General features: G+C 35.0%; 55 protein-coding genes (1 of these 55 running past the window's edge). 5 read left to right on the forward strand and 50 right to left on the reverse strand.

Annotated features, from left to right (window positions below):
• Positions 1 to 148: 148 nt before the first annotated feature.
• The 50 genes from EIP89_RS04030 to EIP89_RS04275 form a co-directional block, all read right to left on the reverse strand.
• Complete coding sequence (locus EIP89_RS04030) at positions 149 to 2,656, reverse strand: GumC family protein (RefSeq protein WP_124397378.1); 2,508 nt, start codon at positions 2,654 to 2,656, stop codon at positions 149 to 151.
• A 16-nt stretch (positions 2,657 to 2,672) separates the two neighbouring features.
• Positions 2,673 to 3,491, reverse strand: coding sequence for a polysaccharide biosynthesis/export family protein (locus EIP89_RS04035; RefSeq protein WP_124397379.1), 819 nt, complete (start codon positions 3,489 to 3,491; stop codon positions 2,673 to 2,675).
• Between the two features lie 71 nt (positions 3,492 to 3,562).
• On the reverse strand, positions 3,563 to 4,534 hold the full coding sequence (locus EIP89_RS04040; RefSeq protein WP_124397380.1) for a Gfo/Idh/MocA family protein: 972 nt from the start codon (positions 4,532 to 4,534) through the stop codon (positions 3,563 to 3,565).
• Positions 4,527 to 5,108: an acyltransferase gene (locus tag EIP89_RS04045; protein ID WP_124397381.1), complete on the reverse strand. Its 582-nt coding sequence runs from the start codon at positions 5,106 to 5,108 to the stop codon at positions 4,527 to 4,529. The genes EIP89_RS04040 and EIP89_RS04045 overlap by 8 nt, the downstream gene beginning before the upstream one ends.
• Positions 5,109 to 5,157: 49 nt before the next feature.
• The gene (locus EIP89_RS04050; protein ID WP_124397382.1) at positions 5,158 to 5,796 is read right to left on the reverse strand and encodes an acetyltransferase; all 639 of its coding nucleotides are present in this window, start codon (positions 5,794 to 5,796) and stop codon (positions 5,158 to 5,160) included.
• Positions 5,797 to 5,802: 6 nt separating this feature from the next.
• Positions 5,803 to 7,017 (reverse strand): glycosyltransferase family 4 protein, encoded by a 1,215-nt coding sequence (locus tag EIP89_RS04055; RefSeq protein ID WP_124397383.1) that lies wholly within the window; start codon positions 7,015 to 7,017, stop codon positions 5,803 to 5,805.
• A 67-nt stretch (positions 7,018 to 7,084) separates the two neighbouring features.
• Positions 7,085 to 8,224 carry a non-hydrolyzing UDP-N-acetylglucosamine 2-epimerase gene (gene wecB / locus EIP89_RS04060; protein ID WP_124397384.1) on the reverse strand — a complete coding sequence of 380 codons (1,140 nt, stop codon included), beginning with the start codon at positions 8,222 to 8,224 and terminating at the stop codon, positions 7,085 to 7,087.
• Between the two features lie 3 nt (positions 8,225 to 8,227).
• A complete protein-coding gene (locus EIP89_RS04065) occupies positions 8,228 to 9,346 on the reverse strand; it encodes a polysaccharide biosynthesis C-terminal domain-containing protein (protein ID WP_124397385.1) in 1,119 nt (372 codons plus the stop codon).
• The gene (locus tag EIP89_RS04070) at positions 9,346 to 9,732 is read right to left on the reverse strand and encodes a WxcM-like domain-containing protein (protein ID WP_124397386.1); all 387 of its coding nucleotides are present in this window, start codon (positions 9,730 to 9,732) and stop codon (positions 9,346 to 9,348) included. Before EIP89_RS04070 ends, EIP89_RS04065 begins: the two co-directional genes overlap by 1 nt.
• 5 nt (positions 9,733 to 9,737) lie before the next feature.
• The gene (locus tag EIP89_RS04075; RefSeq protein WP_124397387.1) at positions 9,738 to 10,769 is read right to left on the reverse strand and encodes a polysaccharide biosynthesis protein; all 1,032 of its coding nucleotides are present in this window, start codon (positions 10,767 to 10,769) and stop codon (positions 9,738 to 9,740) included.
• A gap of 2 nt (positions 10,770 to 10,771) precedes the next feature.
• A complete protein-coding gene (locus tag EIP89_RS04080; protein WP_124397388.1) occupies positions 10,772 to 11,911 on the reverse strand; it encodes a DegT/DnrJ/EryC1/StrS family aminotransferase in 1,140 nt (379 codons plus the stop codon).
• Between the two features lie 114 nt (positions 11,912 to 12,025).
• On the reverse strand, positions 12,026 to 12,805 hold the full coding sequence (locus EIP89_RS04085; RefSeq protein WP_124397389.1) for an AglZ/HisF2 family acetamidino modification protein: 780 nt from the start codon (positions 12,803 to 12,805) through the stop codon (positions 12,026 to 12,028).
• Between the two features lie 6 nt (positions 12,806 to 12,811).
• Entirely contained in the window at positions 12,812 to 13,459 is a 648-nt protein-coding gene (gene hisH, locus EIP89_RS04090) for an imidazole glycerol phosphate synthase subunit HisH (RefSeq protein ID WP_218019323.1), read from the reverse strand.
• Positions 13,431 to 14,579, reverse strand: a complete 1,149-nt coding sequence (locus tag EIP89_RS04095) for an N-acetyl sugar amidotransferase (RefSeq protein WP_124397390.1) — start codon at positions 14,577 to 14,579, stop codon at positions 13,431 to 13,433. The genes hisH and EIP89_RS04095 overlap by 29 nt, the downstream gene beginning before the upstream one ends.
• On the reverse strand, positions 14,576 to 15,697 hold the full coding sequence (locus EIP89_RS04100; protein ID WP_124397391.1) for a glycosyltransferase: 1,122 nt from the start codon (positions 15,695 to 15,697) through the stop codon (positions 14,576 to 14,578). The genes EIP89_RS04095 and EIP89_RS04100 overlap by 4 nt, the downstream gene beginning before the upstream one ends.
• A gap of 7 nt (positions 15,698 to 15,704) precedes the next feature.
• Positions 15,705 to 16,538 carry a glycosyltransferase gene (locus tag EIP89_RS04105; protein ID WP_124397392.1) on the reverse strand — a complete coding sequence of 278 codons (834 nt, stop codon included), beginning with the start codon at positions 16,536 to 16,538 and terminating at the stop codon, positions 15,705 to 15,707.
• A 5-nt stretch (positions 16,539 to 16,543) separates the two neighbouring features.
• The gene (locus EIP89_RS04110) at positions 16,544 to 17,599 is read right to left on the reverse strand and encodes an O-antigen ligase family protein (RefSeq protein WP_124397393.1); all 1,056 of its coding nucleotides are present in this window, start codon (positions 17,597 to 17,599) and stop codon (positions 16,544 to 16,546) included.
• A gap of 261 nt (positions 17,600 to 17,860) precedes the next feature.
• Positions 17,861 to 18,943, reverse strand: coding sequence for a glycosyltransferase family 4 protein (locus tag EIP89_RS04115; protein WP_124397394.1), 1,083 nt, complete (start codon positions 18,941 to 18,943; stop codon positions 17,861 to 17,863).
• Positions 18,944 to 18,951: 8 nt separating this feature from the next.
• Positions 18,952 to 20,397, reverse strand: coding sequence for an oligosaccharide flippase family protein (locus tag EIP89_RS04120; RefSeq protein ID WP_160160514.1), 1,446 nt, complete (start codon positions 20,395 to 20,397; stop codon positions 18,952 to 18,954).
• Between the two features lie 55 nt (positions 20,398 to 20,452).
• Positions 20,453 to 21,622 (reverse strand): DegT/DnrJ/EryC1/StrS family aminotransferase, encoded by a 1,170-nt coding sequence (locus tag EIP89_RS04125; protein WP_124397396.1) that lies wholly within the window; start codon positions 21,620 to 21,622, stop codon positions 20,453 to 20,455.
• The gene (locus tag EIP89_RS04130) at positions 21,619 to 22,218 is read right to left on the reverse strand and encodes a sugar transferase (protein WP_124397397.1); all 600 of its coding nucleotides are present in this window, start codon (positions 22,216 to 22,218) and stop codon (positions 21,619 to 21,621) included. The genes EIP89_RS04125 and EIP89_RS04130 overlap by 4 nt, the downstream gene beginning before the upstream one ends.
• Complete coding sequence (locus EIP89_RS04135) at positions 22,215 to 22,868, reverse strand: GNAT family N-acetyltransferase (protein WP_124397398.1); 654 nt, start codon at positions 22,866 to 22,868, stop codon at positions 22,215 to 22,217. Before EIP89_RS04135 ends, EIP89_RS04130 begins: the two co-directional genes overlap by 4 nt.
• The gene (locus tag EIP89_RS04140) at positions 22,856 to 23,803 is read right to left on the reverse strand and encodes a glycosyltransferase family 2 protein (protein ID WP_124397399.1); all 948 of its coding nucleotides are present in this window, start codon (positions 23,801 to 23,803) and stop codon (positions 22,856 to 22,858) included. Before EIP89_RS04140 ends, EIP89_RS04135 begins: the two co-directional genes overlap by 13 nt.
• Complete coding sequence (locus EIP89_RS04145) at positions 23,800 to 25,119, reverse strand: phenylacetate--CoA ligase family protein (protein WP_124397400.1); 1,320 nt, start codon at positions 25,117 to 25,119, stop codon at positions 23,800 to 23,802. Before EIP89_RS04145 ends, EIP89_RS04140 begins: the two co-directional genes overlap by 4 nt.
• Before the next feature lie 687 nt (positions 25,120 to 25,806).
• Positions 25,807 to 26,001 carry a hypothetical protein gene (locus tag EIP89_RS04150; protein ID WP_124397401.1) on the reverse strand — a complete coding sequence of 65 codons (195 nt, stop codon included), beginning with the start codon at positions 25,999 to 26,001 and terminating at the stop codon, positions 25,807 to 25,809.
• A 1,164-nt stretch (positions 26,002 to 27,165) separates the two neighbouring features.
• The gene (locus EIP89_RS04155) at positions 27,166 to 28,182 is read right to left on the reverse strand and encodes a glycosyltransferase family 4 protein (protein ID WP_124397402.1); all 1,017 of its coding nucleotides are present in this window, start codon (positions 28,180 to 28,182) and stop codon (positions 27,166 to 27,168) included.
• Positions 28,172 to 28,696, reverse strand: coding sequence for an acyltransferase (locus tag EIP89_RS04160; RefSeq protein WP_124397403.1), 525 nt, complete (start codon positions 28,694 to 28,696; stop codon positions 28,172 to 28,174). The genes EIP89_RS04155 and EIP89_RS04160 overlap by 11 nt, the downstream gene beginning before the upstream one ends.
• Positions 28,693 to 29,859 carry a glycosyltransferase family 4 protein gene (locus EIP89_RS04165; protein ID WP_160160515.1) on the reverse strand — a complete coding sequence of 389 codons (1,167 nt, stop codon included), beginning with the start codon at positions 29,857 to 29,859 and terminating at the stop codon, positions 28,693 to 28,695. Before EIP89_RS04165 ends, EIP89_RS04160 begins: the two co-directional genes overlap by 4 nt.
• Positions 29,860 to 29,861: 2 nt before the next feature.
• Entirely contained in the window at positions 29,862 to 31,106 is a 1,245-nt protein-coding gene (locus EIP89_RS04170) for an O-antigen ligase family protein (RefSeq protein WP_124397405.1), read from the reverse strand.
• Positions 31,081 to 32,085: a glycosyltransferase gene (locus tag EIP89_RS04175; protein ID WP_124397406.1), complete on the reverse strand. Its 1,005-nt coding sequence runs from the start codon at positions 32,083 to 32,085 to the stop codon at positions 31,081 to 31,083. Before EIP89_RS04175 ends, EIP89_RS04170 begins: the two co-directional genes overlap by 26 nt.
• A gap of 1 nt (position 32,086) precedes the next feature.
• Complete coding sequence (locus EIP89_RS04180; protein ID WP_124397407.1) at positions 32,087 to 33,151, reverse strand: glycosyltransferase family 4 protein; 1,065 nt, start codon at positions 33,149 to 33,151, stop codon at positions 32,087 to 32,089.
• Complete coding sequence (locus EIP89_RS04185) at positions 33,139 to 34,131, reverse strand: NAD-dependent epimerase/dehydratase family protein (protein ID WP_124397408.1); 993 nt, start codon at positions 34,129 to 34,131, stop codon at positions 33,139 to 33,141. Before EIP89_RS04185 ends, EIP89_RS04180 begins: the two co-directional genes overlap by 13 nt.
• Positions 34,128 to 35,318: a hypothetical protein gene (locus EIP89_RS04190; protein ID WP_124397409.1), complete on the reverse strand. Its 1,191-nt coding sequence runs from the start codon at positions 35,316 to 35,318 to the stop codon at positions 34,128 to 34,130. The genes EIP89_RS04185 and EIP89_RS04190 overlap by 4 nt, the downstream gene beginning before the upstream one ends.
• Positions 35,311 to 36,261, reverse strand: coding sequence for a KpsF/GutQ family sugar-phosphate isomerase (locus EIP89_RS04195; RefSeq protein ID WP_124397410.1), 951 nt, complete (start codon positions 36,259 to 36,261; stop codon positions 35,311 to 35,313). The genes EIP89_RS04190 and EIP89_RS04195 overlap by 8 nt, the downstream gene beginning before the upstream one ends.
• Positions 36,262 to 36,280: 19 nt before the next feature.
• A complete protein-coding gene (gene kdsA / locus EIP89_RS04200; protein WP_124397411.1) occupies positions 36,281 to 37,060 on the reverse strand; it encodes a 3-deoxy-8-phosphooctulonate synthase in 780 nt (259 codons plus the stop codon).
• A 25-nt stretch (positions 37,061 to 37,085) separates the two neighbouring features.
• Positions 37,086 to 38,072, reverse strand: coding sequence for a glycosyltransferase (locus tag EIP89_RS04205; RefSeq protein WP_124397412.1), 987 nt, complete (start codon positions 38,070 to 38,072; stop codon positions 37,086 to 37,088).
• A gap of 11 nt (positions 38,073 to 38,083) precedes the next feature.
• Entirely contained in the window at positions 38,084 to 38,806 is a 723-nt protein-coding gene (locus EIP89_RS04210; RefSeq protein ID WP_124397413.1) for an SDR family oxidoreductase, read from the reverse strand.
• A gap of 3 nt (positions 38,807 to 38,809) precedes the next feature.
• Complete coding sequence (locus EIP89_RS04215; RefSeq protein WP_124397414.1) at positions 38,810 to 40,060, reverse strand: AMP-binding protein; 1,251 nt, start codon at positions 40,058 to 40,060, stop codon at positions 38,810 to 38,812.
• Positions 40,057 to 40,278, reverse strand: a complete 222-nt coding sequence (locus tag EIP89_RS04220) for an acyl carrier protein (RefSeq protein WP_124397415.1) — start codon at positions 40,276 to 40,278, stop codon at positions 40,057 to 40,059. The genes EIP89_RS04215 and EIP89_RS04220 overlap by 4 nt, the downstream gene beginning before the upstream one ends.
• A complete protein-coding gene (locus tag EIP89_RS04225; RefSeq protein ID WP_245966096.1) occupies positions 40,271 to 40,840 on the reverse strand; it encodes an acyltransferase in 570 nt (189 codons plus the stop codon). The genes EIP89_RS04220 and EIP89_RS04225 overlap by 8 nt, the downstream gene beginning before the upstream one ends.
• Positions 40,841 to 40,855: 15 nt before the next feature.
• A complete protein-coding gene (locus EIP89_RS04230) occupies positions 40,856 to 41,935 on the reverse strand; it encodes a DegT/DnrJ/EryC1/StrS family aminotransferase (protein WP_124397417.1) in 1,080 nt (359 codons plus the stop codon).
• Positions 41,919 to 43,202 (reverse strand): ABC transporter ATP-binding protein, encoded by a 1,284-nt coding sequence (locus tag EIP89_RS04235; RefSeq protein ID WP_170157618.1) that lies wholly within the window; start codon positions 43,200 to 43,202, stop codon positions 41,919 to 41,921. Before EIP89_RS04235 ends, EIP89_RS04230 begins: the two co-directional genes overlap by 17 nt.
• Positions 43,202 to 44,029: an ABC transporter permease gene (locus EIP89_RS04240; RefSeq protein ID WP_124397419.1), complete on the reverse strand. Its 828-nt coding sequence runs from the start codon at positions 44,027 to 44,029 to the stop codon at positions 43,202 to 43,204. The genes EIP89_RS04235 and EIP89_RS04240 overlap by 1 nt, the downstream gene beginning before the upstream one ends.
• Positions 44,026 to 45,063 (reverse strand): NAD-dependent epimerase/dehydratase family protein, encoded by a 1,038-nt coding sequence (locus EIP89_RS04245; RefSeq protein WP_124397420.1) that lies wholly within the window; start codon positions 45,061 to 45,063, stop codon positions 44,026 to 44,028. The genes EIP89_RS04240 and EIP89_RS04245 overlap by 4 nt, the downstream gene beginning before the upstream one ends.
• Positions 45,060 to 46,031 carry an NAD-dependent epimerase/dehydratase family protein gene (locus tag EIP89_RS04250; protein ID WP_124397421.1) on the reverse strand — a complete coding sequence of 324 codons (972 nt, stop codon included), beginning with the start codon at positions 46,029 to 46,031 and terminating at the stop codon, positions 45,060 to 45,062. The genes EIP89_RS04245 and EIP89_RS04250 overlap by 4 nt, the downstream gene beginning before the upstream one ends.
• Before the next feature lie 58 nt (positions 46,032 to 46,089).
• On the reverse strand, positions 46,090 to 47,409 hold the full coding sequence (locus EIP89_RS04255) for a nucleotide sugar dehydrogenase (RefSeq protein ID WP_124397422.1): 1,320 nt from the start codon (positions 47,407 to 47,409) through the stop codon (positions 46,090 to 46,092).
• Positions 47,387 to 47,941 (reverse strand): helix-turn-helix domain-containing protein, encoded by a 555-nt coding sequence (locus tag EIP89_RS04260; protein WP_124397423.1) that lies wholly within the window; start codon positions 47,939 to 47,941, stop codon positions 47,387 to 47,389. The genes EIP89_RS04255 and EIP89_RS04260 overlap by 23 nt, the downstream gene beginning before the upstream one ends.
• Positions 47,942 to 48,553: a sugar transferase gene (locus tag EIP89_RS04265; RefSeq protein WP_124397424.1), complete on the reverse strand. Its 612-nt coding sequence runs from the start codon at positions 48,551 to 48,553 to the stop codon at positions 47,942 to 47,944.
• Entirely contained in the window at positions 48,553 to 48,846 is a 294-nt protein-coding gene (locus tag EIP89_RS04270; RefSeq protein ID WP_124397425.1) for a hypothetical protein, read from the reverse strand. Before EIP89_RS04270 ends, EIP89_RS04265 begins: the two co-directional genes overlap by 1 nt.
• 497 nt (positions 48,847 to 49,343) lie before the next feature.
• On the reverse strand, positions 49,344 to 52,727 hold the full coding sequence (locus EIP89_RS04275; RefSeq protein WP_218019324.1) for a methylmalonyl-CoA mutase family protein: 3,384 nt from the start codon (positions 52,725 to 52,727) through the stop codon (positions 49,344 to 49,346).
• Positions 52,728 to 52,907: 180 nt separating this feature from the next.
• Between EIP89_RS04275 and EIP89_RS04280 the strand changes: the two genes are divergently transcribed.
• The 5 genes from EIP89_RS04280 to EIP89_RS04300 all read left to right on the forward strand — a co-directional run.
• Entirely contained in the window at positions 52,908 to 53,840 is a 933-nt protein-coding gene (locus tag EIP89_RS04280) for a LysR family transcriptional regulator (RefSeq protein WP_124397427.1), read from the forward strand.
• Positions 53,841 to 53,888: 48 nt separating this feature from the next.
• Complete coding sequence (locus EIP89_RS04285) at positions 53,889 to 54,419, forward strand: DUF7935 family protein (protein WP_124397428.1); 531 nt, start codon at positions 53,889 to 53,891, stop codon at positions 54,417 to 54,419.
• Between the two features lie 6 nt (positions 54,420 to 54,425).
• Positions 54,426 to 54,956, forward strand: a complete 531-nt coding sequence (locus EIP89_RS04290) for a DUF8465 domain-containing protein (RefSeq protein ID WP_124397429.1) — start codon at positions 54,426 to 54,428, stop codon at positions 54,954 to 54,956.
• Positions 54,957 to 55,147: 191 nt separating this feature from the next.
• Positions 55,148 to 57,175: a monovalent cation:proton antiporter family protein gene (locus EIP89_RS04295; RefSeq protein ID WP_124397430.1), complete on the forward strand. Its 2,028-nt coding sequence runs from the start codon at positions 55,148 to 55,150 to the stop codon at positions 57,173 to 57,175.
• A 55-nt stretch (positions 57,176 to 57,230) separates the two neighbouring features.
• Positions 57,231 to 57,671 carry the 5' portion of a hypothetical protein gene (locus tag EIP89_RS04300; RefSeq protein ID WP_124397431.1) on the forward strand. The gene runs 63 nt beyond the window's last position, so only the first 441 of its 504 coding nucleotides appear in the window; the start codon lies at positions 57,231 to 57,233; the stop codon falls past the right edge of the window.

The raw sequence follows: 57,671 nt of genomic DNA on the forward strand, positions 1-57,671 counted from the left end.
CTTCAAAAATCAATTTTTTGAAATATCACTACCAAAAACCTGCTTTAAGTCTAATTCATTTTTTGTAACATTAAATACCATTTAAAAACTGATAAAAAAAAGCTGCCCTCTTTTAGGACAGCTTCATATTATTATTGGTGATTGAATACTATTTCTTTTTTCTTCTTTTTCTATTTTTAGGTATCATATCCTCTCCATCCTCCTCATCAGTGTAGCCATAACCATAACCGTAACCATAGCCATAGCCATAGCCATAGCCATAACCATAGCCATAACCATAGCCATAACCATAACCGTAACCGTATCCATAGCCATAACCAGAATTTTCTGGAGAGACGTCGTTGAGTACCAAAGCTACGTTAGTCAATGAACCCGTACTCGCTCTTTCACGAATTAGAAATAAAACCTCCTTTGGAGTATATCCTTGTCTGGTCACATAAAGATTTAAATCAGCATATTTAGCAATCTCAAAAGCATCACTTACCAAAAGAATTGGTGGCGTATCGATTATAATGTAATCATACTTCTTTTTAAGCTCAGTGACTAATTTTTTAAATTCTTCTCTTATAATTAATTCTGAAGGATTAGGAGGAATCGTTCCAGCAGAAATTATATCCAAATTATCATATTTTGTTGACTGAATAATTTCATTTATTTCGCTGGCGCCAGCTAAATAAGTACTCAACCCTGGTTCATTCGAAAGTCCAAAATCCATGAAAATTTTCGGCTTTCTGAGGTCAGCACCTATAATAATTGTTTTCTTGCCGCCCATCGCAAGAACACTTCCAAAATTAATGGAAACATAGGTTTTACCCTCACCAGGAATGAAAGAAGTTACCGAAATAACTTGAATAGGAGTGTCTTTTGTGGGTTTAAAAAATTCCAGATTTGCCCTGATACCTCTGAAGTTTTCAGATACTACAGATTTTGGGTAGTTTAAAACTGTTAGATTACTGTCTTTTTTGTTATGACCAATTAATCCAATTAATGGCACTTGTGTAATTTTCTCTAAATCTTGAGGACTTCTAACTTTTGAATCAAAATAGGTTATCAAAAAAAGATAACCAATTGGTATAATTCCTCCCAATAATGAACCAATGAGAAAATTTTGACCATACTTAGGAGAAAGAGGTGTATTATTCACCGACGCATCTTCCACGATTTGAACATCCGTTTGTGTACTTGCAGCCGTTATTCCAATTTCAGCTTTCTTTTGAAGCAAGAAAGTAAAAAGTGTTTGATTTATTTCGAATTTTCTCTTGATTCGGAGCAAATCCTGTTCAGTTTTAGGAACTTTACTAAGTTGTGATTCTAATAATTTTTGTCTTCTCTGCAAACTTACTAAATCCATATTTAGTAAGTTTTTTATGTTTACTACATTTTCTTTTATTGCCTCTTGAGTCGAGTGAATTTGTTGAAGAATTTCTTTAAGATATGGATTATCCACTTTTAAATTACCAAGTCGAGCTTTTTGGTTAATTAAATCATTTAATTTTTGAACTAAATTTAAAATTACAGGGTCACTTATTCCACTTACAGCAGGTCGGGCTACTTCGTTCTCTGGATCTTTATTTTGAAGTTGTTTTTCCAGGTACGAAAAATAATCCAATTTTAATTTAATCTGTGCTATTTCTTTATCTACTTCTGAAAGTCTATTGAACAATTCAGTTGCTTCAGAAGAAATATCTATTATCAGATTAGATGATCTGAAATTTTGTAAAATATTTTCAGTAAAAACCAAACTGTCTTCTATTCCTGTAAGCTGTTCATTGATAAATTTTAATGTGGACAAACTAGCTGCTTTTTTAAGTTCCAAGCCAAACTCGATGTAGGCTCTCATATATGCATTTATGTAATCTTTAATCTTTTCTTTTACAGTACCTTGTAATGTAATACTTATACCTGACGAACTTTTAGCAGCTGGTTCAACTTTGATATCTTTTGCATATTGATTTGCAAGTGCTTTTATGTTATTAAACTGTATTATAAATGATCGGCCAGCAAGGGATTTGTCTTTTTTACTCAATTTAAACTTATAACAATTTGAAATTATCCACTCATCAAATTTGTATACTTCCTCAGTTATATCATAATCACAAGGGAAAATCGAATCCGTTGAATATTGTACAACTCGAACTTTAGCATCTTTATCTAATTTTGTTAATTTAAAGGAATTTTCATCTATAACATTTATGTTTAATGATGTGAGGGGTTGAACGTGATTTTTATCAAATTCTAAAATAAAAGGCATGGAGGAGCCGTAATGCTCCACCTTTCTAAATCTACCCTCTTCAATTACCGTATAGTAAAAATTCAGACTTTTTAATGTTTTTTCTGCAAGTTTTGAACTTTGTAGAATCAATACTTCATTTTCAAACTTTAATCTGGGATTGTAATATCCCATGGACATAAGTAACATGTCCATGTTTGGACCTGTCTTCTCTCCTTCCTGAAGTAGAATTAAACTCTTACCTTGATAAACAGGAACTTTATATCTATTAACTATAAAAGCTGATAATAAACCTATAGCAATTCCCCCAATTACTATTGGCCAATAAGACAATATTTTGTAGAAAAAAGCTTTAAAATCAAACGACTCAGAATCTTGAAATGGATTTTGATTTAATATCGTATTTTTTTGAGTAGTGTAATTCATCTTTGAAATTCTAAGTTTAATTATTCAAACTTCTTGTTACAATAATTAGCGTTAAAAGTGTACTGACAACGCTCAAAACACCAGTAAATGTTTGAAAACCGGTTGTACCAATTCCCCAGCTTTTAGCAGGTAGAGGTTTTACGTTTATTATATCGTTTGGTTCCAGAAAAATATCAGCACTTGCTAACACTTTTCTATCTGTAAGATCCAGCGTTTTGAAAACATATCCATTTGCTGTCATTCGTATTATTTCTACCTCTTTTCGATTGCCTACAAAATCAATATCTCCTGCCTCTACTAAAGCATCAATAATTGTCACATAATTGCGCATAAAAACATAACGTCCGGGCTTCCGAACATCACCAATTACTTTAACATTTATGCCTGGAAAACTTACTTTTGCTTTTACTGTTCCAGGTTCGAAAAATTTATGTAATTCTTTTTCAATTATTTCTTGGGCTTCCATCAGGTTTTTTCCTGCTAGTTTAACAGTCCCGATAATCGGTAATTTAACTTCGCCATCTAAATCAATTGTAAATCCGTTTAAATAAAACAAAGGATCTAATCCATTACCAATACCTCCCATCATACCAAAATTCATCATGTTGGATGAGGCCATATTGAACAGTTCATTAACTTCTTTATTCGTAGAGATTACTTCTACTTTGATCATATCGCCTATTTGAAGTCGATATTTTATCATTAGTCTTTGCTGAAATTCTGCAGAATCAACAGCAATTGAAACTCCTGAATCTCGGAAATAGGTAAGCTGCTTTCTCGTTACGCAAGACGACAAAATCACTATCAATAAAAGAATAAATGAAACTCGATTCATTAAAGTCTAAATTTGGCCAAAGATATATTTCGGTTAAAGTGAAGTATTTCTTTTTTTTTATTAACAATCCATTATTTTAAGGAAAAAGGATGTTTTGATAAGGGAAGTGCTGCCAATGGATGATAATCTCCTTTTAGTCCTATCGGATCAGAAATCCGTATTTCATGAACAATTTCAATAGATGGTCGTGCATCTTCCAGTCCAAACCCCTTTCCGTCGAGAATGGCTTTGTAGGTTTCGGTATGAAGATCTGTAAATCCATCACTAAACTCAAACTCCTCTCCTTCAATTTTTAAACTTCTATAGGTACGCTTGCCCTTAGTACGAATTTCGATCGGTAAACATTCTTCATTGATGCTTAAAAACCATCTTACTCTTGCGCGTTCAAGATCCATGAATCCTGATGCCCTATCATGAGTATTGATATGTACCACTTGGTATTTGCATTTTCCAAATATCCATGTGAGCATATCAAAGAAATGAACGCCAATATTAGTGGCAATTCCCCCTGATTTACTCACATCTCCTTTCCAACTGGTGTAATACCATTTTCCACGGCTTGTAATGTAAGTAAGATCAATATCAAATATTTTTTTTGGATCAGACTGTAAAATTTTTTCTCTTAATTCGAGAATGGATTTATGAATGCGAAGTTGCAAAACATTATACACTTTTCCACCGGTTTCTTTTTCTACCTCCTTCAAGGCATCTATATTCCAAGGGTTCAGCACAATGGGCTTTTCACATATCACATCTGCACCTATCCGAAGTCCAAAGCGGATATGGCTATCGTGCAAATGATTGGGTGAGCAAATACTTACAAAATCAATTTTAGATCCAGTTCTTCTAAGTTTATCCACATGTCGATCAAATCGTTCAAATTCAACAAAAAAGGAAGCGTTGGGAAAATATGAATCCATTATACCGACACCATCATACGGATCATAAGCTGCTAATAGTTCATTTTCAGTATCCTTTATCGCTTTCATATGTCGGGGAGCTATGTACCCGGCTGCACCTATTAATGTAAAATTTTTAGACATGTCCAATTTTTATTACTTTGTTATTTTTCAATTCGTACCATTCTGCAGATTCAGGACATTGAGCCAAACCCTTTTCGTCAAAAATAAGTCTGTGTCCATATTCACTCATCCAACCTATTTGACGGGCAGGATTACCAACGACCAAAGCATACGGAGGAACTTCCTTTGTCACAACTGCTCCAGCTCCAATAAAAGCAAATTCTCCAATGTTATGGCCGCAAACTATTGTAGCATTCGCCCCAATCGTGGCACCCTTTCCTACATGGGTTTTTAAATACTGATTTCTACGATTCACAGCAGAGCGCGGATTAATAACATTCGTAAAAACCATACTTGGACCCAAAAAAACATCATCATCGCAAGTTACTCCAGTGTAGATGCTGACGTTATTTTGAACTTTTACATTGTTCCCAAGTACTACTTCAGGACTAACCACCACATTCTGGCCAAGATTGCAATTTTTACCAATTTTACAACCAGTCATAATATGGCTAAAATGCCATATTTTGGTTCCTTCACCGATTTCACAACCTTCATCGATTACAGCTGTGGGGTGGGCATAGTATAAAGTCATATATATGTATAATTTTAATTTATTCAGAGGCTTTACAGGTTCTCCTGTTTTATTTATTCAAAGGCCTTGCAGGTACTCCCACTGCAGTACAATTAGCTGGAATATTTTTCGACACTACAGCTCCAGCTCCGATTATAGAATTTTCTCCTATTTCAACATTATTGATAATTTTTGCACCTGTACCAATAAATACCGCACTGTTTATTTTTACATTGCCTGAAACATTAACTCCTGGCATCAATGAGGCAAAACTTTCTATAGCAGCATCATGCCCCACTGTACATTGAAGATTAATCAGTACAAAATCCCCAATATGAATGTTACAAGTGAGAATTGTACCTTCACAAATAACAACTCCTTTTCCAATAAAATTATATTTTATGTTTACAGTAGCTCTTGGATGAATTAATGATGGATAAGTAATATTTTTATTTAATATTTCAGAATAAATTCTCTTTCTAGTTAATGAATTACCGACAGCTAAAACCAAAGCGAGATCATCACTCCAGGCATTTAATTCTTTTATGCCTCCTAAAATAGGATATCCATTAAACAAGGTTCCAGGTTGAAATTTATCATCAAAATATCCAATTAAATTATATGAAGAAACAGAATGTGCATTTATATCATTAATTAATAGTTCAACTTCTCTACCAAATCCACCTGCACCAAAGATGGCAATATCCATATTTGTTTAGTTTAAAATATTAATAATCTTGTTGTAAGTGATAGAAATATGAAATTCATTTTCAAGTACTTGTCTTGCCCTGTTTCCCATAGTTTCTATCAGTTTAGGATTATTCGTAAATTTTAAAATATTACTTTGATAAGATTTATAATCCTTTGTGTAATTATAAAATCCTATTTTTTTCTTTTCTAAAAAAATTCCAACATCAGTATAATAATCTACAGATGCAATCACAGGCATGTAATATTCCATATAACTTAATAAACGAGAAGGGAAATTAGGGATGGTAAAATTAGGATTTAAAAAAATTAATCCGATATCACAAGCTGGCAGAAATTCATCAAATTCACTTTTTGGAAGCCTACTTTTAATCAAAACATTCTCTGGATTATTTAAATCTTTCCATCTTAGAATTTTGTTAAGTTCAGTTCCGGATCCTATAATAACATAATAAATATTTTTTAGGTGTAAGGTATATTCGATTGATTGAATTAGATAATTTATACCTTGCGGCTTACCCAGATTTCCTGCATACAGCAATATAAACTTATCAAAAGGCAAATTATATTTATTTCTTAATTCGTATTTTATTGTACTGGTTTTTTTAAAAGATTTTGGAAATATAGTATTTGGGTTTACTTCTACTTTATTTTTGTCTAAAAAGGAATTTTTTTCCAAAATATAATTTTTATTTTTTTCTGACATACAACCAATCATATCTGAAATTGAATATAATTTTTTTTCAATTCTTCTGAAAAAATAATACAGAGGATTTAATTTTGAAACAATTTTTAAATCTATTGCATTTTGAGGAAAAATATCCTTTAATAATAAATATATTTTTACATTTTTAACAAATTTTATCTTCTTTAATAAATAAAAAAAAGTAATCGGAGGTGTAAAACATATTATTAAATCGATTCTATTTATATCGAATTGATTTTTTAAAAGCCTTATCAATAAAGTATTTATGTTAAATAATGTGATCAGCTTCCTGAAACTACTTGATTTCTGATATCCTTTTGAAGGCACAAAAAAGATTGTATAATAATCATTTTCTTTCTTTTTAAATATCTGTTTAATATTATCATCTGTGCAAGTAACGAAAATTTGATGTTTATTTAAAATAAAGTAATTAATTAAATCAGTGTAAATATTTCTCTCACTTAAATCTTGTTTTGTTAATATTGTAGGAAAAAAAATGTTATAACTTTCTTTCAAAATAGAAAATTTATTAATTCAATATAAACATTTTGTACTTATCAATAGTCATAAATTTCAAACATTATCAATCACAATTTTGAAACCAAACTTTCTGTTTTACATAATCAGTATAACTTAAAATAATTCTAACTACTTTATCGCTTACATTTGGCATAGAATAATCATCAACCAAACGAAAATTTCTATCAATTATATCCTGATTTTTAAGTTCAATTAATCCTTGTAAAATTCTATCCTTATTTAAACCTACCATCATTACACTAGCTTCCTCCATTGCTTCTGGTCTTTCATGAGCTTCCCTGATATTTAACGCTCTAAAATTCAAAATAGATGATTCTTCACTAATAGTTCCACTATCTGATAATACTGCAAAGGAGTTAATTTGTAATGCATTGTAATCAAAAAAACCCAAAGGTTTTAACCATTGTATTTTGGGATTTACTTCTATAAATTTCTCCTCCAACATTTTTCTAGTTCGGGGATGCGTACTAACAATAATTGGATATTTAAATATTTGTGCAAGACTATTAAGTGTATCGATTAAATTTAAAAAATTTTTTTCATTATTGATGTTTTCTTCCCTATGAGATGATACTAAAAAATATTTATTTTTTTCTAAATTAAGACGTTTCAAAATATCACTGCTTCTAATTTTTTTCTCATAATAAGTCAATACTTCAAACATTGGCGATCCTGTTTTTATAACCCTATCCGGTGAAATTCCTTCTCTAAGTAAATAGTCACGTGATATTGAACTATAAGTTAAATTTATATCAGAAATATGGTCTACAATTTTTCGATTTATTTCTTCTGGTACTCTTTGATCAAAACAGCGATTACCTGCTTCCATATGGAAAATTGGAATTTTTCTTTTTTTTGCAGGTATAGCACATAAACAGGAGTTGGTATCACCTAATACTAAAAATGCGTCAGGTTTTTCTTTTTCCAGTATTGGATCAATGTTAATTAATATTTGACCAATTGTAACAGAAGGAGAACCGCCAGCTGCATTTAGGAAATAATCTGGTTTTCTAATTTCTAAATCATCATAAAAAATTTGATTAAGCTCATAATCGAAGTTTTGTCCGGTATGAACAGTCACATGGTCTATGGCTTCAGAGGCATCTAGTTTCGCCATTACTCTAGACAATCGAATTATTTCAGGTCGAGTTCCTACTACTGTTATTACTTTTAATTTCTTCATAATTTAAACATTCTCTGACCAGGTATCAGGATTATCAGGATTGTAAGGTTCATTTATCCAAAAAATAGTATATAAAATGTCTTTTCCAATATTTTTAATATTATGCGTATACCATATGGGCATATCTACAAATGATGGTTCATCTCCATCCAAATAAAAATTTAAAACTTTATCAGTACCAACCTTCCTGAGTTGAATTAATGCCTTTCCTTTTATAACAGCAAATCTTTCAATTTTTCGGGTATGAAAATGATTTCCACGGGTTACTTCCGGTAAGGTTGTTGAATATGATGTTTGACCACCTATATTATTTCTAATAATTTCAATAAACGCTCCCCTATTATCAATATTTTGTTTATATTTTTTAGGAAAATATGAGGTAAAATCAATATAACTTCTGTAAGTATTAAATAAATTAAACTCGAAATTTGACTTTAAATTAGGAATTTCCCCATTAATGTAATAAGTAGTATGATACTTTTCAATGAGTGATAATATTTCAGAAACATTTGCAACCGTAGTGTGATTTACTATATATTTATGTGAATTATCTTCATTTAATATTAACTCAATAAGTTTTTGTACAAGATCCCCAACATAAATCAAATTTAATTTTTTATCGACATCAATTCTAGGTGTTAAATTTCTAGAAATTTGATAGCAAAAAGTTGCCACTACAGAATTATAAAATGGCAAACTGAATGGACCAAATACATTCGGTATTATCATGCCAGTTAATCTACCACCACTCTGTTCAGCCCATTTTGATAAAATTTCTCTACTTATTTTTTTAGATTTTCCGTACTCACTATCATTATCTTCTTGTGTTGATGATGAAATAATTATATGAGGCTTTTTTAAGGTTCTGTTTAAGGAATCAATTAATTTTTGAACAAGGGCAATATTAGTTTCAAACAGAAATAAAGCATTCTCGTGCCGGTTCATTCCAGCTAAATGGACTATTACATCACAATTGGAAACAAATTGATCTAATTTTGACTCATCATTAAAGAACTCTCTTTTAAATTCAACCAACTGAAATTTATCTGGAAAAAGTTTCAATGTATGGTACAAATGATAACCGATAAAACCATTTTTTCCTGTAATACCTATTCTTTTCATTACCAAGGCAATTGCTCTATTGATATTCTATAATCGTCTGATTTGGATTGTTCTATAGTTAAGTCAGAAAAAACAATAAGAATACTACCTTTTTCAAGAGCTTTAAAACCATTATAATTTCCTGGCATAATATGAAGAACTTCACTCTTTTTTTCACTTAGTAAATACTCATTTTTTTTACTTGAATCCATCTGAATAGTTTTAATTAGAAAACTCCCTTTTGATACAAAAAACCACTTATTTTCTAACTTGTGTCCTTGCCATGCACGTATCACATCAAAATTTGGCTTAATACAATACATTCTGACAACTGAACTCATGTTAAACTCGTTAATAAATCTGATTGTACCGCGATGATCTTTATATATATCTCCAGAAATAATCATAATATTTAAACATAAAATTCTTTAATTTCATGCCCTAATAACTCTTTACGTATAATTGGCAACTTAATAAGTAACTTTTTGATACCTTCTACATCAAGTCTTTCAGCATTATGTGAATGATAATCGGATATTTTTGACAAATTTTGTTCACCTTTATAAAAATAAATTGCATAATTTAAATCACGATTATCTGCAGGAATTCTGTAAAATTTACCCATATCCTCTGATTTTGCCATTTCTTCCCTTGTGCATAAAGTTTCATATAGTTTTTCTCCATGTCTTGTTCCTATTATTTGGATAGGTACCTCCTTCCCAGCTAATTCAATTATTGCCTTTGCAAGATCCGAAATTGTAGCAGAAGGTGCTTTATGAACAAAAAGATCTCCAGGGTTTGCATTTTCAAAAGCGAATAATACCAAATCAACTGCATCATTAAGGCTCATTAAAAATCTTGTCATATTCGGATCGGTCACAGTGAGTGGTAGATTTTTTTTAATTTGACTAATAAAAAGGGGAATTACAGAGCCTCTTGAGGCCATAACATTTCCATATCTTGTAAGACAAACAACGGTATTTGATAAATTTCTAGATTCTGCAATGGCAACTTTTTCCATCATGGCTTTTGAAATGCCCATTGCATTAATTGGATATGCCGCTTTGTCTGTACTTAGACAAATAACTTTTTTTACTCCATTTATTCCAGCAGCTTTTATTACATTAAAAGTTCCTTCTACATTGGTTTTTACTGCCTCCATTGGAAAAAATTCACAGGAAGGAACCTGCTTAAGTGCAGCAGCATGAAAAATATAATCAACTCCCCTGGTGACTGGTTCAATGGAGTTGAAATCGCGTACATCACCTATATAATATCGAATTTTTTGATTCTTCAGAGCATTTCGCATTTCATCTTGTTTTTTTTCATCTCTTGAAAAAATTCGTATTTCCGAAAAGTGCTCTGTAGAAAGAAAACGCTCCAAAACAGCACTGCCAAACGATCCTGTTCCTCCAGTGATTAATAATACTTTATTACTAAACATTTTTATTTAAATATACTGTCCAAAACATCAAAAATTCTCTCCCAATCTTCTTCAGTCATGTTTGTTCCTGATGGAAGACATAAACCATGATTAAAAATACTTTCAGCGACTGTTTCACCAAAATAAAGAGCATCTTTAAATACCGGCTGCATGTGCATAGGCTTCCAAACTGGCCTTGATTCAATATTTTTTTCCTCAAATGCTAACCAGAGTTTTTCCCTACTTATACCATTATTTTTTTTTGGTTCAATCAATATCGTGGTCAACCATCTATTTGAAAAAAAACCCTTCTTTTCATCTAACCACTTTATGCAATAACCAAGTTTATTTTTTGCATCAAAATAAGCTTTATAACGATCAAAATTAGCTCTTCGACTCTGGATTCTGTCTTCTAACAATTTTAACTGTCCTCGCCCTATGGCAGCTATCACATTACTCATTCGATAATTAAAACCTATCTGAGAATGTTCATAGTGAGGAGCAGGATCTCTTGCCTGAGTTGCCAGAAATTTAGCCCTATTTATAACAGAAATATCGCTGGAAATTAATGCACCACCACCGCTAGTTGTTATTATTTTATTTCCATTAAAAGAAAGAATTCCATAATCGCCAATAGAACCACATTTTTTATCAAAATATTTTGAACCTAATGCTTCAGCAGCATCTTCAATTATTGGTATAGAATAAAGTTTAGAAATTTCAATGATTTTTGACATTGATGCTGGCATACCATACAAATGTACTGGTATAATTGCTTTGGGCTTTTTCCCCTTCTTTAATCTGTTCTTAATAGCTATTTCTAAATATTCAGGATCAATATTCCAAGTATTATCTTCAGAATCAATGAATATGGGATGTGCACCTGTATAAGTGATTGGATATGCCGAACCAGAAAAAGTAAGGCTTTGACAAATTACTTCATCACCAGGCTTTGTACCACATAAAATTAAAGCCAAATGGATTGCAGCAGTTCCAGAACTTAACACAGCAACATAGGATCCATCAAACAATTCTTGTAAATCTTGTTCAAAACCATCTACTTCAGGACCTAATGGAGCAATCCAATTTGATTTAAAAACTTCATTTACTTTATGTATCTCTTGTTCGCCAAGATGAGGAGGAGATAAGTAAATACGTTTCAAGTTTTTTTTTTTTTTTTTTTTATTTTTTTATCGCTATTAAATTGTTCTTTAATAGGACCAAATTAAATATATTTTAACACAACATCAAAAAAAATAATAGTTGACTAAAGAAAATTAAGAATAAAATTTTGAAATAAAATTAGAGAAAATTTCCTTTTTTGTTTCGATGTTGGGGTATGACAAAAGAACAGCACGATATTTACCTTTAAATACAAAAAAACTGCCAGCAGCTAATCCTAATAGGTCAAAATTATCAACTGCATCTTTAAAATGACTATATGACCCTACACCACCTAACACAGTCAAAGGCACATTAATTACTTCTGCAAACTCTTTAATTAAATTTAAATCATAACCTGTCATTAAACCATCTTTATCAATGGAATTTAATACAATTTCACCTACACCATATTCTTGAATTTTTATTAAATATTCTTTTATATCTATATCCATTCGCTTTGTACCATTATTAATATATATATAATATTTATCATCTTTCTTTATATCCAAAATTACAACAACACTTTGTACACCAACTTCTTTTCCAACATCTTTTATAAATTCCGGGTTTAAAATAGCAGCAGATGAAAGAGCTATTTTTTCAACTCCTAATTTAAATATTTTTTTTGCTTGATTGATATTTTTTATACCCCCACCATAACAAATTGGCATTCGAGCTTCAGCTGCAAGCCTTTCAATTAAAAAATAATTAGGTTCTAAATTTTTTGAAGTACAATCAATATCTAAAATTATTAATTCATCTACATTAAATTCATTAAATATTCGAACTGTATTAATAGGATCTCCAATATACTTATATTCCTTGAAATTAACACTTTTATAAAGCTGATTTTTGTGTATAAGAAGACAAGGTATTAAACGTGGTAAGAGCATAAGATATTATACATTTAAATCAATAAAATTTTTTATCAATAAAAGACCATTCTTATTACTTTTTTCAGGATGAAATTGTACACCAAAGATATTTTCTTTATTAATAGCAGAAATAAAATGAATACCATAATATGATTCAGCAATCTTATAAGTATCATCACAATCTACATAATAAGAATGTAAAAAGTAAAAAAATGATGGATTTGGATGATTTAAAAATATGGGGGAATTGTTTATCGGATTTACATGATTCCAACCCATATGTGGTGTTTTTGTTTTAAAGGGAATTTTTGATGTATCGAATTTTTTAACAAAACCATCCACCCATCCTAAACCATTTAAAGAACCTTCTTCACTGAAATTAAATAAAATTTGCATACCAACACAAACACCAAGAAATAGTTTTTTTTTAATGATTATCTCATGTTCAAGTGTATCACGCAAACCAGATTTATTTAACAAATCCATTGCTGTATCAAAAGCACCTACACCAGGAAGTATTATTTTTTCAGCTAATTTTAAATTTTCAGGTGTGTTAGCTACAATGTATTTAATATTTAATCTTTCAAAAATATTTACAAATGCTTTTATATTACCAAGACCATAATCAACTACAGCAATCATATTAAAATTTTCTTTTTTTTGTTTTTTCAATACCTAATAAATTTAATACAGACGCTCCAAATTTAAAAACGCTACTTTGATTTTTATAATCCCAATAATATTTTTTAGGGATAGAGAAGTAATGAGTTAATTCTTGTATAGATATTCCTAATTTGGAGGCAATAAAATAAATTTCTTCATTAATTTGTTCTTCAGATAAAGGGGGTTTATTTAATATTTCAAGAGCTTCGTTTCTTTGAAGTTGCCCAGTTAAAATAAGACTTGACAATTGAACTCTTCTAGGATCAAAACCAAATCTCATAGGCAACCAATAACCTTCAAAAAAGCGTGTAAATCTTGACTCAAAATGTTTTTGTTGATATGGTTTATAATTATATTGATCAATTAATACTTTTATCGCATTATTTTTGAAATAAGGGATTAAATTTAACAATTTAACCACTGTAATACCTTTTATATATTTTAAATATAATTTATGTCTAAATATTGAACTAAAGGGATAAGATTCAAAAGAAATATTTGAATGTTTTTTTATTATATCATTTAAAAATATCATATCTGTTCCATAATAATAATACTTTAAGGGATATTGAACACATTCTGTTGAAAAGTTTCCTCCATTAAAAATGTATTTAATATTATACTTTTCCGCGTATTTATAGAGTGCGGCAATAAATGCATGATCTTGTGGAATATCTAAATATGGTACACCAGCTTTGAAGAAAGCTAGTTGAAATTCTCGCATTTCATCCCAATTTATTACTTCAGTATATAAGTCGAGACCTAGTTTATCAACTATGGAATAAATGTTATTTACTGCAATTTCAGAATTCCAGCCACCATCTACGTGAAAAACCAATGGTCGTAAATTAAACTTAGTAACAGCAACATGCAACATGTAAGAGCTATCAATGCCTCCACTCAAACCAATAATACAATCATATTCTTTATTTTTTCCATCTTTTTTTATTTTTTGAATTATTTTGTTAACATCATTTTCATCATTAATACTTTTCTCCCAATGTCTTTTAACATGATTTGTAAAATCATGACAGTGATCACAAACTCCATCTGAATCAAATTGAATCATAGGATCAGAAGTGTCCATTACGCAATTAGTACACTGTCTATATTCTGTGGAAATATTCATTTTTTAAAAGAATTATAAATTTTTAACCATATATTGTTTTCAGAGGTATTAATGTTATAAAATTTATTATATAAATACAATGCATTTGAACACATTTCAAGGTAACTATTTTCATCTAATAAAAGAGCTTTATCGATGATCTCTGATAATTTATCAGGATCATTATTAACCCACCATCCAGCCTTATATATATTTAATATTTCCCAGGGAGCGCCTTTAGAAACAATGACTGGGGTAGATTGCGACAAGGCTTCAATGATTACATTTCCAAAATTTTCTCTATCAGAAGATAGAATTAAAAAATAAGCGTTATAAAGTAAATTATATTTATTCTGATTATATATTTCACCGATAAATTTAATTTTATTTTCAAGATTATATTTTTTGGTTAAATCATGAAGATAATTTAAATATAAATAATCAATTTTTCTTAGAGGTTTACCGGCTATAATAAAGTTAGAAATTGAATTTACAAAATATTTTGATTTATACAAAGCAATTATCGTATTTTCTATTTTTTTTATATCATAAATAATACCTAAATACACAAAATCTTTTGAAAATACTTGTTTTTTTTCTCTCGGTAATTCATTTATAAAATTGGGTTGTGTAAAAATATTTGGATTTTTAAATAATTTAGTTATTGCATTTACTTCCTCATTTGATGTTGCATGAAAAACAATCTTATTCTTGATAAGTATATAAAATTTAATTATTATTTTTTTTACAAATTTATCAATCGCCTCTTCAAAAAATTCTCCTCTAGGTGATAAGATAACAGTTTTTTTTAAAAGTATGGAATAAATAATAGTGAAAAGGGTTAATAAACTATACGCACTTGAGTAATGAACAATGTCGCATTTTGGTATAGTTTTATAGGTTATATATACTGCATATATGGGAAACTTTGGATTTTTACTTTTTGTATAATAAACAAATCCACAGTCTAAATTAATCCATGTATTTGTATTATAATTATTTGGAACTTTAAAATTAGTTGTAACAATATAACAATTAATTCCATTTTTTTTTAAATACTTAGATAACCAATAAACAGAACTACTAGGACCTCCAATGGTAGTTGGATAAAAAATAGCAATGGGAAATAGAATTTTCATTCCCTAGTTATTTTATCAATTTTGACCCTAAAGAGTCAAATAGTTTTTTAAGTCGCCAATAGTTTAAAACTAATGGTCTTATTTTTTTTCCAATTTTAAAAGAAAAAAATTTTGAGATGTATAAATTATAATATGAATTTTGAAAAACCTGATAATATTCTTTTTTTACAATTTCATCCCAATTTGAATAATTTAAAGCTGCCTTTGTTATATTTTGCTTCCTGTGATTGGCTAAATATTTGTTAATATATTTGACTTTTGATTTATAAAATAGCCTGGAATAAAATTCATTATCAATCCCACATTTAAAATTAATATTAAAAGCATCTCTATCAGATAACAAATGTTTCTTCCAAAAGACTGCGTTAGATGATGTAGTATTTGAAAATCCAACAAATACGCTTATAAAGTAAGAAAATTTCGTGTGTTTAATGAAACCTATAATTTTGTCATTGTAATCTATTATATATATATTACCAAAAACTATTTCCAGACTAGAATCTGTACTAAAAGTGTTTATAACAGAACTAAAAGCATCTCTACAAAAAGTATCATCGGAATTTATCCAACAAATAATATCACCAGTAACATACTTTATAGCATGGTTTAAAGCAGATGCCTGACCTGAATTTTCTTGACGAAAAATTTTTATTTTATCAGGATATTTATTTTTGTATTCACATAAAATATTCCATGAATTGTCAGTTGATCCATCGTCTACGACAATAATTTCATAAAACTTGTAATCTTGTTCTATAATACTATCAATTGTTTTTGAAATATATTTATCATAATTATAATTTGGAATAAGAACAGAAATTTTGAAACAAGTGTTTGACATAAGAATTATTTTCTAGAATGTAAACCAATAAAAATAGCAGAAAATAAAATAAATGTAATATTAATAAAAACAAAATTGAAAAGTAAGGAAGATAAATATATTTTACTGATATTTAACGGTAGATTTTTAAATGATAATTTAATAATGTTATAAATAAATAAAAAATACAATGTAAGACCGATTAAACCAGATCGAGCTGTAATGTTTATTGGAAATACATTTGGTACTGAATCCACCCTACCCCAAACGTGAAAAATAGTATTAGAAGGAATATATTTGCTCATAGGTAAGCTAATCAAATTTGGACCAGTTCCTGTAACTAAATAAATTGGATTATTCCATAAATAGATAAGTGCTAATCTATCAAAAATATCAAACCTTTTAAACAATTTAGGTTCATTTTTAATCCAATCCTCATCTAAAGCAATAAGCGCTTTAGTAATTTTACGGTGTGTGCCTGGATGCAATAAATTATTTTCTAATAGAATAAAATAAGATGTGATCAATAAAAAAGCAATTAGAATAAAACTTAAAATACTTTTAAAATTAAATTTTAAAAAAATCAAAACATTTAACAGTAAGAATAATATGTAAGATGAAGCAGAGGAACTTAGTAAAACACCCAAAATACATGTAAAAATAGAAAATAAATAAAATTTAGTATATTTTTTAAATTGAATACAAAAAAGTAAAATTATTGAATATGCAAAAGCACTTGAACGACCTAAAGCTTTAGGCTCTCCATTTAAACCTAAAAATCTATTTTTTTCAAAGTATTCTAAGTCAAATAAAGTGGCTTTTATTTGATATGATATAAAATAATCAAACAAACCTATCCAAAAAGATAAAATGGCTGAAATAGCAAATGCTTTTATTATAAATTCTAAAGTAATTCTTCTATATTTTATTGAAAATATTACATAAAAAATAACAATAAATTCAAGAAATATTCGAATTATTTGAACAATAGTCCTTCCATGTGCTTTTTGGCTCCATGATCTATCTCCACTCATGTCTTCCCAAGGAAAAATAAATCCAAAAATTACCCCTAATATTATCAAATAAATAAATTCATATTTAATATATCGAATTAAATTTTCTATAATTATATTTTTTTTAAAAAGATGATTTATTACGAAGGGTATATTTATAATAGCTATAAAATAAATTAAAAGTATATTAACATTAAATAATTTAAAATATAAGGTATCAGAAACTATGGAAAAAATGGATAGAAAGAAATTTAATTTATGTTTATTTAAAAAATGAAGAATTGAAATTAATACTATGAAAAAAATTGAGAGTATTAAACCCACGAATCTTTAATTATTTGTATTCTTTTCAAGAACTGATAATAAAGACTTAGAAGAGAGCTCAGTATTTATTCTTTTTCCTAAATAAACACTTCTTTTTGAGAATATTTCAATTTCTTCATTTGAAAGATTTACAATTTTTTGCATACAACTTAGCAATGAAGTTACTGAATTAAAATTAAACATATATCCATTGTATCCATCTATTAAAAATTCTGTAGCAGCACCAACTTTATCACTTAAAATTAAAGGATAACCACTCAAACTCATTTCATGCACAACTACTCCCCATGGTTCAAAATTACTTGGCAGACAAAAAACTCCACCCTTGTCTATTTCATTTTTTAATTCAGTTAGTTGTAGGAAGGGTAATATTACAACATTCTCATCTTTAAATTTTAAAATCTCTTCATATAGAGGACCATCACCTATTAAATATAAGGGCCAACTATTTCTTATATTTTTATCAAGCGATTTATAAGCATTTAAAAGTGTAAATATACCTTTTTCTTTAACAAATCTGCCAACAAAAAGGAAACGTTTTTTAAAATTACCAGAATATGTAAAAATCGAATCATCAGCAGAATATAAATTATATATAATATTTTTTGAAGAGTAACCAAAGTGTTGGGCATAAGAAAATTGGGGCTTTCCAGCTATCCACATGTAGTCAAATATACTTTTATAAAATACTTTATAATAAAAAACACCTAATCTTTGTCTTATCGTACCAAACCATTGATCATCGATACCAACAACAGAAACAGTCTTGTTTTTATAAATTTTTTTATATTTTTTTAAAGCATAAATATATTCATCATCAACCCAACCCGAAATATAAATAATATGTGGCTTTTGATTAAGTAATAATTCTAATAAAGATTTTTTATTAAGTTTAGATCTTTTTATAATTTTAATTCGATTAAATTCTTCAACAATATATTGTGTTCTTTCAATATTTTTTTTATCATAGTAAATTAATGTTATATTGATATTATCATTTATTTCCACTAACTTTTTTAAAACACCAATTACATAATGTACAACATATGTATAAAAAAAAACTATGGTTAAATTATTAGTTTTCTGCATTAAGTAATTTATTGGGATACTTTAAATATATTTATAAATTTAGATACTGAAACTGCAATTGAGGCAATTAAGGGGATTAATGCTAAATTGAAGTTATGAAATTTAAAATTTATCATAATTGCAGTTGAACAACATAATATAAATAATAAAAATGCAATTAAATAAATACTTTTATCAATGTTGATTTTAATATGTTTTTCAATTAAATAATTAACCTGTATTAAATAAAACAAATTTGATACTAAATAAGATATACCAAGACCTAACAGACTTAAATATTTAAAACCTATAATGCTTAAAAAAAGAAAATATAAATTGAATATTAATTCATTAAAAAAAAATAATCTATTGGTATTTTTTACTAAGAATAAAAAAGAAAGAATATAACTAATGGATTTAATAAACATTCCTAATAAAATCAAAATCATCATCGAACTAATAGATAGAAATTCATTAGAGTACAAAAGTGAAATTATATCATGATGAAAAAAAATAAAAATAGTAATCATAGGTGTCAAAATAAACAACACTATTTTTGTATAATTATGTATCAGATTTTTTACTTTAGTTACTTCATTAATACAAGAGCTTAGTTTTGGATAATAATCATTTAACATTGAAGATAATATTAAATTAATATAAGTTAATATAATTACAAAACCAGCTGTATATAAACCAACAATTTCTTCGCCAGAGGTATGATTGATAAATATTCGCAATAAATAAGATACTAATGTTGATAGAGCATTTGTAATACTGATGATAAAACCAAGCTTGAGAATAATTTTACTTTTTTCGATAAATTCACCAAGGGATACTTGTACTTTTTTTAAATTTAAATTTAATATAAAATACTTTGAAATAAAATACGGAATTAAACTGTAGATAATTATTGACCAAATTATGCCATTTTTCTTAAAGTAATAATAAATTGGTGCAGATAAAAGAAATGAAACAGCAGCACTAATTACATTTGACTGAATCAATTTATTGACATTATTAATTCCACGAAGTAATGATTCATTTTGTATTGTTAATTGATAAAAAAGCAATGTAATAGACAATAATAAAAAATCAGTAATATAGTCATAACTACCAAAAGTAACTTTACTTAAATAAGACGATAATAAAATACTTAAAATAAAACCAAAAAAACCTGTGAGAAGAATCAACCTTTTAAATATGGTATATGTTTTAAGGAAATCTTCATTACTACTTAAATATGCATTGTTTATTTCTTTAACGGAACTTACAGCCAAACCAAAATTTGTTACGGAAGTTAGAAAACTCAATGCCGATGTATATAAACCATGTAAACCTAAACCAACAGGACCTAACAAAACAGCTATAAGCTTAGATCGTAATATATTAAATATTACGACAAATCCTTGTGAAATTCCAAGAAAAGTTATACCTTTAAAAATAGATTTATTAGAAAAATGGATACTTTTCAAAAGAAAACTAGAGATTTTTATATCATTTATTCATAAAATCAATATTGATGAAGAATTAAAAATAACCAAAAATTTCATGGATTACATCTGAAATATATTCTAATTCATCTTCTGTCATAAATGGATAAATAGGTAATGAAACGTTTCCCCTCCAAGTTTTTTCAGCATTTGGAAATTGATCTGGTTTTAAATTGTATTTTTCTTTGTAGTAGGTCATTTGATGAAGTGGCTTGTAATGAACTGATGTACCTATTCCATTATCTGACATAAGTTCAATAAATTTATTTCTACTGATAGGTGCGTTTTCGTTTAATATTATTGGAAACAAATGCCAAGCATGATCTTCAAATGATCCATAAGTTATTGGTAAATCAATACAATCAATGTCACTTAAATTTTTATAATAAAACTCTGCGATTTTTTGACGTTCCTTTCTAAATAATTCGGCATTTTCCAACTGTCCTAATCCTATGGCTGCAGCCAAGTCAGTTAAATTATATTTGAATCCTGCATCGACCACGTCGTATTCCCAACTAGGTTTGTCAGAAGTAAAACGATCCCATATATCTCTATTTATTCCATGCAAGCGCATTATTTTAGATCGATTGTAAATGGATTCATCATCAGTTACTAACATTCCACCTTCTCCAGTAGTAATAGTTTTATTTGCATAAAAACTGAAGCAAGTTATTAATCCAAATTGACCAATGTAACGACCATTATGTTTTGTTGGAAAAGCATGAGCTGCATCTTCAATAATTTTGATATTGTTTTTATTACAAATGTCAATTATATTAGTTAAATCTGCAGCTTGACCACCATAATGAACTATTATCAAAAATCGCACATCAGGATATTTTTTAACAGCATCTTCCAAAATCTCAGGTGTTATAAGATTTGTGCGATATTCTGTGTCAAGAAAAACAGGATCAGCGCCTACATAACGCACTACTTCTGCTGTGGATGTGAAGGTCATAGAGGGTATAAAAACTTTATCACCTGGACGGATGCCAAGTGCATCTACCGCCAAATGCAAAGCAGCTGTACAGGAATTGACAGCACAAGCGTATTTCGCTCCAATGTAATCTGCAAATTTTTCTTCAAATTGAAGCGTTTTTTTGGCAGTTGTTAGCCATCCACTATCCAATACATCATTAATATGCTTTCGCTCCCTTTCACCTATGAAAACTTTAGCGTATTGTATTTTTAGTTTACTGTTTTTCATTTGAAGATTTTAAATATTGTCAATAATAAAATTTTGATATCTGTTACAACATTTCCTTCATTTACATAAGCTAAATTTAATTGCAATTTTTCAGGAAGAATTTCATCTTTATAAGTTTTTTCTCGTTCTTTAGAATTTTTAAGAATTTCTTCTTCATTTCTGAATTTTATTGAAGCATAATCTGTAATTCCAGGTTTAACTTGTAATATTTTTTTCCAAAGATCTGGATATGCATTTGTCCATTTTTCCACCTCGGGTCTAGGCCCTACCAGCGACATTTCTCCTTTTAATACATTAAATAGCTGGGGAAGTTCATCAAGTTTGTATTTTCTAAGAAATTTTCCAATTCTGGTGACTCGCTTCGTATTTCCGGGTTCAAATAGTCCAGAACTCGCCTTTTGGCTATCTACCATTGTTCGGAATTTGTATAGTTTAAATTTTTTAAAATTCCTGCCTATCCTATCTTGTACAAAAAATACACTGCCTTTTGAATCCAGTTTGATTAGAATTCCAATGATAAACATCGGAATTAATAGTACACATAGTGCAATAAGTGAAAAGATTATATCAAAGAATCGTTTTACAATTACATTCATTCTAAAATCTTAATCATTGACACAGATTTACCGTTTTGTTTGTCAAATTTCCAACCATTTCGCTCATAGGCTTTTATTGCTTTGTGGTTTGATGCCAATACCGACAGTTGCAATTTTTTAATACCATAAATTTCTACAGCCCTGCGTTCAAACTCTTTAAGTAGCAATGAACCATATCCCTTGCCCTGGTACCTTGGATCGACACCTATCACTACGAGGCCAACTTGTGGATCTTGTGCCATTTTCTTCTTTTGATCCTGGTTAAAATGAACTTTGGGAGCTAATCCTATTTTCATTTTTATATTTTTCCACAAAAGAGGCCACTTAGCTCGAATCTCAGGATGAAAGAGTACCCACGGATGGGTTAAAAAAGCAGTGATTGCTGCTTTAAATGTGTACTGAGCCATACCGCTAGCTGAACCTGTTGCCAAAGTTCCATCGCTTACTATCCCACCACAATAACCTGCACAATTGCCCTGTTCATCCTCTATGTGAAAAAGAAAGGTTTTATCAGATGATAAATACCAGGAAAGCATATGGCTGACATACTTTTTTCCCAAAGCTGATGACAAAGCTTTGGGAAAAGAACTAATATGACATTTGGCAATATTTTTTAAATCTTTTTTAGTTGAATCTACTATTTTTTCCATATTTTTTTTAATCCTATTATAAATCCCAAACCATAACTAATGTGAATAGTTGGAAAAACCAAAAGTAATAATAATTTTATAGGCAAAGATTTTTTGCTTTTAAAACTATATAATAACGTTAACATTGAATATAAGGCAAATGGAAATATCCAAATAGGATAAATAAAACATAAAGGCGTAGAAATTAAATAAATAACAAATAATGATGGAATAAAATGGCGAATTTTCCACTCAGATGGAACTTTTTTTAAAACTAATGGTTTATATAGCCCGTATTCGAAATATTGCTTAAATAAACCTTTCAAACTTTTTCTAGGATAATAATATGAAACTATTTTTGGACTTAAATAAATTTTTTTTCCATAACTTTTTGCCCTGTAGTGAAATTCATCATCTTGATTACGTTTTAAATTTTCATCAAAAAAACCAATATAATCAAATAATGATTTTTTCCATGCACCTAAATAGACACTATCCGTATATCCTTCATATGTAAGATTATGAAATTTACTATCGCCAATGCCAAAGATAGATGATGTAGCATATGCGATAGCCTTTTGTAAATAAGTTTCTCCAACAGGACGCATTGGTCCACCAACAATATCAGCATCGACTTTTTCAAATACTTCAATAATTTTTTCATAATAATCTTCTGCATATTCAGTATGAGCATCAATACGAACAATATAATTACCTTTACAGAGAGGTATTGCTTTATTTAGTGCAAATGGAACAAACTTATGATGGTTATTAAGTAAAAAAATATTTGAATATCTTAAAGTCCATTTTTTTACAATTTCAATTGTCAAATCTGTTGATCCTCCATCTACAATAAATAATTCTTTTTCATAGGGCAAACTTTTAACGAAATGAGAAAGAATATTCTCTATATACTTTTCTTCATTTAAACACGGACAAATAACTGAAATTTTCATTTATTTAATTTTGAAATTATTATCTGTGGTTTTCCAGATGGGGTAGGTGGAATAAAAGAAACTTCTTCAAACTGGATTTTAAAGGTAGATTCTTGGAGATTTTGCTGAATCTTTTTCTCAATAAGATAAAGGATGTCAGAATTAAAATTCTTATTAGGTATGTATTGTATTTTTATGCTATTTAAATTTTCCTGAATGACGCAAAATTGTTTAATTTCTGGTATATGCTCAAATATTCCGGTAAAGGAATGAACCACCATGTATTTTCCAGAAGCAGTTTTCACCAAATCAGTGTCTCTGCCTATTACTTTTTGAAGTAATGGTAGAGATAATTCACGCTTTTGAGGATATTTTTCTTTAGGTAGCTTGATTGCGAGATCACCAATTTTATATCTAATCAGAGGCATAGCCTTCGCTACCAGACTAGTAACAACTACATGTCCCATTTCACCGTCTTTGACCTCATTTCCATTGTCATCTAAAATTTCCAAATAAACATTTGGCGTCATTATGTACATATAAGGTAAATCTTTTTGAGCTGCTATCATCAAACCTTCAGCACTACCATAAGTCTCAAAAACTTTTGTCTTAAAAACAGTTTCAATTTCAGCTTTGTAATGATTAAAAAGCTTATCTCCCCAACTTACTGCACTAGCAAATTGTACTTGTATGTTTTGTTCTTTAGCATAATTGGCTAAAACATAAAGCGAAGAGGCATAGCCACCTAAAAAAGGATTAGACTTTTTCTGTGCCCATTTCAATGCCCTATCTAAATCTGATGGATCATGAGTAAATGCTTGGAGATAATAAGTCGAAAGAAGGATATCTTTTAATCCTTTTATGATACCGCGATTAGGAGTAATCCCAGTTTGTAAAATCGGTTGGCCTAGGTGATATCCGGCCCATTCCCACCAAAGAATCTGTGTAGCTCGATGGACACTTATTTCATCCTTGTTTGAATATACTACACTTCGTAATCCACTTGATCCGCTACTGGATAGTTTGATTAGATTTTTAGATTTCGTTGTTATGAGGTTATCTCGTTCATTTTGCAATATTTCTTTATCAATAATTGGAAAATTTTTTAACCATTTAATACAATCATTATTTTCATATTTTAATAAGTTCTTATAATATTTTGAATTTAAAGTGGCAAGCTTCAATATATCAAATAATCTGTTTTTTTGAAGAATATTTATTTCATCATGAGTCAAATTAACCTCTTTACGAAGCCTAAGTAAATGTTTAATAAACGAAGTACCAAGGATAAGATCACCAATTGGAAAAATACCTTTTTCAAGAAAAATACTATTCATAGAACATAAAAATAAAACTTGTAGTTTAAGGAGTTGTATTTTAAAATAAAACTATTAATTAAAAATTAAATTATACTAATTTGTAAGCATATAAGATTTACAATTAAATAGTCCTTAGATGAATCACCCTTCAAAAATCTTGGACATTTTCATAAATATTTATTGATTTAAAAATGTATCAGTTATTATAGGCGATAAATGCATGGTTAATAGATGTTTTTTTAAACCTAATTAATTCATTAGAAGATTCACAGCTTTCAACAAGGATTTTTTACTTTTAAGTTGAAGAATCAAATTCTAAAAATTAAAGATGCCTGGAATCGAAAACCGAATTCACTGATAAAAATATTTCTCCATGGGGGAGAGCTCAGATTCGTTGAAGAATTATGTCGCAAGACAAGTTTAAGAGGGTTTTTGGAAGAGATATAGACAGAACTTCCCAAGCCTCAATCAAAGAGAGGTTATATTCCCATAAACTCAATGGAATGTTATATAGATAGGGTCATTTGAGGGGCTAACTGCCTGGTCCATGCCAAAGCACACAGAAATGACCAGGTAATTAGGCGCATTTTCAGGAATAATAAAGTGATGGATAAATAGAGCACTTTTGACTGGAATTCCAAAAAATCTTACGGTGAATGCATCTATTAAGTATTCACCCAGATCAATCAGGATTGGTTAACAAGATTAAAAATCAACCAGACTACTCTGGATTTTAATAGTAACGTTGTAACACGTTATGAAAACCAGGATGGTGTAGCCAAGGGTTACAATCGCACTATAAGAGGAAGAGTTTCTCATTATCCACTGTAAGTCTTCATGGTAGAGACCAAAAATGATAGCCAATGCATGGATGCGAACGGGAGATAGTACTATTAGCACGGATTTATTAGATTTTATGAAGAGACTAAACAGATTATTAAACCGGAAAGAATTGGATTAGTGAGAGCAGATAAGCGTTTTTGTTCAGAAAAATGGCACAATGGAAGAAGGATAAATTGTCATGTATTATGCCTGTGGTGATGACTTCATCTATTGTTCGACGGACATTCGACCAAGATGCATAGATGCCCTATGATAAGGCCAACTGGTCAGGCCAGTTCATTACGAGGTTATGGAATGGAGCAAAAGTAAAAGGATTGTAGTAATGTGAAAAGAACGAGAGAAAGACCGACATACTAGTGGCAAATTGTACTTTCCGAATATAGAAGAGTTTGAGAAGCCCACTTATGCAGCGTTTGTACCAATATAGACTTTTCGGATGAATTGGCATGGCTTCTATACAATATGAGGGCAGATTATTAAAAACGAACTATAGAGCTCAATAATGAACATGCAGTAGAAGGCTTTTGCACGGAAAAACTTTATGCAGCTTAGAAAGTTATTCGATTGGCATTAATAGCCCATCACAAAACACTAAATAGATTTCAAATACTCACAAACGGACGTTTAACAACCCAGTAGTATATGATTTCAAACGCTTAAATTTTAAGCTAATCCGATGGCAAAGACCTTAAAAAAAAGCTCAAATTATCGTCGAAAGTAGAACGAAAAGATTTTTTAGAACAATTATTTTAAAAGATAATCTAAATAGCTAATTTTTTTGAACTTTTTAATGCATAAATTAGGTTGAAGAGTTTTGATTTAAAAGAAATTATTTAGTGTTTTGTATTTGCTCAAAAATACGAAAGGCACTTAGGTTTTATAATCATTCTAGTTTAGAGCGGTCAGTTTAAACGTTAAACAGCACGGAAAGTAAACATGTTTCTCGAGATACTTATTAAGTAAAAAGTAATTACAGCTATTATTCCACGGTCTGCCAAATTTAAAGCTTTACTACTATTTTAAGTACCTCCCGGCTTATTTTCTACGCCAGAGTTAAGCTGATTAATATGACTTTCAATGGCAATACACATTCCGCTTATGTCGAAAGTGTTAGCCCCAATACCATCATACCCGTCACGGATAATAAAAGGAACACCTTCGCTATTAATGACACGATTTTAAGGATTCGTATTAAGAATGTTATGGGACGCTCCATGACAATTAACAAATTTTTGAATATACATTGAGCCAATCATTAAGGATAATAATTAAATCAAATTTTTCAGCTTTTTTTCGTGCATTAATCGAAATCTGATTTGCTAATTTGCAATTTTTAAACAAAATATCAATTTTTGAACTAATTACATCCTGATCATAACTTTCGGCAAGAAGTAAATTCTTTCCATCCTCCCAAAGAAAAGGAATCTCACCAACACTAACGGATACAACAGGAATACCACAAGCAGCAGCTTCCAGCACAGCCACACCGAAACTTTCGTAAGAAGTAGTATTCAAAAATACGGCATGAGTTTGATAATACCTGTAAAGCTCCGTATTGGGTACCGGCCCTATTATTTCCACAGCCTGGTCAAGATTTAATTCCTTTATCAGTTCTTTAGTCTTATTGAGCATACCTTTATCGGGGCCAATCATCGTCAGCGTGGCTTCTGGGAAGGACTCCTTTATTTTTGCTAATGTATGTATGGCAAGTAAAGGATTGTATATTGGGTGGAAGGCTCTGACCCATAGCAAGGAATAGGGGCGTACCGAATCCCTTTTGTATGGAAAATGTTTTAATTCAATTGGGTTTGGTATGTACCGCACTTCGAAACCTTTTTCCTCAAAAAAACGCTGAAGCATTCGTGAAGGAGTCGTTATTATTTCAGCTCGTTTGAAAGCCCGATTTATTCTTTTAGCGTTTTTAGAGTAAAAGTCAGGAAGTGCACCTCCGTGTAACGTAAATATCAATTTTCTTTTTAAAATTTTTCCAATAAATGCGGTAATTTCAGTAATAATGAAAGCTTGGCCACTAAAAACATCAACATGTATAACTTTAGGCCCATATAAAAATAGTTCTGTGATAATATCAATTAGTCTTGCCAATTTATTTCTCTTATGAGAAACTGTTTTACATTTAAAGCCAAATTCTTTGAATTTATTAGCAATATTTTCAGACACACTTGCAGTACCCGTATAAGCAGAAAGAAAAGTACCAACAAATAAAATTTTATTCTTCATATTGCTTTTTTATACTACCCATTACTCCTGCAAACAAACTATTCGCTTTGACCTCCCCAGCTACTACTGTGTTTGCTCCAATTACGCTTCCGCTTCTAATTATACTACCAGCCAAAATAGTACAATGCGAACCGATCCAAGCTCCTTTTTCCACAGTAATTTCCTTTTCAACTGGCATACCAAATCTCCAAGAGCCCTCTTTCCTGGTGTGGTTAGAAGTAGTAATTACCACATACGGACCAAATAAAACTTGATCGCCAATTTTTAAATTTCCACTTCCTTGAAACCAACAGCCATAAGCTATGTAAACATAATCTCCTATTTCTATTGATGATGGTTGATAAAAGGTAACATGTCGACCAATACCCAAATTCTTTCCACATTTTTTAAAAAATGGAGAAGCTATTCTTCCCCTTAACCTGATAAATACAACATTATCAGGAAGCCAATTAGTGAGTAGTAAAACAAAGTGAAGTGGCCAATCGTAACGCAAAAGGCGAAATAATTTTTTCATGGAAATTGTTGCTTAATAATTTGTACTAATTTTTTCGTCTGTATTTCCAATGTAGTACTTTTTGCAAGTTCAAAGCCATTATATATAAGCTTTTTTCTTAGGCCTTTGTCGTTTATAATTCTTTTAATGGCTTCGACTAATGCTTCTACATTTTTCGGAGGTATGAGCAGTGCATGTGTTTCGTGCTCTAAATACTCGGGTATTCCTCCTACACTAGTGGCAATTACCGGCAAGCTATTTGCCATAGCTTCCCAGATGGTACGAGGAAAGCCCTCATGATAAGATGGTAAAACATAAATGTCGCATGACCTGTACATAGCGTTAAGATCTGTTCCAACCTTTTTTCTTCCATGAAAAATTACTCTATCAGTAATTTTTAATTTTTCTGCTAACTCTCTCAACTTGTTCTCAACAGGTTTATTTACATCATCCTCCCAACCCGCTAGATGTAAATAAAAATCTTTTTCCTTAATTAAAATCAATTTGTTTAATGCTTCAAAAAGTTCTACCAGACCTTTATTATAAGCAAATCTTCCAGTGAATAAAATATTAGTTCGATTGTTTTGACAGGTATCTTCACGATAATACAAGTCAATTTCATTAAGTGTTGTGCTTTTTATGAGGTGTATTCTTTTCGCCACAGGCGTATATTTTTTCAACAAGGCCGGAGAATTGACTAAAACGTTTGTAAAAGGAATGCGTTTCTGAAAAAAGTAATTATTGACCTTTAAGTAGAAATAAATTAATTTATTTCTTAAACCTGACTTTAAGTAATGCTCTGTGCCTTCAAGATAGTCACCGACTATCAAAAACCAAAGTTCGGGATGTTTCACATATTTGTGAAAATAGGCTGCGAGTGGGGTAGGCGATCTAATGATGATGGCATCGCATATTTCGGCTTGTCGAAGAGCAGTTTTCAAAATCTTTTTATGAAAAAATTCCCTATGCCAGGCAGGAGTTTTATAACCCAGATTGATGACCGTAATGTTTTTTGATATGAGCTCGTAATCACAAAACTGTTCATAATGCTTATCCGCCTGATGTAAAATTAAAACCAATGAATCGACCTCTTTTGCCAGAGCACTAATGAAAACACCCAAAAAACCGGGTAGTTTTATTTGATTTTCCGTTATTACAGCTGGAATGTGATAATAAAAACCCAATTTCATTTTCTATACACTAAAGCTGAAGCCAGAGCAATCAAAAACCAAGTAAAAACGTTAACAATGGACATGATAAAGTAAAGATGAACAGCCATCATTACATGCCCATAAAATACAGGCTTTTGAACAACAGGTATTGAATTGAAATTTCTGATCAAATGATAGATTGGAATAAGAAGAATAAGCACAAAAGGCAAGAACAATAGAAGCCCACCTTCGGCAAGCACTCCAATGTAGGAGTTGTGAGCGCTCTTTTGTTGTATATTTTTTCTTGTTACTACATACTTTGCCCCCTCAAATGATTCATCAAAAGCTATACTATAATTTGTGAAGTTATTAAGTCCAATGCCCGTTAAAGGATGTTTTTCAAATATAGCCAGTGCTTTTTTGACCATTGCCACCCTTACAAGGTAGGATCTATCCTCCGTGCGCACTTTTTCGGTTTCATAGATCATTTCATGGATGCGATCGCTCGATTGCAGGATGAAAGCTTCTACAGGAGGCGAGTAAAGCGCTGCAATAAAAACCGGTACTGCTATTGCTGCCACTAATAAACGCTTCCAATTTATGTAGTCAGCATATAAAACGGACATGCCTCCTAAGAAAACTAAAACCATCCCGGCTCGTCTACCTTCTTTTAGCAATATAAAAACCAACAGCATTAAAAAAGCCAAAGCCCATATACGGTTTTTTTGCTCTTTAAGGTAGTGAATAGCGATAGGAGTATAACTGATTAAGATAAAAGAAAAGTTATTGGGAGTTTGTCTGTTGAAAATGGGAATCGCCCTTAATGATTGTTGCAAAAATAGATAGTAAATAACTGTACAAACCACACCCCAGAATACGGCTTTGTATATTACCTCCAGACGTAGTAGCCTGCGTTGTTGTATCAAAATAATAATCAACAGGCTCCAATATAGGTAATTGGGTAGGACGGACAAGGCACGGTTAAATGCATCGGAAGAGGCATCGGAGGGGATATTCGCAACGGACAAAATGGCACCTATTCCAAAAAGAGCGGCCAGCCTTTGCAAAGGATTGGTGAAGCCAATTAACGAAATACGGCTGTTTTGCACAATGAACCATACCATCGCCAAAAAAATCAACAGTGAGGCATTTTGGTTGAACAGCAGTAATGATGGAAAGGCCATCATAAAACTGTACCAAAACAACAGCTTTTCCCAGCGCTTTTGTTTCCTGGCAAGTTTCCAGGTTTGGATGCTATAGACGGATGCCGGAGCGTTCAAGGTCTTTTTGAATTTCTGTTGGCCAATGTAACCCAGGGGTAAGTTTTTCAGCCTTTAGAGGTAAAGTAAAAGCAAGGCGCCAGCCCTCAAGAATACCTATGAACTTCTGCTTTCGTGTCTTTGATGGACGAAAAAGCCAGGAAAAGCCAGCAATCGTTAATCGCCAGAAAGTAAACCATTGAAAAATCAATATTTCCTGCCAAAAAGGCTTATCGAAAACTTCAGCGTATATTTTACTCAAGTAGAGTCTTGAGTAGGTCACTTTGATGTTAAAAAGACGCTCGTTTTGAAAATAAGTGCTTTTATTCTTAGGATGCTCCAAACCTATTTCAGGGTTAAAATACAGCTTTCCTTCTTTTACAGCTTTCATGCTGATCACTTTATCCTCTCCCATTGACAATTTACGTTCAGTGAGGGATAAAAGGTCATCAGGAATAATATTTACAAACAAAGAACGATAAAAGGCCATATTCGCCCCATTAAATGTTTCAGAAAATCCAGGTTGTTTGGGTTTGCATCCCACCACGCCCAAGCGAGAAACTTCCCCTTCTGCTGGAAAGGGCACGCCCGTAAACTGCCAGAACCATTTCAGTAGTTTATTCCTTGGTAATGCTAACGACATTTCATTATCATCTTCATATCGAAAAGCAACTGCTGAACCGACTACGCCTTTCAGTTGAAAAGGCTCTAGGATAAGCTGAAAGATTTCTTTTCTCAGAATCTTCAGGTCATCATCCAATAAAACAACTATATCAGAATTAGCCGCCGTTGCACCAAGCAAACGTTGGTAGGGCTGGTTCTTATGAGAGGAGTGGATATAGCACACTCCTTTCATTTCTGACAATTCACGATGAACTTCATCCGAAGAATCTACCACGATTACCTCATCTGGAATGGGTTGGCATTCTATAGCTTGTTTTACTAAGCTTAGAACCTCTAAGGGGCGATTGTAGGTGGTGATGACGAGGGAAAAGGTCATGCTACAATAAAATACTTTTCCAAATGTTCATAGCGTAATCAACAGAATATTTAGATTCTATCTTAATTCTTGCATTTTTACCCATATCTATTAAAAGGTCCGGATTTAGTATTAGGGTTTCGATGTATTTTATCCAGTCAGCTTCATTGTAACAATGAAAACCATCTACTCCGTGTGTAACAATTTCGGCATTTACACCAACAGGAGAGACTAATGCGGGTTTTCCAAGTGCCATATATTGAATAGCCTTTAAACCACATTTGCCTCTTTCAAAAGGGCTATCATTTAAAGGCATCAAACCAATATCCAAATGTTGAAGGTTTGTAATCTCAGTTTCTGGTCGCCAAAGTAAAAATTTTGATTGGACTCCAATCCAATTTATTTTTGGGTCTTTATCAGAAATAATGATGAACTCAAAGTCGTGCTTAAAAGAAAGTGTTTCGATTACATTTTTTAAAATAGGCAAGCAATAAATATTAGTACTTGAGGAACCAGACCAACCAATTCGAAGTTTCCCAGGTTTCCTAAAAGATATTGGTTTGTATTTTTCAGTATTGACTACAGTTGGGATAATTTTCACGTTGTTGTTAAGTTTTTGTGCATATTCAGCTAAATATGCATTTCCAGGAGTTATGTAATAACAAGCTGGTAAAAATTCTGATAATTTTTTTTCCCTTGCTCCCAGGTGAATAGCATCATCAAAATCGAATATAAATTTTACGCCACTTAAAATTACTATTTTTTCTAAAAATTTAATTTTTACATCAGGTACTATATCGCGATTAGCAATTACGTAATCAAACCTTCTTAAATCACGAAGCATCCACATTGAAGATATTAATCGGATTATACTTTTAATTTTTATAGGAATTTTTTCCCATTTATTACTAAACAATTTCCTACCTTTATAGTTACGATCAGGTATAGGCACCCTAGTAACGACTTCATAACCAGAAGCTTTCAACGGTTCAACAAATTGCCATATTCTAAAACGAGCGGACGGACTGTGAAAAGCCCCAGGTAGAAGTAATATTTTTAATTTTTTATTTTTTTTTAGTTTGACCATCCTTCTGGTAGATTTTTTTCTATCTCAAGATTATTAAATTTTTGACTTTGCCTAGCACCTACTTTTCTTGCCCACGTAGCCATTTTATGAATTCCCTCATCTAAAGGTACATGAATATTTGTACCGAAAATTTTTCGAGCCTTAGAATGATCACTGTGAGCATGAACAACCTCTTTTCTAGCGGGCAGATGAATTACTTTTGGCGTAATACCAAATTCTGCAGCGATAACATCTACGAGTTCATTTATTGTATACGGTTTATCAGCACCAATATTGAATATTTCGTTATAGGCCTTAGGAAAATTAACAGAATGGGCGATAATTGGCGCAATATCATCTATATAGCTAAAAGCACGTGTTTGCTCTCCGTCACCAAATATGGTTAAAGGTTTATTTTGCATGATCTGATTCATAAATATGCCGATTACATTTCGATATTTGTCGCCAATATTTTGATTTTCTCCATAAACATTATGAGGACGAAAGATTATATAGTTTAATCCGAAAAGGTGACGAGCTGCTTTTAAATCTAATTCAACAGCATACTTAGCTATGCCATATGGGTCTTCGGGTTGGGGGATCATTTCCTCACTCATGGGAACCTGTCCGGCGCCATAAACAGCAATTGATGAAGTAAATACAAAGCATTTTACCTCATACAGAACTGATAAGTTAATTAAATTTACAGACCCAATTAGATTGTTGTTGTAGTTAAATTTTCGTATAAAATGAGACAAGCCTTCTGCAGCATATGCTGCCAAGTGATAAACATAATCGAAATTGTACTTTTCAAATAATTCCTTTAAGAGTACCTCGTCAGAAATTGAACCATTAATGAATATCGCATCAGTTGGTACATGGTCAATAAACCCTCCACTAAGGTCATCAAGAACAACAACTCTATGACCAAGAGAGATGCAGTGCTTTGCCACATGTGAGCCAATAAAGCCGGCTCCACCTGTAATGAGTGATGTAATCATGCTTTTAGTTTATTATAAAGTTTATAAATTATATTAATAAAACGTTTTTGCGCATTTTCCTTTTTTAATTTATAATTTTCCCACTCGAGCCTGACTAATTTAGCTTTAAGCCAATTGATATCGTCAAACATAAGAGATTCCCTTCTGTCACTTAACGTCATATTAACTTTATTCATATTTATAATAGGTATTCCGACTAAATTGCTGGGAAAATCAATGCTTGAATTTTTTTTATTAAAATCTATCATTTTTAAAATTAATTCACTAACTCTTTCAGACGCGTTTCCAAGATTTGAAATAACCTGCATTTTAAAAATTTCCTGCAGATACAGTTGTTGAGGTTTAGGATTAAGTAATGATCTTATTGTATCATCAATTTGTGAGGGATTTGTAATATTCCAAACTGTGGGAAATAAGCAAGGAGTATTGAAATAATCGATTCTTGCCAAAGGTTTACCTTTTAATAAAACTTCTATCATAGATGTACTAATTGTTGAAATAACAGCGTCACATTTTTCTATTTGAGCTGCAATTTCTGATGTTTCCTTATTTTGAAAGGCCGTTGTTACATTGATCTCCTTTTCCAATGCTTTTGTGATTCGCCACACAACTTCAATGTTCTTTTGTTTATCAAAATAATCTTTTAGGTCTGTTAGCATCGACAAAACAATTTTTTTCTGATTATCTTCAAACCAAGGCTTTGCAGCTGTGATAACCATTATTTTCTTTTTATCCCCCCTAATAACGCTACAATGTGCAGCTTGTACATCGATTGTGTCCATTTTTGGCATACCTGTAACCTCAACTTTATTTGCATTACCCATAGCAGATATCAATGATGCCCACCATGTGCCGATACAAGCGTATTTATTTGCCAAAATAGGCCTGTGAAGAGGTATCCCTAACTTATCACCGTCAAACATGGGATTTTCAAACATATACCTCCACTCAAGTACTCCATCTTGAATGGTGAGTGTTGGTATATTCATTTTATTAGCTACCTCGTAACATTTAGCAATTTCTAAATGATGTTCATTTATTCCAATTACAATATCAGGTTTTAACCTTGAAATATTATCAGCTTTCCATTCACTATCGTAAATAAAATTTATTTTACCCCTACTAACCTCTTCGACGGGTTTTATATGCATGAATTGATCTCTAAATAAACAGAGAGCTTTATACATAATTAACCAAACTAAACATCTGAAATACACCTACCACTTTTGAATTTCTACTTACCAACAGAGTGGTTATTTTCCGGCTTAACATCAGTTCCTCTGCTTGATAGATAGGAGTATTTTCATCGACTACAATAGGTGAATAATTAACAATCTGATGAATTCTCAAGTCATCAAGACGGTCGATATTTGCCAATGAGCGACGAAAGTCTCCGTCGGTAATTATTCCCACCCTCCCATCATGATTTTGAATCATAACGAGGCCTAATCGACCTTCAGCCAGGCGGTAAATGACTTCCCGTACATTAACATCAGGTTCGACGAATGGTAAATTGTCATACCTTGCAAAATCCTTTACTTTAGCCAAAAGCCTCCTGCCTAGCGAGCCACCAGGATGATAGCGGGCAAAGTCTTCAGGTTTGAAGCCCCTTGCCTCCATTAAGGCGATGGCTAGTGCATCGCCTATGACCAAAGTAGCCGTGGTAGAAGAAGTAGGTGCCAAGCTCAGTGGACACGCTTCTTGCCTTACTGACACATTGATATTAAAATGTGCATTACGGGCAAGAGTGGATTCCGGGCGGCCAGTAAAAGAAATGATAGTATTGCCAAGGTTTTTTAAAAAAGGCAAGAGCCGAAGTACTTCTTCAGTTTCACCTGAGTAAGAAATAAGCAGTAATATATCATCTTTACCAATCATTCCTAAGTCGCCATGAAAAGCTTCTGAAGGATGTATAAAGAAGCTAGGAGTACCTGTACTGGCCAAAGTAGCAGCAATTTTTTTTCCTATATGACCAGATTTACCTATTCCGCTGACGATAACTTTACCCGTCGTGTTTAGAATTGCCTTTGCAGCGTTAGAAAAGCTCTCCGTAATAGATTCTCTTAGTTCTAAGATCGAACGCGCCTCTATTTCTATGGTGCGAACGGCAGCTTGTATAAAATCATTCATACATCAACGGAAAATCAAATCAAGAAAGTATTTGGCGAATGAGACCCTCAAGATCGCTCAATAATAACATGTTGGGGCCATCACTCAGCGCATTGTCTGGGTCAGGATGCACTTCCATAAAATATCCATTGGCACCAAAAGCTTTTGCAGCCAATGCCATATATGGAACGAATTCTCTGTTTCCTCCTGTTTTACCACCTGCAGCACCAGGCTTTTGTACAGAGTGCGTGCAATCCATTACAACAGGATAGCCTAAGGCCTTCATTTCAGGAATATTTCGAAAATCGACTACAAGATTGTTGTAACCAAACATGGTTCCTCTTTCTGTTAATAAGATCTGCTCATTTCCTGCCTCCCGTACCTTTTGGGCCGGATAAAACATATCAGCTGCAGATAGAAACTGAGCTTTTTTAATATTTACAATCTTGCCGGTTTTAGCAGCGGCTATTAATAGATCCGTTTGCCTGCATAAAAACGCAGGAATCTGTATTATGTCTACGACCTCCTTAACCTCATAAGCCTGCCAAGGCTCATGAATATCTGTAGTTACAGGAATATTGTATTTGCTTTTTATATCTGAAAGCCATTGTATACCCTTTTCAATACCAGGCCCACGGAAGCTTCCTATTGATGTACGATTGGCTTTATCAAAGGATGATTTAAATACAATGGAAATTTGATAAATATTCTTGAGCCTTATTAATTCAACAGCAATCTCGTCGAGCAAATCGAAGGATTCCATGACACAAGGGCCAGCGATGAGGAAAGGGGAGGATTGTAGATTATTATATTTTAACATGATTTAGATAAATGCTTAGCTAGATTTACTTCTTTATCGTATTTTTTATACTAGAAAAAGATGGAAGAAATGGAAAGAAAACTTGCTTCGTCTTTGAAGCCAATACAATTAAATAAGTAGATAATATGCGTTTTTGATTGGTTTGCCCAGTCAAATTGTTTTGCAGTGCTTTTTTAAGAAAGGATATAGATTTTATTATACTTCCTGCTTTTACTAATTCTATGGCATATTTATGATAAGCAGCCTTGAGTTTGGCATCAATGACTTGCCTAATTTCAGACGTGTCAAAAAGTTGGTATAGATAAGTGTAAAATTTAATATCCTGCTCAGTAGTGTATAGCCTCGTTTTGGATGACCATACTCCTCCCTCATGAATTCTATATAAAGACATTGGCTCAGGGAAATATTTGAATTTGCCATACCGAGCCAATAGCACTACCAAAAGATAATCTCCTTGTGAAATTTGATCGGCATTTTGAGGCCAGAAATCTTTTGAGAAACAATTTTTAAATAATAATGATGCAGTAGGAGAATTTTTTTGTCTGATTATAGAAGCCATATCCGCTTCCTCATCTATGTGCGTAAGACCGATGCGCAGACGCTGGCTTCCATCTGCCTGATTGAGAATAATACAATCATGGAATGCACCAACGAAATCGGGATGAGCTTCGAGGAAATCCACCTGCTTTTGCAGTTTGAGGGGGTCAGTCCAGTAGTCGTCGCCTTCGCAGAGGGCGATGTATTTGCCTTGGCAGGCTTCGAGGGTTTGCAAAAAATTGGGCATCATCCCGATGTTCTTTTCACGCAGCAGTAGCCGAATCACATCTGGATTTTTGCGCTGATACTCCAGGCAAATTTCGCGCGTGCGGTCGGTGGAGCAATCTTCGCCGATTATAAGCTCGAAATCAAAATTGGTTATCTGTTTTAAAACCCCCTCAATTGCTTCACGTATGTAAGGTTCATGGTTGTATGTAATCATACAGATTGATACTAGGGGCTTATCGTATTCCATTTATTAAGAATTTAGATAGTCCCGTTGTCTACAAAAATATTTTGTCCGGTGATCGATTTTGCTTCCTCTGAAAGTAAAAAAGCTATCGTTGATGCCACACTTCTGACGTCCGTTGCTTCTCTCAATGAGGTCCTTTTATAAATTCTTTCTTTTTGTTCTTCACTGAGCGTACTGCTCATATCTGTATCCATAAACCCAGCTACCAAAGCGTTTGATCTGATACCTCTCTCACCCCATTCCCTTGCCGTTGTTTTTGAAAATGCTTCTAAGGCTGCCTTGGTCGAAGCATACATCGCTAAACCTTTGTAACCTGTGTGTGCACTTATCGAAGAAATATGCACAATACTTCCTTTTACATTGTGTAATAACATTTGTCTAATAACATATTTAGTAATTAACATCGGCGTGAATACATTTACATGAAACATCTTCTCAAGATGATCTAAATCTAAATTTGTAATTAAATCATCATAAGCTGTAGCTGCATTATTCACAAAACCATGTATAGGATTTTTAAATGTAATGAAATGCTTAAATATTTTTTCCCTTACATCTTTACTATTTTCTAAATCGTATTGCATCCATAGAAATGTTTCTGAATATTTTCTTTTAAGCTCATCAATTTGTTCTGTCTTTGATCTACTTATGCCATAGACTCTCCATCCTTTTTCTAAAATAATCTTAGCAATTTCTAAGCCTAATCCTCTCGAAACTCCAGTCAATAATATGTTCATCTTTTATGTTTTAGTCCTGTTGATTTTTATTGTTCTTGTCAAATCTGTCTTGTCAACTCTGTCAATTATTTTAATAATTCTAGGAATTTTATATTCTTGAAAAAATTTTGACAATTGCCTTCTAATCTCAGCTTCATTCTCTTGCTTTCCTTTGAAGTTAATATCACAACAAAGTATGTTTCCTATCACGGAATTTTGCTTGGCATATACTTTTACAAAATTTACATCAAATACTTCCCGAATTTTTTCTTCTATTTCTGTGACGTTTACCTTCATACCACCAACATTTACGATCTCACTCCTTCTTCCAATAATTTTAACAGTTAACGGCTCTTCTTTTATGGTTTCTACAAAATCTCCAGTTTTATACCAATCTCCGTCTAGTTGATGAGTCTCAAATTCCCCTAGTAAACTTCTATGTACCAACAATTCGCCATCTTTAATTTTTACTAACTCTCTCTTTTCACTTTTTATTTCAAAACCATCTGAACTGGATTTAAATAAAGTTCCAAACTCTGTTGTTGCATAGATGTTTCGAAATTTTGCATGCGGAAATTTTTTCGTCAATCGCTCTATCAACATTTCATCCATTTTTTCACCTCCGGATGTAATACGTCTTACCATTGTTATCTGTTTACCGGTGCTTAGAAATAGTCTCAAAAATGTTGGCGTTGCTGAAATGTTTGTTACCTCATACTTTGTTACAGCCTCTTCTATTTCCGAAGAACTCAATCCAAATAATCGAACTATTGTGTTCCCATTATAAATAGCTTGTAGTAACACCTGTATACCCGCTATATGTGTTGGATGATATGCAAAACCCCATACATCACCTTGCATCTCTTCTTTAATAACCACTCCTCTACTGAGATTCGCTATGCTGTGTTTAACTGGTTTAGGCTTCCCAGTGGTCCCAGATGTAAATAAAACTATACTTCCACTTTTTGATTTTTTTATCTTTTCAATCAAATCTTTTTTATCTTTAATATCACTATATTTTCTTTTTTCTATTTGACTTATCTGTTCTAATGCCTCTTCGCCAATTAAAGTCTTAACTTCTGGAATAGTCAATTCTCCATCAATCAAAGTCAGTTCACTTTCGTTAAGAATTGACGCTATAATAATCTTAAAAATTTCATAAAAATCTCTCTGATAACAATACCTTTCTACCTCTTGTTTTTCGTTTAAATCATATATCAATTCTTCCCATGTTTTATGAATTTCTCCGGAAAAATCAATATAAAAGTACTTCATGATAGTTTCTTTTCTATCTCTCCTACGGTAGATACTATTCCATCAGCAAAAACATCCACATCATATTCAGCTTCTATTCGCACTGTCAATTCTGCTAAATCTAATGAATCCATCCCTAAATCATCCCGTAAATGACTCTCCGAATGAATTGGTATGTCTGACCTCTTTCCTCGGTTTTCTAGGACGATTCTTATTAATTCTTCAACTTTCTTATTCATTTGAATTCATATTTTTTTTTAAAAATTCGCTTTCTAAATTTATAAAATTTCTACTTCTTTTAAGAAATTTAGTTGCGGGGTTACCTTTATAAATATAAAAATCTTCACAATCTGAATTTACTACACTGAGAGCTCCAACCGCAGCTCCCAATTTAATTCTTACACCCGGCAAAATAATACTCCCACTACCAATAATAACGTGTTTCTCAATAATCACATCTTTAGATACTACACCTCTAAATTCTTTCGGTACAGTAGGATTGGTTAGAAAAAAACCTAAATAATCATCATTAGATGAATAAATAGATACTCTACTAGATATCCCAGAAAAATCTTGTATGGTTACTTTTCCATCACCTTGAATTGATGAAAAAATTCCAATATGAACATAATTTCCTATTTCGATTCCTCCAATACCAGCAGAAAGTATACAAAAATCATCTATTCTTACATTATTTCCAATTTTAATATTTGATGGATTATAAAATCTAGCGTACTTGCTTATGTAGACATCTCTACCGATACTATTAAAACCGATTTTTTCTAGTTCGTGTCTAGTCAAAAATGATGACATTTTTTAATTATTTAAAACTCTTAAAATAATTCTACAAACAAAATCTACCTCCTCAAATTTTAGTTGAGTATATAATGGAAGACATAATATTCTTTTACTTACATCATCACTGACTTTACATTCACTACCATTAAAGATGCTAAAAGAACTAAGTGATGGATAAAAATACCTTCTTGTATAAACCCAGTTAAGCTCTAAGGCTTTAATGACTTTCAAAAGAGTATTCTCGTCTTTAAATATAATTGGAAAATACGCATAATTTGGTGATGAAAATTTATTAAATTGAGGAGTCTGCAAATCATTCTTTGAAAGCCATTTGAAGTATCTCTCTGTCAGGGCTTTTCGCTTTGCAAATATTTTCTCAATGTAATTCAAATTTATTAGCCCCATTGCTGCATGAAACTCGCTGTTTTTGCCATTGATGCCAATTTCAGCGAAATCATCCGGTCCATTGTGCCCAAAATTCCGCATAAATGCCATTTTTTTCAGCAGCTCCGGATCTTGTGTAAATACAGCTCCGCCTTCCACAGTATGAAACAGCTTAGTGGCATGAAAACTCGTGGTAGTTACATCGCCATAATTAAATACAGATTTTCCCTTATACTTAGTACCAAAACAATGAGCTGCATCGTAAATTACCTTTAGGTTGTGCTTTTTTGCAATGGTATCAATGGCATCAATATCACAAGGGTTACCATAAACGTGGGTAGCCAAAATACCGGTTGTTCGCTCAGTAATAGCCCCCTCGATTTTGGTAGGATCAATATTTAAAGTATCAGGATCAATATCAACAAACACCGGTGTACAACCTTCCCAAATTAGGCTACTCACAGTTGCTACATAAGTAAAAGGTGTCGTAATAACTTCTCCTTTTAATCCCAGTGCTTTGATGGCAATTTGCAGGGCAATTGTACCATTAGTGAGATACAAAATATGTGGAACCCCGAGGTATTCTTTAAGCTTTAGCTCAAGTTCATTCACCAGCGGGCCATTATTGGTAAGCCAATTTCGCTCCCATACGCCTTCGAGGTATTTAAAATATTCCTCTTTAGGAGGTAAGAAAGGTTTAGTTACTGGGATCATAGTGCAATTTCCAATTAAGTTTTGGTTTGACGATGCCTTCTTTTTTGCCCATCCAGCCCCATGCTTCTTGGTTAGAGGGTACTAATTCAAAAGAAATCGGGTTATTGACGCCAAAAACGATTGTTCCACGATTACGTACCAGCAGCAGCTTGCTAATAGTAAAAGTACCATGGTGCATTAGAAATGGTGGAATATCACATACTGCTTTAATAATGCCGGCATTAAAGTATTGGGGCTCTATTTCCCTGCCAGTACTGCCTACAAAGACTAGGTTTCCATATTCATCCATCAAATGAAAGGTGATATCGAGATTAGAATCGTCATCGCCGGTGTAGAGAAATTCAAATTCCAACCGTAATCCATGACCTTCTTCCAATGGCCACTTATTACCAGGTAGCGGCATTACTTCGGCTCTTAAAAACCGTGCTTCGTTGTTACCAGGGGCTTCTTGTATATCGTAGCGTAAGCATTTCTGTACATCAGAGTATTCTTTCAAATAAAAGTCAATAGCTTCATCTACCGAACCATAAAAGCTAAGTATCCCATGCTTCAAAACTAATCCACTCTGGCAGAGATTGCGCACCGCCATCATATTATGGCTCACAAACAATACCGTTCTACCCTGCGTCGCCACATCCTCCATCTTTCCCAAACACTTCTTCTGAAACTCTGCATCGCCTACTGCCAGAACTTCGTCGATCACCAAAATTTCAGGTTCTAAATGTGCAGCCACTGCAAAGCCCAGACGCACTTTCATCCCGGAGGAATAAAATTTTACAGGAGTGTCGATGAACTTTTCAATGCCTGCAAAGTCTATGATTTCATCAAGTTTTCGGTCTATTTCTTTTCTGGTCATACCCAGAATGGTACCGTTCATGTAAATGTTCTCACGTCCGGTAAGCTCGGGGTGAAACCCTGTTCCTACTTCAAGCAAGGCGCCGATGCGGCCGCGAATGCGGATGTGACCTGAGGTAGGCTCAGTGACGCGGGACAAAATTTTCAGCAATGTACTCTTTCCAGCGCCGTTGTGGCCAATAATGCCAAGTACCTCGCCTTCGTTTACGGTAAAATTGATGTCTCTCAACGCCCAATGTACAGTTGGGTCGTCTTGATCATTAAACTTCGTAAGTGACCTTAAATTTTTTAAATTCCGTACAGGTGCTGAAAGGATATCAGCAAGTTGTCCAAACAAGGTATCGTGTGATTGTTCCCTCTGCCCTACTCTGTAGGCTTTGGAGAGGTTTTCTACCCGGATAATTTCTTTCATCAGGCTACGTCGGCAAATTTGCGTTCAAACTTGTTGAAATAGGCAGTGCCTCCTACGAATACAGCCATTGATACCAAGGCACCTATGCCAAACTGCATGTACGGAAAAGCTAACGTAGGGATAAAAGCTGCTCTAAATCCCTCAATAACCCCTACCATCGGATTGAGCGCGTAAAGCAACTGATACTGTTCGGGTATTACCGATGATGGATACACAACCGGACAAGCATACATTAGTATCTGTACCACAAATGAAAGTGCGTGTTTTACGTCCCGGTATTGTACCGCGAGAGCAGATAAAAACGATCCGATGCCTAAGGAAAAGAGCAGCATAACCAGAACAACCACTGGTAGCCAGAGCACGTTAAGAGATGGAACTACCTGAAAATATAAGAGAAATCCAATTAATACGGCTAGCCCTATGACAAAGTCAAGCAGTTTAGAAAAGGCAGCAGAAAGTGGAAGTATGATTCTGGGGAAGTACACCTTGGTAATCATGGAGGCGTTCTGAACCACACTATTACTGGCTTCAGTAAGGGTGTTTGAGAAATAATTCCAGATGACCATACCGGAGAAACTAAACAATATATAGGGCATGCCATCTGAGCTCACTTTTACAAGGTTCCCAAAAATGATGGTAAATACGACTGTAGTAAACAGAGGCTGAATGATGGCCCAGCTGACGCCCAGAACCGACTGTGCATACTTTGCTTTTATTCCTCTGATGACCATAAAGTAGAGCAGGTCTTTATAGCGTATTAATTCCCGAACTGATTCAGCAAACCAGTTTTTGCCGGGCTCGATGACGATTTCTTCTTTAAAATTCATGCAGTTACTTTATAAAATTCCACATACCACTCCACAAAATTCTTCAATCCCTGTTCGATAGAAGTGTTAGGGCGAAAGTCCACATATTCTGCCAAATCGTCTACATCAGCATAGGTGGTAAGGACGTCGCCGGGCTGAAGGGGCATAAGTTCAATCTGTGCTTTTTTACCAATGACTTTTTCAAGTGTGTGTACGAAATCCAGCAAATTGACTGGAGAATGATTGCCGATGTTAAAGACCCGATAAGGAGCTTTTGATACTGCCGGACTTATAGGTCGGGATTCATCGCGATAGAAAGGCTTTGTAGCAAGTCGAGCAATGGATTCAACAATATCATCTATATATGTAAAATCCCGCTGCATCTTGCCAAAATTATATACTGATATTGGCTTGCCTTCTAGAATGGCTTTTGTGAATTTAAATGTCGCCATATCAGGTCGTCCCCATGGTCCGTAAACAGTGAAAAAGCGCAAACCTGTAGTTGGAAGATCGTACAAATGGCTGTATGTATGAGCTATCAGTTCGTTTGACTTTTTCGTAGCTGCATATAGTGAAATAGGATGATCAACATTGTCGGAGGTAGAATATGGAACTTTTTCATTAAGCCCATATACGCTGCTGCTTGAAGCATAGATGAAGTGCGAAACCTTCTGCTGTTTTGCTTTTTCGATTATGTTGTAAAATCCAACGATATTTGATTGAATGTATGCTTCAGGGTTTTCAAGGGAATATCGAACACCTACCTGAGCTGCTAGATGAATTACGAGATCGAAAGTGTAAGAGGAAAAAACAGATTCTAATTCCTTTGAATTTGAGATATCACCTACAACGAAATCAAAATTAGAAGTCTTGTAGAATTTGGTATTGTTGTCAAACTGAATTCCTAATTCCCTTAATCGAAACTTTTTGAGGGTCGGATCGTAATACGTGTTTAAATTATCAATTCCAACAATTTTGTATGCGTTTTTGATCAGCTTTTTAATTAAGTGAAAGCCAATAAAACCTGCAGCTCCAGTTACCAGGACAGTTTTCAATTATTTATTTGTTGGATTATTGATAAATTTGAATAAAAAACAACTGTATTTCTCAACCCCATCATCAAATCGTCATCCGGTTCGTACGACCCTTCTTTCTTTGCTCGTGAAATATCGGCCAAGGAAAACAGAATGTCCCCCTTCCGCATGGGACCGTGGATGGCATCTGCCTTAGTACCGGTGATTTCTTTGATCATTTTCCAAAGGGTGTTTAGGTCGGTAGTCTTGCCGCAAGCGACATTCCACACGTAGTGACGGCCTATTTCAAGTTTTCCCAAAAGTGCATTTGTATTGATCTGTACAACGTTGCTGACGGGTGTAAAATCTCTTGTGATGGTTCCGTCGCCATTGATGATAGGGGGAGTATTGGTCAAAGCAGCTTTAATAAAAAGAGGAATTACGGCAGCATACGGGCCATTGGGATCTTGTTTCGGACCAAAGACGTTAAAATAGCGCAACCCTATGAAGGTCATGTCGTAATTTCGAGCATAGGCTTCTGCATAGAGTTCATTGGTCATTTTTGTGGCAGCGTAGGGAGAAAGTACCCGGCCAACGCGCTCTTCTACTTTAGGAGATTCTTCCAGATCGCCATATACAGACGAGGAGGAAGCATACACCACGCGTTTAATGCCATGCCTGCGCGCTGCTTCAATGATGTTGATAAACCCATTGACGTTTACGTCGTGGGAAGTTACCGGATCTTCAATACTGCGGGGGACGCTGCCCAGCGCTGCTTGATGGCAAATGGCATCAACACCTTCTGCGGCCTTGATACAAATTTCCGGATCGCGTATATCGCCTTCAATGAACCGAAATTTGGGATTGGATAAAAATTCTTCAATATTCCTCAAATGCCCTGTTGACAGATTGTCTAGTCCTACTATTCTTTCAACCTTAGGATGATTGATCCAGGATTCGAGGATATTCGAACCGATAAAGCCTGCAACGCCCGTTAGTAAGATCTTCAAGCAAAAACTGTTTTTTGAATATAATTACTATAAAATAAAGATATTTGAATTGCGCTGATCACAGTCTCGCATCTACACACTCCTTAGGCAGAATGGACTTTACGTCGAAGATGACCTGATTGGCCGATTTACAAAGATTCAGCGATTTAAATTCGTTATGGGCTACGGCGAGGATGATGGCTTGATACTGATGTAGCTCGGGCATGTTGCCTTGACCTGTGATAATGTCAATGCCGTATTCATGCTTCACTTCATCGGCATTGGCCCATGGATCATAAATATCTACATTGATATCAAAGCTCAGCAGTTCTTTGTAGATGTCAATCACACGGGTATTGCGGGTATCGGGACAGTTTTCCTTAAAGGTAAATCCAAGGATGAGCACTTTAGAATCAATCACGCGCAGGTCTTTGCGCATCATCAGCTTGATGGTTTCAGTGGCTACGTGCTTGCCCATAGAGTCGTTGAGCCTGCGACCTGCGAGAATGATCTCGGGATGATAGCCGACCTCTTGTGCCTTCTGAGCCAGATAGTAGGGGTCAACGCCGATACAATGGCCCCCTACGAGTCCGGGTTTAAATTTGAGAAAATTCCATTTTGTGCCTGCTGCCTCGAGCACTTCAGTAGTATCGATGCCGAGCAGATTAAAGATTTTGGAAAGTTCGTTTACAAAAGCAATGTTGATATCGCGTTGGCTGTTTTCAATCACCTTAGCCGCTTCGGCTACTTTGATAGATGAAGCCTTGAAGGTACCGGCAGTGATAACCGAGCGATAAAGCTGATCGACGTATTCAGCTACTTCGGGAGTAGAGCCAGAAGTTACTTTGAGGATCTTAGTAACGGTGTGCTCTTTGTCGCCCGGATTGATGCGCTCAGGTGAGTAGCCGCAGTAGAAGTCCTCGTTGAACTTGAGTTTTGAACCTTTTTCGAGGATGGGTACCATCTCCTCCTCAGTAACACCGGGATAAACAGTAGATTCGTAAATGACTACATCTCCTCTTTTTAAAACTTTTGCCACTGTTTCAGATGCTTTAATCATCGGCGTTAGATCCGGGCGATTGTGTTTATCAGTAGGTGTTGGCACCGTAACGATGTAAATATTGCACGACGACAGGTCGCCTATAGCCATTGAAGGATAGAGGCCTACACGACCGTTGTAGAGTTCCATTGGATTTTTGACCAATACGCGTTGAAGGTCTTCATCAGAGACCTCAAGCGTATGATCGCGACCCTTTAGAAGTTCGTCAATGCGGGCAGCATTTATATCGAAGCCTACCACTTTGTATTTAGAAGCAAGTGCCACAGCAAGTGGAAGGCCTACATATCCGAGACCAATGACTCCAATCTTGGATTCACTAAGAGGTTTGAGTTCTGCCATTTTGTTCTTCGTTTTTGTAAATGAGCACAATAGAATCGCCGTGTACGGACTTTAGCGATTCAATGTCCGAAAATACGGATGTGTAAATTTGGCGATTTATGATATTTGTTGCTTTCTGGGTGAGAAACTCCAAATAATCGACGTCAATATTCTGGCCAATAAGAGCTATATCGAGCCGATCAGCATCTACACCTCTAGCAAAAGAGCCTGTGAGATATACTTCAGAAACATTACCCAAACGTTCGATCACCCGTTCAATAACTGTATCAATACCCACATAGGTGCGAATCAATTGATATACTGGTTGGAAGAGCGGATGATTTTTATTGACGGAATACAGCTTTTTGTTGCCTTGGGTTTCCGATACGAGCATTCCAGCCTCTTCCAGCTTATTTAGCTCCAGTCGGATAGCGTTGCTGCTTTCTCCGAATTCAGCTTCCAATCCCCTTAAATACCCTTTTACCTCGGTATTTAAAAAGAATTTTAGAAGCAATTTGATGCGCGTTTTTGATGAAATAAGTGTTTCAAGCATTTAATTGGTGCCGTCGAAGGGTGGCATAGGATGGGTTTGTGAATTTTGTATGCCTTCAGCTTTTAAAACTTTTAAGAAGGTTAGATACAAAATCTTTAAGTCGAACCAGAAACTGCACTTTTCAACATATTCGGCATCTAGTCTAAACTTTTGTGCCCAAGTCAGCGAATTTCGGCCATTGACCTGTGCCCAGCCAGTTATGCCAGGCCGCACCTCATATCTTATTAATTGCCAAGGTTGGTGAAGCGGAATATATCTAAACAATAAAGGTCGCGGCCCCACCAAACTCATATGGCCGAGCAATACGTTGAATAGTTGAGGCAACTCGTCGAGTGAAGAAGCACGCAAAAAGCGACCAAAGGGAGTGATGCGCTTGTAGTCTGGCAGCAACTTTCCAGTGCTGTCGCGCTCGTCGGTCATGGTTTTGAATTTGAATACCTTAAAAGCGCGTTGATCCTTACCAGGCCTTTCTTGTAAGAAGAATACGTTTCCCTTATTCTGGAAAAATAATACGATTGCAATGAGTAAAATTAAAGGCCAGAGAATCAAGAGTGCTGAAAGGGAGATTAGAATATCAAAAAGTCTTTTAAGAAAATCCCTGTAAAATCTCATCAAATTCGCACTGAGCAATCGTAGGCAATGCGCAATAAGCCAGAATTGATTTCTTTAACGACGTAAGTCTTAATATATCTGCCTTTAAATTCTTTGCGGAGGTAGTAATCGATCATAAACCAGACGTCGCGAGTAATTTTTTCGCTGATGATGAGCAGATACATTTCCCTACTGATGTCGATGTCTTCAGGGTCAATACAAAAGACTCGGATCTCTGCATCAAAGTCACAAGGAAGAATGATTCTCTTGATGCGTTCAAAATCATCTTCAAAGAAGCTGGGATGAGGAGCCAACGTAAATCTTTTTAAGGCTCCGCCACGTCAGTCCCATACTCGGGTCTGACATGGCTACTAAGAGATTGAGCAAAATATTTGCTCATCTAATTGCGCAACAAAGCTACTCAAACGGCGATTACTTGCAAATTAATTTGCGCTTAAGTTAGTAAAATCGGGGATTTTTATTACCAAATGCTCTTTTTGTTGAGTAAATCATAATAATTGAGTAGTTATACTACTCCAAAAGGATGTTAAAGGAATGTGATGTATTGTAAAAATTTTGTCGGGAGGAATTTTCCCGAAGATCTCGCTGAAAAGAGCAGAAAAAGATTTGGTTATTCACTCACTCCCTTATCCCCCTCTCTACATCTGACATGCAGATTTAAAGAGGGGGAGCTCAGAAATATTCATTGAAAAGCGCTATAAAAAGTTTTTAGTTTTAGTTAAAGTTAAAGTCATTATTGTTTAGGCACCGACAACTTTAACTTTATACCATTTACCCTTAATACTTTTCATCACATGTTCCTCCTGTATTGTCCGCCTACTTGAAAGAGTGCTTCGGTCATTTGGCCGAGGGAGCAGTATTTGCTGGCTTCCATGAGTACTTCGAAGACGTTTTTGTTCTGAATGGCGGCTTCTTGGATGGATCGCAGCATTTGTCGAGACTTCTCGGGGTTAAAGGCATGGAGCCTGCTTACGGTTTCAATTTGAGCTTGTTTTTCTTCTTCAGTAGCTCGAATTACCTCGGCTGGTATAATGGTAGGCGACCCCTTTGAACTCAAGAAGGTGTTTACTCCAATGATGGGAAGTTCGCCTGTATGCTTTAAAGTTTCGTAATAGAGGGATTCTTCCTGAATCTTCGAGCGCTGATACATGGTCTCCATTGCACCGAGAACGCCACCGCGCTCGGTGATGCGGTCAAACTCCATCATCACGGCTTCTTCAACCAGGTCGGTCAATTCCTCAATGATGAAACTGCCCTGGAGGGGATTTTCGTTTTTGGCGAGTCCGAGCTCTTTGTTGATGATCAATTGAATAGCCACAGCACGACGTACTGATTCTTCTGTTGGAGTCGTAATTGCCTCATCGTAAGCGTTGGTATGCAGCGAGTTGCAATTGTCGTAGATGGCGTAGAGCGCTTGTAAGGTTGTACGAATGTCGTTGAAATCAATTTCTTGAGCGTGGAGCGAACGACCGGAAGTCTGAATGTGATATTTGAGCATCTGAGCACGAGGATTCGCTCCGTACTTGTATTTCATTGCTTTAGCCCAAATTCGACGAGCGGCACGACCAATTACGGCATATTCGGGATCAATGCCGTTAGAGAAGAAAAAGCTGAGGTTTGGACCGAAATCGTTAATGTCCATTCCACGGCTGAGATAGTACTCTACGTAGGTAAATCCATTAGCCAACGTGAAAGCTAGCTGTGTAATCGGATTGGCACCAGCTTCGGCAATATGGTAACCCGAAATGGATACTGAGTAAAAGTTTCTTACTTTGTGGTCGATAAAGTACTGCTGAACGTCGCCCATTAGGCGAAGGGCAAATTCTGTAGAGAAGATACACGTATTTTGGGCCTGGTCTTCTTTAAGAATGTCAGCCTGAACAGTTCCGCGTACGGTACTAAGGGTCTGCGCTTTGATACGCTCGTAGGTTTCGCGATCGAGGATTTGATCGCCGGTAACCCCAAGAAGAAGTAGGCCTAAGCCATCGTTGCCCTCGGGCAGAGGTGCATTGTAACGAGGTCTGGGCAGATTTCGGTCGTCGTAGAGTTCTTTCAGCTTGGCCTCCACCAAGTGCTCCAAACCGTTTTGGCGGATGTAAAGCTCACACTGCTGGTCGATGGCCGTATTCATAAAGAAAGCCAGAATCATGGGTGCAGGCCCGTTAATGGTCATCGATACCGATGTGGTAGGATCAGCCAGGTTGAAGCCTGAGTACAGCTTTTTGGCATCGTCGAGGCAGCAAACCGAAACACCAGAGTTCCCGATTTTTCCGTAAATATCTGGACGGAGGTCTGGATTGCGTCCGTACAAGGTTACGGAGTCAAAGGCGGTAGAAAGACGGGCAGCAGGCATACCCAGGCTGAGGTAATGAAAGCGCTTATTCGTACGCTCCGGTGCTCCTTCGCCGGCAAACATACGGGTAGGGTCTTCGCCGGTGCGCTTAAAGGGGTAAATACCCGCCGTATAGGGGAATTCTCCCGGAAAATTTTCTTGCAACTGCCAGCGCAGCAAATCGCCCCAGGCGCGATAGCGCGGGGTAGCGATTTTCGGAATTTTCAGGTGTGATAGCGATTCCGTGTAGGTTTTTACACGTACTTCCTTATCGCGTACTTTGAAGATGTATTCCTCGTTGTGGTACTGCTGGGCTTTTTCATCAAATTTTTCGATCAATTGCCAGTTGTGCGGATCGAGGTCGAGTTTTACGTTTTCAAATTCTTCGCGCAACTTTTTGAAGAGTCGATCTTTATCTTCAATATCAGTGGAGGAAAGGTGTTCAATGGTTTGATGAATGTTGTAAAGCTTTTGGGCGATGTCGGCTTGTTTTTTAACCCACTGATCGTATTTGCGGTTATTTTCAGTGATTTCAGAAAGGTAGCGCGTGCGATGTGGGGGAATGATATACACCTTTTCCGACATCTCATCGGTGGCGTGGAAGTTTGATCGCAGGTCAGCACCTGTTTTTTCCACGATTTTGTCCATTACTGCTTTGTAGAGTCGGTTCATTCCTGGGTCGTTGAACTGGCTTGCGATGGTGCCAAATACGGGCATCTCATCGGCTGGTCGATCCCAGAGCTGATGGTTGCGCTGGTACTGCTTTTTGACATCGCGAAGAGCGTCGAGGGCGCCACGTTTGTCGAACTTGTTGAGGGCGATTAGGTCAGCAAAGTCGAGCATGTCGATCTTCTCGAGCTGAGTGGCAGCTCCGTATTCGGGCGTCATTACGTAGAGCGACACATCGGAGTAATCGAGTATTTCGGTGTCGCTTTGGCCAATGCCAGAAGTCTCAAGTATAATCAGATCGTAACCGGCAGCTTTCAGTACGGCAATGGCATCACCTACGTAACGGCTCAAAGCCAAATTGCTTTGGCGAGTTGCCAGTGATCGCATGTACACGCGCGGATTGTTGATGGCATTCATGCGAATGCGATCGCCGAGCAGAGCTCCACCGGTTTTGCGTTTCGAAGGGTCTACAGAAATGATTCCAATGGTTTTATCGGGAAAGTCGAGCAAATAGCGACGCACCAATTCATCGACCAACGAGCTTTTACCGGCACCGCCTGTACCGGTAATTCCGAGCACAGGTGTTTTTGATTTTTCTGCGATTTTTTTTACAGCCTCAAGCTCAGCACGACTTTCCTCCGGGAAGTTTTCAGCCGCTGAAATCAACCGAGCAATGGCGCCCCAATTTTCAGGAGCAGTTCCAAGCTTTTTGACTTGACCGTTGAGTGGATATCCCACAGGAAAGTCAGCCTTCATCACTACATCGTTGATCATGCCCTGCAGGCCCATTGCACGGCCATCGTCAGGGTGGTAAATGCGGGTGATGCCGTACTGATGAAGCTCTTCAATTTCGGTAGGCAGTATGGTACCTCCACCTCCTCCAAAGATTTTGATGTGTCCGGCGCCTTTCTGCTTTAGCAAGTCGTACATGTACTTAAAAAATTCCATATGTCCCCCTTGATAGGAGGTGATGGCTATCGCCTGAGCATCCTCTTGTATGGCGCAGTTAACAATTTCTTCTACCGAACGGTCGTGTCCGAGGTGAATTACCTCACAGCCGGTAGCTTGCATGATTCGGCGCATGATGTTGATGGCTGCATCGTGCCCATCGAAAAGAGAGGCAGCTGTGACAATGCGAACTTTGTTTTTTGGGATATATGGAGTGGTGGTCATTGACATAATTTACACCTGTTAACATTATCTTGCTGCAAATGTACTTGTCAATCCAGGTATTTACCACTGCTGCGGTTTTGCCTTCACATACGCTCTCCACGATTCTTTTATTTGCATAACTATCTATTAAAAATATTTTTCAATAGTAAATTACTATCTTTGCAAAAAACTTTTCGCTTTATGACCATCACTCAACTGGAATATGCCATAGCTGTAGATGACCACAGACATTTTGGAAAGGCAGCCGAAGCCTGTAATGTGACACAGCCTACCCTGAGCATGCAACTTCAAAAATTAGAGGAAGATCTCGGAGTGGTGCTCTTTGATCGATCAAAAAAGCCAATCATACCAACCGAAATCGGCAAGCTGGTGCTTGCGCAAGCCCGAAATGTGCTTCGCGAAGCCCATAAAATACAAACCATCATAGCCGATGCCCGCAATCAGCACGATGGTGAGTTCCGTCTGGGAATTATTCCCACCTTAGCACCTTACTTATTGCATCGCTTTATCGGTTCCTTCCGAAAGGCATTCCCTCAGGTGACTCTGGTCGTCGAAGAGCTTCAGACTGATGCAATCGTCGAAAAGCTCAATCGCGACCATCTTGATGCAGCCATACTGGCTACACCTCTCGATTTGCCCAATATCACGGAAGTTCCGCTGTTTTACGAACCATTCATGGCATATGTATCGCCCAGCGATCCCCTGTGGAAGGAAGATTTCATCGTTTCGAGTGAGTTAAACAGCACCAACCTCTTACTTTTGAGCGAAGGGCACTGTTTTAGAAACAGTGTGCTGAAAATCTGTAGTGATTCAGATGCACTGGTGCAAAATCGCCTGATGGTGGAAATTGGAAATTTCGAAACCATCGTCAGACTGGTAGATGAAGGCATGGGCAATACCCTGATCCCGTATCTGATGGCCTTAGAAATGAAAGGCGATGCGCAGAAAAACATAAAGCTGATAGCCGAACCTAGACCCGTACGTGAGATTAGTTTGATTTATTCCAGAAATCAGCTGAAAAACAAAATGATTCAAAAACTGGAAGAAATCGTTAAGTCATCCGTTCCAAAAAAATTACTACAAAAATCAGGAACCGTCATTCCACCGAAATAATGTATTGGTATCAGTATACCTTTGTCTTCGACATTTGAACTGCTTTTTATGCAATACACCGAACTGATCAACGAGCTCCTAAAATACGTACTTCCCTCAGCTTTTATGCTGATTCTCACATACATGCTACTGTCAAACTTCATGGAAAGCGAAGACAGACGCAGGCGTTACTCTCTGCGCAAGGAAAATGCTAAAATTGCCTTGCCTTTGCGCTTTCAGGCCTATGAGCGTTTGGCTCTCTTTTTGGAGCGTATCTCACCCAATCAACTGGTTACCCGCATACCGAGTAAAAATCTTACTGCCCGCCAATACAGACATTTACTGATTAAATCCATTCAATCAGAATACGAATTCAATCTAAGCCAGCAGATGTATATCAGCGAGCAAGCATGGCAATATGTGGTAACTGCAAAATCTGCTATGGTGGGCATAATCAATAAACTGGCTGCTGAAACCTCTGAAGACACTGATGCTCTTGAATTCAGCAAGAAAATCATCAATTACTTTATGGAAATGGAAGCACTTCCTACCAAAAAAGCAATAGCCTATCTCAAACAGGAAATGCAGCAAGAATTTTAAAAGTTTATGACGCTTAAACCCGGAGATGAAGTCAGCTTTCTGGACGAAACCGGTAAAGCCATCGTGGTAAGCATCACCGGAAACACAGCTATTGTGTGCACCGAAGAAGGTTTTGAAATTGAATATCCAATTGATAAACTCGTAGTAAGGCCTGCAAACATTGCCAAAGAAATATTCCGAAAACCCGTTGTACAAAAAGATGCCCAAGTGCGCACTACAGGCGATAGGCAACTACTTAAATCTGATGTGCTCGAAGTGGATTTGCACTTGCACGAAATCGCTGAACACTACGGAGGCTTTACGCGACACGATATGGTTACTTACCAGTTAAACCACGCTCGAAATCAATTTTTTAAAGCCCGAAAAGCAGGCATCAAAAAAATCATTTTCATACACGGTGTAGGCGAAGGCGTGTTAAAACAAGAGCTTCGAAAAATGCTCTCGGCCTTCGATGGCATTACTGTTTACGATGCCGACTACAGCAAATATGGGCTAGGAGCTACAGCTGTTGAGATCTGGAAACGAAGTGAGGATTAATAGCCTGACTGACCACCTCCTTTCCCATTGTCCGGCGTTGAATACTCTACAGAGCGCTTCTGAACGCCTGAACGAATTTTCTATCGCTGGTAAGACCTTTATAATTTTGTTTAAAATAAAAATAATATCGGCAAATAAAAATCGAATATCTTTGTGAACGAAGCACATAATTAATGCTATAATTCTTACAAATGGAATTGGACATCTTTCGGGAGTTTGTCGTTGTTTTAGGTGTATCTACATTATTGATTTTGCTTTTTCAGCGCATAAAAATGCCTTCCATTATCGGTTTTTTAGTAGCTGGTATGCTCATGGGGCCCACGGGCTTCCGACTGATCAGTGAAATTGAACAAATCGAAATTCTCTCTGAAATTGGTCTTGTATTACTGCTCTTTTTAATAGGAATTGAATTTAACCTCAAAACCCTTTCAGCCATAAAATCTACTGTGTTTATCGGTGGAGGGCTTCAGGTACTTTTATCAGTTTTACTTGGTGGATTACTTTCATACATCTACGGTTTCAGTGTCAATGTTTCGCTGCTGATAGGTTTCATGATTTCACTCAGCAGTACTGCAGTTGTCATTAAACTTTTTCAGGCACAGGGACGAATTAATAACCCCGAAGGTCGCAATTCGCTGGCTGTTTTGATTTTTCAGGATTTAGTTGCTGTGCCTATGATGTTGCTCATTCCGGTAATGGCAGGTAGCAGTGGTGGAAATACTATAAAAATACTGGCACTTTTGGTCGTTAAAACCCTTGTGGTACTGGTAATGGTATATCTGGCAGCTCGTTATATTTTTCCTGCCATCATGTATCAGGTAGCCACCACAAAGAGCAAAGAGCTGTTTATCATCGTTATTCTGCTTACCTGTTTTGCGATTGCTTGGCTTACCAATGAAGCAGGTCTATCACTGGCGTTGGGTGCCTTTTTGGCCGGACTGGTCATTTCCGAAAGCGAATACAGCCATCAGGCGGTCGCTAATGTGCTGCCTTTCAGAGAGGTTTTTATGAGCTTTTTCTTCATATCTATTGGTCTTTTAGTCGATTTAAAATTCTTGTTTCAGAACCTCCACTGGATCGTTGTTTTGGCGTTAGCAGTTATCTTTATAAAATTTCTCACGGGTGCCTCTGCCCTGATCATCCATGGAAAATCAACCCGGCTTGCCATTATTACTGGCTTAGCGCTGGCACAAATCGGAGAGTTCTCCTTTGTTTTGGCAAAAACAGCGATTGATCACAAGCTTATTACGGCCGGAATGAATCAGTATTTCTTGGCAGTTTCCATCGTCACAATGCTCATTGCACCCTTTATCATTGGCCGAATTGACACCATTTGTGATCTGTTGGGGCAAACGAATGTGCCTGTAATTCTTTCAAAATTTAACACCATAATCCGTCCGGGTCAGAACGAGGACATAGAAAGTGCCTCTGTAAATGCACTAGAAGATCACCTCGTCATTATCGGCTATGGCATCAACGGAAAAAACGTAAGCCGTGCTGCACGCTATTCGGGCATTCCGCATGTAGTAATAGAGATGGACGGACGCCTTGTGCGCGAGGCCAAAGAAGAAGGCGTACCGGTGCTCTTCGGCGATGCCATTCACCCGGAAATTCTAAACAGCGCCCACGTAGAAAAAGCCCGTGTAGCCGTAATCGCTATCTCTGATCTGGCAGCTACTAAACGAATTATCTCGGCCATCCGCCTGTTAAGTCAATCGATTTACCTGATCGTGCGCACGCGCTATGTGCGCGAAATCGAGGAACTCATTGCTCTGGGAGCAGATGAGGTCATTCCGGAAGAGTTTGAAACGTCCATCGAAATCTTCAGCCGTGTGCTGCACAAATACCTTGTACCGATGCATCAAATTTCAGATGTCATCACCCGAATCCGCAGTACGCATTACGAACTCTTCCGCCCCATCGAAGCGCGTAGTTCGAGCTCAGTGGACCTCAATATACCAGACCTTTCCGTTGCAGCCGTCCAAGTCAGTAAGCTTTCCTCGGGCCTAACTGGCAAGAAGGTTTCTGAAAGCAGACTTCGCCAAGATTACAACCTTAACCTTATTGCCATTCGTCGAGGTACAGAATTCATTCAAGAAATCAAACCTGACGAAAAAATTCAAAAAGACGACGTGCTCTACGTGGTAGGCACGTACGACAACATTGCAGCACTCTATCGTCGCGTGAGCGATACCGGCCCTTGGGGAGTAGATGAATAGCCACGCGGCTTCAAATGTTCTACATTTGCTGCTCCTAATGCTTTTAAACTTATATATGTCCTCAAACAACGCCGACTTTTTAAAAATCGTCCGTGAAAAGTCCGTATCACTCAACGACCAAGAATACCTCGACACCATAAACTATTTAGTAGATGAACAACCTGTATTGGCCTCACTGCTCTTCGACCTTGACGACGAAATCTCCGAAGAGATGCAAGAGTACCTCTATCAGGTCGTTGTAATGCTGGTCAATGGCTTTAAGGAAACGGGCATTCACGTAAAACTCATCTCCGAAGAATCAGTCAAAAACATCATCGCTGAAAAAGACGATCTATACAAATCAGCTGTGGACGATGAAAATCCACAATTCGACAAAGAAAAAATGCTCGCCCTCAGCCACAATCCGGCTGTGCTCGAACTGTTGTATGACAACTTCTTCGACCGTGTGACTGAAAATCCGGAAGATCACAACGTTTACGACCGACTCAACCTGCTC

This window comes from Thermaurantimonas aggregans (assembly GCF_003851885.1).
GTDB classification, from domain to species: domain Bacteria; phylum Bacteroidota; class Bacteroidia; order Flavobacteriales; family Schleiferiaceae; genus Thermaurantimonas; species Thermaurantimonas aggregans.

Coding starts and splice junctions, on each gene's coding strand:
- EIP89_RS04105 (WP_124397392.1), bottom strand. CDS start 16,538: ATGTCAAACACTTGTTTCAAAATTTCTGTTCTTATTCCAAATTATAAT.
- EIP89_RS04095 (WP_124397390.1), bottom strand. CDS start 14,579: ATGAATATTTCCACAGAATATAGACAGTGTACTAATTGCGTAATGGAC.
- EIP89_RS04065 (WP_124397385.1), bottom strand. CDS start 9,346: ATGAAAAGAATAGGTATTACAGGAAAAAATGGTTTTATCGGTTATCAT.
- EIP89_RS04195 (WP_124397410.1), bottom strand. CDS start 36,261: ATGAATGATTTTATACAAGCTGCCGTTCGCACCATAGAAATAGAGGCG.
- EIP89_RS04155 (WP_124397402.1), bottom strand. CDS start 28,182: ATGAAGAATAAAATTTTATTTGTTGGTACTTTTCTTTCTGCTTATACG.
- EIP89_RS04185 (WP_124397408.1), bottom strand. CDS start 34,131: ATGATTACATCACTCATTACAGGTGGAGCCGGCTTTATTGGCTCACAT.
- EIP89_RS04130 (WP_124397397.1), bottom strand. CDS start 22,218: ATGAATGTAATTGTAAAACGATTCTTTGATATAATCTTTTCACTTATT.
- EIP89_RS04160 (WP_124397403.1), bottom strand. CDS start 28,696: ATGAAAAAATTATTTCGCCTTTTGCGTTACGATTGGCCACTTCACTTT.
- EIP89_RS04265 (WP_124397424.1), bottom strand. CDS start 48,553: ATGAGATTTTACAGGGATTTTCTTAAAAGACTTTTTGATATTCTAATC.
- EIP89_RS04220 (WP_124397415.1), bottom strand. CDS start 40,278: ATGAATAAGAAAGTTGAAGAATTAATAAGAATCGTCCTAGAAAACCGA.
- EIP89_RS04180 (WP_124397407.1), bottom strand. CDS start 33,151: ATGGTCAAACTAAAAAAAAATAAAAAATTAAAAATATTACTTCTACCT.
- EIP89_RS04280 (WP_124397427.1), top strand. CDS start 52,908: ATGACCATCACTCAACTGGAATATGCCATAGCTGTAGATGACCACAGA.
- EIP89_RS04205 (WP_124397412.1), bottom strand. CDS start 38,072: ATGGAATACGATAAGCCCCTAGTATCAATCTGTATGATTACATACAAC.
- EIP89_RS04190 (WP_124397409.1), bottom strand. CDS start 35,318: ATGTATAAAGCTCTCTGTTTATTTAGAGATCAATTCATGCATATAAAA.
- EIP89_RS04215 (WP_124397414.1), bottom strand. CDS start 40,060: ATGAAGTACTTTTATATTGATTTTTCCGGAGAAATTCATAAAACATGG.
- EIP89_RS04075 (WP_124397387.1), bottom strand. CDS start 10,769: ATGTTTAGTAATAAAGTATTATTAATCACTGGAGGAACAGGATCGTTT.
- EIP89_RS04140 (WP_124397399.1), bottom strand. CDS start 23,803: ATGAAAATTTCAGTTATTTGTCCGTGTTTAAATGAAGAAAAGTATATA.
- EIP89_RS04085 (WP_124397389.1), bottom strand. CDS start 12,805: ATGCTCTTACCACGTTTAATACCTTGTCTTCTTATACACAAAAATCAG.
- EIP89_RS04230 (WP_124397417.1), bottom strand. CDS start 41,935: ATGATCCCAGTAACTAAACCTTTCTTACCTCCTAAAGAGGAATATTTT.
- EIP89_RS04030 (WP_124397378.1), bottom strand. CDS start 2,656: ATGAATTACACTACTCAAAAAAATACGATATTAAATCAAAATCCATTT.
- EIP89_RS04115 (WP_124397394.1), bottom strand. CDS start 18,943: ATGCAGAAAACTAATAATTTAACCATAGTTTTTTTTTATACATATGTT.
- EIP89_RS04295 (WP_124397430.1), top strand. CDS start 55,148: ATGGAATTGGACATCTTTCGGGAGTTTGTCGTTGTTTTAGGTGTATCT.
- EIP89_RS04040 (WP_124397380.1), bottom strand. CDS start 4,534: ATGTCTAAAAATTTTACATTAATAGGTGCAGCCGGGTACATAGCTCCC.
- EIP89_RS04175 (WP_124397406.1), bottom strand. CDS start 32,085: ATGACCTTTTCCCTCGTCATCACCACCTACAATCGCCCCTTAGAGGTT.
- EIP89_RS04240 (WP_124397419.1), bottom strand. CDS start 44,029: ATGAATTTTAAAGAAGAAATCGTCATCGAGCCCGGCAAAAACTGGTTT.
- EIP89_RS04275 (WP_218019324.1), bottom strand. CDS start 52,727: ATGACCACCACTCCATATATCCCAAAAAACAAAGTTCGCATTGTCACA.
- EIP89_RS04100 (WP_124397391.1), bottom strand. CDS start 15,697: ATGAAAATTCTATTTCCCATTGCTATTTTTTATCCAACTACCATTGGA.
- EIP89_RS04145 (WP_124397400.1), bottom strand. CDS start 25,119: ATGAATAGTATTTTTCTTGAAAAAGGTATTTTTCCAATTGGTGATCTT.
- EIP89_RS04135 (WP_124397398.1), bottom strand. CDS start 22,868: ATGGAAAAAATAGTAGATTCAACTAAAAAAGATTTAAAAAATATTGCC.
- EIP89_RS04290 (WP_124397429.1), top strand. CDS start 54,426: ATGACGCTTAAACCCGGAGATGAAGTCAGCTTTCTGGACGAAACCGGT.
- wecB (WP_124397384.1), bottom strand. CDS start 8,224: ATGAAGAAATTAAAAGTAATAACAGTAGTAGGAACTCGACCTGAAATA.
- EIP89_RS04125 (WP_124397396.1), bottom strand. CDS start 21,622: ATGAAAAACAGTAAACTAAAAATACAATACGCTAAAGTTTTCATAGGT.
- EIP89_RS04035 (WP_124397379.1), bottom strand. CDS start 3,491: ATGAATCGAGTTTCATTTATTCTTTTATTGATAGTGATTTTGTCGTCT.
- EIP89_RS04235 (WP_170157618.1), bottom strand. CDS start 43,202: ATGAAAGAAATTATCCGGGTAGAAAACCTCTCCAAAGCCTACAGAGTA.
- EIP89_RS04045 (WP_124397381.1), bottom strand. CDS start 5,108: ATGACTTTATACTATGCCCACCCCACAGCTGTAATCGATGAAGGTTGT.
- EIP89_RS04070 (WP_124397386.1), bottom strand. CDS start 9,732: ATGATTATTTCTGGAGATATATATAAAGATCATCGCGGTACAATCAGA.
- EIP89_RS04050 (WP_124397382.1), bottom strand. CDS start 5,796: ATGGATATTGCCATCTTTGGTGCAGGTGGATTTGGTAGAGAAGTTGAA.
- EIP89_RS04255 (WP_124397422.1), bottom strand. CDS start 47,409: ATGGCAGAACTCAAACCTCTTAGTGAATCCAAGATTGGAGTCATTGGT.
- EIP89_RS04210 (WP_124397413.1), bottom strand. CDS start 38,806: ATGAACATATTATTGACTGGAGTTTCGAGAGGATTAGGCTTAGAAATT.
- EIP89_RS04260 (WP_124397423.1), bottom strand. CDS start 47,941: ATGCTTGAAACACTTATTTCATCAAAAACGCGCATCAAATTGCTTCTA.
- EIP89_RS04285 (WP_124397428.1), top strand. CDS start 53,889: ATGCAATACACCGAACTGATCAACGAGCTCCTAAAATACGTACTTCCC.
- kdsA (WP_124397411.1), bottom strand. CDS start 37,060: ATGTTAAAATATAATAATCTACAATCCTCCCCTTTCCTCATCGCTGGC.